The sequence below is a fragment of the Pseudomonas sp. Marseille-QA0332 genome (assembly GCF_054950175.1).
This window is the reverse complement of the sequence record NZ_CM143106.1, coordinates 1-56,475: the sequence shown is the minus strand read 5'-3', so window position 1 is coordinate 56,475 and position 56,475 is coordinate 1. Positions and strand designations below refer to the sequence as shown.

The window sequence follows — 56,475 nt, the reverse complement described above, 5'->3', positions numbered from 1 at the left end:
GTTGCCGATCATCAGGAAGCGCGTCGAGTTGTCCGGACGATCCTCGATCTTCTCGGCCAGGCGCGCCAGGCCGTACAGGTTGGCGGCCATGTCGCCGGCGATCGCCGCCGAGTTCCACTCGCCCTTGACCCGCTTGGCGGCATCGGCGTTGCTGGAGACGGCCACGCGCTCGACGTTCGGGTAGTGCGAGTCCAGCCACTTGCGGCACTGGGCCAGGGACTGGGCATGGGAATAGATGCGGGTGATGTTGTCGGTCTTGGTGTTCTCGCCCACCAGCAGGTGATGGTGGATGCGCAGCTCGACTTCGCCACAGATCACCATGTCGTGCTCGAGGAAACTGTCAAGCGTGTGGCTGACCGCGCCTTCGGTGGAGTTTTCCACCGGGACCACGCCGAAGTTCACGGCGCCGGCCGCCACTTCGCGGAACACTTCGTCGATCGCCGCCATCGGCTTGCTGATCACCGCATGACCGAAGTGCTTCATCGCCGCGGCCTGGGTGAAGGTACCTTCCGGGCCAAGGTAGGCGATTTTCAGCGGCTCTTCGAGGGCCAGGCAGGAGGACATGATCTCGCGGAACAGCCGCGCCATTTCCTCGTTGCCCAGTGGGCCGCGGTTGCGCTCCATCACCCGCTTGAGCACCTGGGCCTCGCGCTCGGGCCGGTAGAACACCGGCTTCTCGCCTTCGGCCAGGGTCGCGGTCTTGACCCGTGCCACTTCCTGGGCGCAACGGGCACGCTCGCTGATCAGCTCGAGGATCTTCTCGTCGAGGCTGTCGATGCGTACACGCAGCGCCTTGAGTTCCTGGTCGGACATCAGCCGTGCTCCTTCTCGAACTCGGCCATGTAGGCCACCAGCGCTTCGACCGCGTCCAGGCCCAGCGCGTTGTAGATCGAGGCACGCATGCCGCCGACCGAGCGATGACCCTTGAGGTTGAGCAGGCCGCGGGCGTCGGCGCCGGCCAGGAAGGCCTTGTCCAGGCGCTCGTCGGCCAGGCGGAACGGTACGTTCATCCAGGAGCGGGCATTGGCGCTGATGGGGTTGCTGTAGAACTCGCTGGCATCGATGAAGCCGTACAGGCGGTCCTTCTTGGCACGGTTGCGCTGCTCCATGGCCTCGACCCCGCCCTGCTCCTTGAGCCACTCGAAGACCAGCCCGGAAAGGTACCAGGAGTAGGTCGCCGGGGTGTTGTACATCGAGCCGTTGTCGGCGGAGATCTTGTAGTCGAGCATGGTCGGGCAGCTGCTGCGGGCGTGGCCGAGCAGGTCCTCGCGGACGATCACCACCACCAGGCCGCTGGGGCCGATGTTCTTCTGCGCGCCGGCGTAGATCAGGCCGTACTGCGAGACGTCGATCGGCCGCGAGAGAATGTCGGAAGACATGTCCACCACCAGCGGCACGTCATCGGTCTGGGGCGTCCAGTCGAACTGCAGGCCACCGATGGTCTCGTTGGAGGCGTAGTGGAGGTAGGCGGCGTTCTTGCTCAGTTGCCACTCGTTCTGCCCGGGGATGGCCAGGTAGTCGTAGGGCTTGGCGCTGGCGGCGACGTTGACGTGGCCGAAGCGGCGCGCCTCGTCGATGGCCTTCTTCGACCAGATGCCGGTCTCGACGTAGTCGGCCGTGCCGCCTTCAGGCAGCAGGTTCAACGGGATCTCGGCGAACTGCTGGCTGGCGCCGCCCTGAAGGAACAGCACCTTGTAGTTGTTCGGGATCGAGAGCAGATCGCGCAGGTCCTGCTCAGCCTTGGTGGCGATGGCCACGTAGTCGTCGCTGCGATGGCTCATTTCCATCACCGACAGGCCCTTGCCCTGCCAGTCCAGCATTTCGGCCTGGGCACGCTGCAGTACCGCGTCGGGAAGCGCGGCAGGGCCTGCGCAGAAGTTAAAGGCTCGTTTGCTCACATCCACTCTCGCTCTGCCTAAAGGGAACACATCTTGATTCGTAGCGCCTGATCCGGTTACCGGCGCCGCGATGGGTGTGGGCAGGAGCGGCCGCCTGTACCCGCACTCATCGCGCCCCGTTTCTACTCTTGCGGGGCCGCTTCGGCCACTGCGCCGTCGTCGGTGCCTTGCTCGTCGAGTTCGATCAGCTCGTCGAGCTCTTCGTCCGAAGGCTCCTGGATCCGCTCCAGACCCACCAGGGTTTCGTCGCTGGCCAGCTTGATCAGGGTCACGCCCTGGGTGTTGCGACCCAGGCTGGAGACTTCGCCGACCCGTGTGCGCACCAGGGTCCCCTGGTCGGAAATCAGCATGATCTCCTCGCCTGCCTGCACCTGGATGGCGCCGATCAGGTTGCCGTTGCGACCCTTGGTGCCCATGGCGATCACGCCCTGGCCGCCACGACCGCGACGCGGAAACTTGGACAGCGGGGTGCGCTTGCCGAAGCCGCGCTCGGAGGCGGTGAGGATCTGCGCGCCGGACTCGGGGATCAGCATCGAGATCACCTGCTGGCCCTTGCCCAGCTTCATGCCGCGCACGCCACGAGCGGTACGGCCCATCTCGCGGACCACGCTCTCGGCGAAGCGGATCACCTTGCCGGCGCTGGAGAACAGCATGACTTCCTTGGCGCCGTCGGTGATCGCCGCGGCGATCAGGGTGTCGCCTTCCTTGAGCTTGAGAGCGATCAGGCCGCTGCTGCGCGGGCGGGCGAACTGGGCCAGCGGGGTCTTCTTGACGGTACCGGAAGCGGTGGCCATGAAAATGTAGGCGCCGGTCGGCTCGGCGACCCACTCCGGGGTATCGCCTTCTTCCTCGTCGATTTCCTCGGCTTCCACCACTTCGCCTTCGATCACCGCGTCATCGGCGTCGTCGAGCAGTTCGTCGGCATCGGCGCTCTGCTGCAGGGCCTCGAGGTCGATCTGCAGCATGGCGGTGATACGCTCACCCTCTTCCAGCGGCAGCAGGTTGACCAGCGGACGGCCCCGCGCGGCGCGCGATGCCTCGGGGATTTCGTAGGTCTTGAGCCAGTACACCTTGCCCTTGCTGGAGAACAGCAACAAGGTGGCGTGGCTGTTGGCGACCAGCAGGTGCTCGATGTAGTCCTCGTCCTTCACCCCGGTCGCCGACTTGCCCTTGCCGCCGCGACGCTGCGCCTGGTAGGCGGCCAGCGGCTGGGTCTTGGCATAGCCGCCGTGGGAAATGGTCACCACGCGCTCTTCCTCGGGGATCATGTCGCCCAGGCTGAGATCGTGGCGGGCGTCGAGGATCTCGGTGCGGCGCACGTCGCCGTACTCGGCGCGAATGGCTTCGAGCTCTTCGCGGATCACTTCCATCAGCCGCTCGGCGCTGTTGAGGATGCGGATCAGCTCGCCGATCTGTTCGAGGATCTCCTGGTACTCGGCCAGCAGCTTCTCGTGCTCCAGGCCGGTCAGGCGGTGCAGGCGCAGCTCGAGAATGGCCTGGGCCTGTTCCGGCGACAGGTAGTAGCGGCCGTCACGCAGGCCGTACTGCGGGTCGAGGTTTTCCGGACGGCAGGAGTCGGCGCCGGCGCGCTCGACCATCACCTGCACGGCGCTGGACTCCCACGGCGTGCCGATCAGCGCTTCCTTGGCTTCCGACGGCGTCGGCGAGGCCTTGATCAGGGCGATCACCGGATCGATGTTGGACAGCGCCACCGCCTGGCCTTCGAGGATGTGGCCGCGCTCGCGAGCCTTGCGCAGTTCGAACACGGTGCGCCGGGTCACGACCTCGCGACGGTGGCGGACGAAGGCCTCGAGCAGGTCCTTGAGGTTGAGCAGGCGCGGACGGCCGTCGATCAGCGCGACGATGTTGATGCCGAACACGCTTTGCAGCTGGGTCTGGGCGTACAGGTTGTTGAGCACCACGTCCGGCACTTCGCCGCGCCGCAGCTCGATGACGATGCGCATGCCGTCCTTGTCGGACTCGTCGCGCAGCTCGGTGATGCCCTCGAGCTTCTTCTCCTTGACCAGCTCGGCGATCTTCTCGATCAGCCGCGCTTTGTTCAGCTGGTAGGGCAGTTCGGTGATGACGATCTGCTGGCGGCCGCCGACCTTGTCGATGTCCTCGATCTCGGAGCGAGCGCGCATGTAGATGCGACCACGGCCGGTGCGATAGGCCTCGATGATGCCCTGGCGACCATTGATCAGGCCCGCGGTGGGGAAGTCCGGGCCCGGGATGAACTGCATCAGTTCGTCGACCGTGACCTCTGGATTGTCGATCAGCGCCAGGCAGCCGTCGATCACTTCGCCAAGGTTATGCGGCGGGATGTTGGTGGCCATGCCCACGGCGATGCCGCTGGAACCGTTGACCAGCAGGTTGGGGATACGGGTCGGCATGACCGCCGGGATCTGCTCGGTGCCATCGTAGTTGGGCACCCAGTCGACGGTTTCCTTGTGCAGGTCCGACAGCAGCTCGTGGGCCAGCTTGGCCATGCGCACTTCGGTGTATCGCATCGCCGCGGCGTTGTCGCCGTCGACCGAACCGAAGTTGCCTTGGCCATCGACCAGCATGTAGCGCAGCGAGAACGGCTGCGCCATGCGCACGATGGTGTCGTAGACGGCGGTATCGCCGTGCGGGTGGTACTTACCGATCACGTCACCGACCACACGGGCGGACTTCTTGTACGGTTTGTTCCAATCGTTGCCCAGTTCGCTCATCGCATACAGAACGCGGCGATGCACGGGCTTCAAGCCATCACGCGCATCGGGCAGTGCCCGCCCGACAATGACGCTCATCGCGTAGTCGAGGTAAGACTGTCTCAGTTCATCTTCGATATTGACCGGGAGGATTTCTTTGGCCAGTTCGCCCATGAGAAGCCTGATTCCTTTTTCTGGTGAAACCCCGTCGCCCCGATGGGACGCACGAAGCTCGCCGCCGCAGCGCACGAAGGGGTGCGACGACATACGACAAATCAATGAGTTGAGCCACGGATCTGCGCAGTGAAGGCCGCATCAAGGAGCGGCCTTGGAAACTGTCGAATGGTATCACAGACGGCGGGGTGTTGGGAGGGTTTCAAGGTCGTGGCGGGGCTGTGACGGAGCGGCCGCGAGGGCTTGAGCTGCGCCGTGCCGCGACGGGTGCATGTGGGAACGACCGGCATGCCGCGATGAGCCGCATGACGGCCGGCCCAGGCTCTTTACGAAAAGTGCCTGCGCGACGATCAGGCTACGTTGCAAACAGGCTCGGATGCTCATTTACGACCAGTGAACTGCGCCTGCTCGCCTGTTTTGGCCTTGCCTGATCGCCGCTCGGCGACTTTTCGTATGAAAGCCTAGACCTGCTCAATGCAACCGCTTGCGGCACATCAACGCGGCGAGCTTCGCCGTATCGGGCCGTTCGACCACGCCCTTCTCGGTCACGATCACGTCAATCAGGTCCGCCGGGGTGATGTCGAACACCGGATTGCAGGCTTGTACGCCATCCACCACGCGGCTGCCGCCAACGTCCAGCACCTCGTTCTCGGCGCGCTCCTCGAGCTCGATGCCTTCGCCGCTGTCCACGTTCAGGTCGATGGTCGAGCTGGGCGCCACGACCATGAAACGCACCCCGTGGTGCATCGCCAGCACGGCCAGCTGGTAGGTGCCGATCTTGCCGGCCACATCGCCGTTGGCCGCGATGTATTCGGCGCCGACCACCACCCAGGTGATGCCCTTGGTCTTCATCAGGTGGGCGGCGGCGGAGTCGGCGCTGACCACCACCGGCACGTGCTCGCCGGCCAGTTCCCAGGCGGTGAGACGCGAGCCATGCAGCCAGGGCAGGGTCTCGCTGACGTAGACCCGCTCGAGCATGCCTTCGAGGTGGGCGCCACGGATCACCCCGAGCGCGGTGCCGAAGCCGCCGGTGGCCAGGGCGCCGGCGTTGCCGTGGGTCAGCAGCACCTGCTCGCTGCCCTGCTGGCGGCGGATCAGCTCGACGCCATGCTGGGCCATGGTCAGGTTGGCTTCGCGGTCGCTCTGGTGGATGGCGATGGCCTCGGCCTCCATCGCCGCCAGCACATCCTCCTCCGGGCGCAGGCGCAGCAGGCGGGTACGCATGCGGGTCAACGCCCAGAACAGGTTGGCCGGGGTCGGTCGCGCCTCGGCCAGGCACATGAAGTCCTCTTCCAGCGCCTGCTCCCAGTCACCGCCTTCGGCCAGTCGGCGACGCAGTGCCAGCAACAGGCCGTAGGCGGCACTGATGCCGATGGCCGGCGCGCCGCGCACCACCATGTCGCGAATGGCCTGGGCCACGCTCTCGACATCCGCGCACACCACCCAGGACTCGCGAGCGGGCAGCAGGCGCTGGTCGAGCAGGTGCAGGACGCCATCACGCCATTGGATGCTTCGCACCTTCTCTGCCGCCAACAGTTGCTCGCGCATCGCTTCTCCCCGTGTTCCGGAATGCAAAAGCCGGCGATTATAGCGACCCTCAGCCTCAGGCGCTCGGGTATACTGCGTTTCACGCCACCAGGCTTTGTATGAAAAGTCGCCGAGCGGCGGTCAGGCAAGGCGAAAACAGGCGAGCAACGGCCGGGGTCGCGCTCGACTTCACTGGTTGTAAATGAGCATTCCGAGCCTGTTTGCAACGTAGCCTGATCGTCGCGCAGGCACTTTTCGTACAAAGTCTAATAGACCCAAAGACCAGGTAGCTCGCGCATGCCCAATGCCTCCCCTCCCCTCGACCTGCTGCTGTTGCCCGACTGGCTGGTGCCGGTCGAACCGGCCGGCGTGGTGTTGCAGGGACATGGGCTGGGCCTGCGTGGCGACTGCATCGACTGGATCGGGCCGCGCGAGCAGGCGCCGGCCGCCCTCGAGGTGCGCGAGCTGCCAGGCTGCCTGCTGGCGCCCGGCCTGATCAACGCCCATGGCCACGCGGCGATGACGCTGTTTAGAGGGCTGGCCGACGATCTGCCGCTGATGACCTGGCTGAAGCAACACATCTGGCCGGCCGAGGCGCGCTGGGTCGACGAAGCGTTCGTGCGCGACGGCACCGAGCTGGCCATCGCCGAGCAGCTCAAGGGCGGTATCACCTGCTTCGCCGACATGTACTTCTTCCCCCGCGAGGCCTGCGACAGCATCCACCGCAGCGGCATGCGCGCGCAGGTCGCGGTACCGCTGCTGGACTTTCCCATCCCTGGCGCGCGGACGCTCGACGAGAGCCTGAACCTGGCCGTCGAGCTGTTCGGCGACCTGCGCCACCATCCGCGCATCGGCATCGCCCTGGGCCCGCATGCGCCCTACACGGTAGGCGACGAGAGCCTGGAAAAGATCCGGGTGATCGCCGACCAGTTGGACGCGCCGCTGCAGATGCACCTGCACGAGACCGCCGACGAAGTCGAGCAGTCGCTGGCCGAGCGCGGCGAGCGCCCAATGGCCCGGCTGGCACGCCTGGGCCTGCTCGGTCCGCGCCTGCAGGCGGTGCATGTGACCCAGGTCAGCGACGATGACCTGGCCCTTTTGGTAGAGAGCAATACCAGCGTGGTGCACTGCCCCGAGTCCAACCTCAAGCTGGCCAGCGGCTTCTGCCCGGTGGAACGCCTGTGGCAGGCCGGGGTCAACGTGGCCATAGGTACCGATGGCGCGGCCAGCAACAACGACCTGGACCTGCTCGGCGAAACCCGTACCGCCGCGCTCCTGGCCAAGGCGGTCGCCGGCTCGGCCACGGCCCTGGACGCCCACCGCGCCTTGCGCATGGCCACGCTCAATGGCGCGAGGGCGCTGGGCCTGGACGGCATCACCGGCTCGCTGGAGCGCGGCAAGGCGGCCGACCTGGTGGTCTTCGACCTCTCCGGGCTGGCCCAGCAGCCGGTCCACGACCCGGTCTCGCAGCTGATCTATGCCACCGGGCGTGATCGTGTCCGCCACGTCTGGGTGGCGGGCCGGCAATTGCTCGAGGACGGTCGCCTGCTGCGCATGGACGAAGCCGCCCTGATCGACAGCGCCCGCGCCTGGGGCGCGAGGATCGGCGGACGCGACCAATGAATGATCGGCTGGCAGCCGCGGCTGCCAGCCCGTGCCACCTATTTACCGAAGTTTCAGAGGATTGTTCCATGAGCAACGTCGATCACGCCGAAATCGCCAAATTCGAGGCCCTGGCCCATCGCTGGTGGGACCGCGAAAGCGAGTTCAAGCCGCTGCACGACATCAACCCGCTGCGGGTCAACTGGATCGACGAGCGTGTCGGCCTGGCCGGCAAGCAGGTCCTGGACGTCGGCTGCGGTGGCGGCATCCTCAGCGAGGCCATGGCCTTGCGCGGCGCCAGCGTCACCGGCATCGACATGGGCGAGGCGCCGCTGGCGGTCGCGCGCTTGCACCAGCTCGAATCCGGCGTGCAAGTCGAGTACCGCCAGGTGACGGCCGAGGCCCTGGCCGCGGAAATGCCCGGCCAGTTCGACGTGGTCACCTGCCTGGAGATGCTCGAGCACGTGCCAGACCCGTCCTCGGTGATCCGTGCCTGCCAGCGCCTGGTCAAGCCGGGCGGCCAGGTGTTCTTCTCGACCATCAACCGCAACCCCAAGGCTTACCTGTTCGCGATCATCGGCGCCGAGTACGTCATGAAGCTGCTGCCGCGTGGCACGCACGACTTCAAGAAGTTCATCCGGCCATCCGAGCTGGGAGTCTGGAGCCGCGATGCCGGCCTGCAGGTCAAGGACATCATCGGCCTGACCTACAACCCGCTGACCAAGCACTACAAGCTCACCAGCGACGTGGACGTCAACTACATGGTCCAGACCTTGCGCGAGGAGTGAGCATGCGCCTGCGAGCAGTACTATTCGACATGGACGGCACCTTGCTCGACACGGCGCCGGACTTCATCGCCATCTGCCAGGCGATGCTCGCCGACCGTGGCCTGCCAGCGGTCGACGACTCGCTGATCCGCGGGGTGATCTCCGGTGGGGCGCGGGCGATGGTGGCGAGCACCTTCGGCATGCACCCGGACGCGGAAGGCTTCGAGGCCCTGCGCCTGGAATTCCTCGAGCGCTACCAGCGCGATTGCGCCGTGCATACCCGGCTGTTCGATGGCATGGAGCGTCTGCTGGCCGACATCGAGCACGGCAAGCTGCCGTGGGGCGTGGTGACCAACAAGCCGGTGCGCTTCGCCGAACCGATCATGCAGCGCCTGGGCCTGGCCGAGCGCTCGGCGCTGCTGGTGTGCCCGGACCACGTGAAGAACAGCAAGCCCGACCCCGAGCCGCTGATCCTCGCCTGCAAGACCCTGCAGCTGGACCCGGCCAGCGTGCTGTTCGTCGGCGACGACCTGCGCGACATCGAGTCCGGCCGCGCCGCCGGCACCCGCACGGCGGCGGTGCGCTACGGTTACATCCATCCGCAGGACAATCCCGACAACTGGGGCGCCGACGTGGTGGTGGACCAGCCGCTGGACCTGCGCCGAGTGATCGACAGTGCATTGTGTGGGTGCTGAGAGGTAATGTTCGAGAGGGCTGCCATTGGCGGCAGCCCTGGTTTCCTGAGTGGTTGACTGGTCTTCGGCCCGCTTTGGGCCCCCAAGGCCAGCCAGCCACCGATTTTCGAGGACAGACGACATGTTCGACTACACCGCTCGCCCCGACCTGCTCAAGGGTCGGGTGATCCTGGTCACCGGCGCCGGTCGCGGCATCGGCGCAGCGGCGGCCAGGGCCTACGCGGCGCATGGCGCCACCGTGCTGCTGCTGGGCAAGACCGAGGCCAACCTCAACCAGGTCTACGACCAGATCGAGGCGGATGGCCACGCGCAGCCGGTGGTCATCCCGTTCAACCTGGAGACGGCCCAGTCGCATCATTACAACGAACTGGCGGCGATGATCGAGGAGCAGTTCGGCCGGCTGGATGGCCTGCTCAACAACGCCTCGATCATCGGCCCGCGCACGCCGCAGGAGCAGTTGTCAGGCGAGGACTTCATGCGCGTGATGCACATCAACGTCAACGCGACGTTCATGCTCACCAGCACCCTGCTGCCTTTGCTCAAGCTGTCCGAGGATGCCTCGGTGGTATTCACCTCCAGCAGCGTCGGCCGCAAGGGCCGCGCCCACTGGGGCGCCTATGGCGTGTCGAAGTTCGCCACCGAGGGCTTGATGCAGACGCTCGCCGACGAACTCGAAGGCGTCGCCCCGGTACGCTCGAACAGCATCAACCCAGGCGCCACCCGAACCTCCATGCGCGCCCAGGCCTACCCTGCCGAGAACCCCCAGGACAACCCGCTGCCCGAACAGATCATGCCGGTCTACCTGTACCTGATGGGTCCCGACAGCAGCGGCATCAACGGCCAGGCGTTCAACGCCCAGTAGTTTCAGCTGGCCACCAGGGCGGCCGGGCGGACACGCTCGCCCTGGCGCTGCTCGAGCTGCATGCAGCGTTCCAGGAACAGGAACATGCAGTCGTAGCTTTTGCAGATGGCCTTGCGCAGCTCGTCGCACAGCGCCTGCGAGGGATGCTCGCCGGCCAGGGTGCAGATGATCTCCAGCGCTTCCCATGGATGGGTGTCGTCATAATGGGCATGCATCTTCAGCCACTTCATCGCGCGCTTGCGCCCTTGCTCAGGGAAGGCCTGAGCGTAGGTGTCGGTGGAGCAGACCACCGCCGACCATTCGCCGGTCGCCCCTTCGATGGCGTAGTTGGTCGCGGCCACCGCCACCACCAGCGATTCGGTGGTACAGACCCGCCAGCACCAGTCATTCAGCGCATTGAGCTCCAGCGGCACGTCTTGCGCCTGCAGGTCGGCCAGGCTGACGCCGTGGGCCTGGCACCAGTGCAACCAGTAGTCGGCATGGTTGAGTTCGACGCGAATGTTGCGCATCAGCCAGCGGCGCGCCATATCCTCCCCAGGATGGCGGGCGTAGCGGGTCTTGGTCAGGTTGTGGGCCATGTACAACGAGAACTGCTCGACCACCGGCCAGCCACCGATCAGGTACTGACGGATGGTCGCGGGCTTGAGGCGATTGTCGCGCAAGCGCTGGTAGAACTCGTGTTCGACCACGCGGCGCTTGCTTTCATGGCAGTCCTCGAGTAGTCGCTGGGCCCAGGCGGGATAACTGGTCGGGTCCATCAACGGCCCGACTCGGACGAATGCATCTTTCACTATCAGCTCCTTGGTTCCTTGTGGTGTCAACGAAAAGTCCCTGGTGCTCTCTGCAACAAGGATCGCGCGGCAGCCCGTTGACGGTGCAGGCTGGCACAGGTGAACACCTGTGGCCGCTCGATCAGGTAACCCTGTGCGTAATCCACGCCGATCTCCTGCAGTGCCTGCTCGATCAGCGGTGTCTCGACGAATTCGGCGATGGTGCGCTTGCCCATCACATGCCCGATATGGTTGATCACCTCGACCATGGCCCGGTTGACCGGGTCGTCCAGCATGTCCTTGACGAAGCTGCCGTCGATCTTCAGGAAGTCCACCGGCAGGTGCTTGAGGTAGCCGAACGAGGACATGCCGGCGCAGAAATCGTCCAGGGAAAACTTGCATCCCAGCCCCTTGAGCTGGTTGATGAAGCGGATGGCACTGCCGAGGTTGGCGATCGCGCTGGTCTCGGTGATCTCGAAGCAGATCATCCGCGCGGGGATCCTGAACTCGCTGAATTGCCGCTCCAGGTAGTCGAGGAACTTGTCATCGCCAATGCTGGTGCCGGAGAGATTAATGGCACACATGGCCAGGTCTTCATGACCTTCATCAAGGCACTGGCGAATAGTCTGGAACACCCGGCGCACCACCCAGCGGTCCAGGGCAGTCATCAAGCCGTAGCGCTCGGCCGCTGGGATGAAGTTGCCCGGCATCACGGTTCGCCCGTTCTCGTCCTCCAGGCGCAGCAGGATCTCCACATGGCTGCCGCCGAGGTTCGGGCCGAGCGGGGCGATCTCCTGGGCATAAAGGCACAGGCGCTCTTCTTCGAGAGCAACGTGAAGGCGCTGAATCCAGGCCATCTCACCGAAGCGGTTGGACAGCTCGCTGTCGTCGGCATGATAGACCTGCACGCGGTTGCGGCCCTTCTCCTTGGCCATGTAGCATGCCATGTCGGCGGCTCGCAGGGACGATTCGAGGGTGTTGGGGCCTTGCACGATATGCACCAGGCCGACGCTGACCGTGGTGATGAATGGCCGACCCTTCCAGATGAACGGCAGGTTCTGCACCGACTGGCGCAGGTACTCGGCGATCTTCTCGGCCTGCTCCGGCGGGCAGTTCTCCAGCAGCACGCCGAATTCGTCGCCGCCCAGGCGCGCCAGCGTGTCGCCTTCGCGCAGCCCGGCCTGCAGCACCGCGCAGATATGCCGCAGCAGCTCGTCGCCGGCGGCATGGCCACAGGTGTCGTTGACCACCTTGAACTGGTCCAAGTCGAGGAACATCAAGGTGCACTTGCCCGGCGCGCGCGCCAGTGCATTGAGGGCCAGCTCCAGGCGGTATTCGAACTCGCGGCGGTTGGCCAGGCCCGTCAGAGCATCGTGGGTCGCCTGCCAGGACAGGTTGGCGATGTACTGCCGCTCCTGGGTCATGTCGTGCAGCACCAGGACGATGCCGCTGACCTGCCCGTCGGTGAGGATTGGCGAGCCGACCAGGTTGACCGAAACGGTACTGCCATCCAGACGCTGGATCAGCCGGGTATGCTCGGTCCCGCCCTTGAGGTTGCCTTGCAGCACCTGATCCACCAGGTTCTGATTGCCATCGGCGGACTGTTCGTCGAGCAGGCTGAACAATGCCGCGAGCGGCAGGCCGCCGGCATGTTCGGCGTTCCAGTGGGTGAGCTGCTCGGCGGCGGGGTTCATGTAGGCGATGTTGCCCGCCACGTCGGTGGTGATGACCGCGTCGCCGATCGACTCTAGGGTGATCTGGGCGCGCTCCTTTTCCTGCTGCAAGGCGTCGGCGAAGGCCTGGCGCTGCGACAGCAGGCGCGCCGATCGGCGCCAGGCGATGGCGATGAGGAAGATCGCGGTCACCAGGTTTATGATCAGCAACGCCTCGAGCAACTTGCGCGACCCGGCACCGAGCGCATCGCTGAAGGCCCTGGCCGAAGGGGTCACGTATTCGTTGATCCGCGCGATGCGCGACTTCCAGGCAGCGACCTGCGCGGCATCGGCCTGCCCCTCGGCGAACACCTCCTGCATCTGCTCGGCCAGCAGGTCCAGCTCGGCCAGGTAGATGTCGCCCATGGCCCAGCGATCCACGGCGCGCTCCATGTAGCTGATGTGGCGGAAGTTGCGGTAGAACCAGACGACCCGGTTGACGTCGTCGGGATGGTTGCCGCCTTGCAGGAAGCCCTGGCGGGCGGCCTCCAGGTCCGGCGTCGGCAGGTCCAGCGCCTTGCGCAGCTCATGCCCGCCCCAGGGCACGGCGATGGCCTGGCGATAGTGCTCGAGGATCTGCGGATCCTGGCTTTCGGCGTAGAGGTTGAGGTAGTAGATGGCATCCTTCTGGCCCTTGGACCATAGGCTTTCCCCGGCCACGTACGCACGCACCGCCGAAAGGGCATAGAGGCTCAGGCTCCCCAACAAGACCTGAAATGCCACAACGGCGACGAACGGCAGGATGATACCCAGCAGTTTCGGCGCCTCGAGAGTCCTGTTTCCCTTCATGTGTTTCCTGTTATGCCGGCAAGTAGGGCTTCTGCGAGCCCGAACAAAGCACAGCGTAGGCGATTTGCCATGAGGCATGAGGGTTTTTATCGATGGGAGGACCAGCCGGCTGTCCGGATGCCATCATGGATGGGAATCGAAGGGTGTCCAGCGCTGTGTAGGAGGCCGCAGTGGCGCCATAGGGCGCGCAGCGGTCTCAGGATCCGACAGGCTTGCAAGACAATGGCGCACGCGCGGTTCGTGTCAGCGGGGTAAAGCGGTGGTGGGTCGGCGGATACAGGGCCCGTGTCACGGGTCATCGCGGCACGGCGGCCGTGCCAGCCAGCCCGTTGCAGCCGCTGCGATCTCAACTCTGCTGCAAATGCCCATACAGCTTGGCGTACAACCCTCCGTCGGCGATCAGCTGCTGGTGGTCGCCATCCTCGGCCACGCGCCCGCCGTCGAACACCAGGACCCGGTCGGCCTGCTTAACCGCCGACAGCCGATGAGCGATGATCAGCGTGGTGCGCCCGCTGAGAAAGCGGGCCAGGGCCTGGTGCAGGTTGTACTCGGTAGCGGCGTCCAGCGCCGAGGTCGCCTCGTCGAGGATGACCACCTTCGGCTCGGCCAGGACCATGCGGGCGATCGCCAGGCGCTGGCGCTGGCCGCCGGACAGGCGTACGCCGGAACGTCCGACCACGCTGTCCAGCCCCTGCGGCAACGCGGCAATGACGGCCTCGAGCTGGGCGATGCGCAAGGCCTCCCAACAGGCTTCGTCGGTGCAATCGCGGCCCATGGCCAGATTGGCGCGCACGCTGTCGTTGAACAGCGCGGGATGCTGCAGCACCACCGCGACGTTCTCGCGCAAGGTGTCCAGGCCGATCTCCTGCAGGCTGGCGCCACCGAAGCGGATGCTCCCGGCCTGCGGGCTGTAGAGCCCCAGCAGCAATTGCACCAGGGTGCTCTTGCCGCCACCGCTGGCACCGACGATGGCCACCTTCTCGCCGGGCGCGATACCCAGCTCGAGCTGGTCGAGCACCGGCTCGTCGGCATAGGCGAAGCGCAGGCCGCTGACCTCGATGCCGACCGTGCCACGCCCGGCGAAGGGATCGTGGGCGGCCGGGTACTGTGGCTCGTCGTCGCGTGAAAGCAGCTCGTTGAGCCGTCCCAGCGCGCCACTGGCGGCGTAGTAGGCGTATTGCAGGTTGAGCAACTGTTCGACCGGCCCGATCATGAACCACAGGTAGCTGAACACCGCCAGCATCTGGCCGATGGACAGGTCCGAGAACAGCACCGTGAGCATGGCCGCGGCGCGGAAGATATCGATGCCGAACTGGAACAGCAGGCCACTGGCCCGCCCACTGGCATCGCTCTTCCACTGCGAGGCCACGGCACGGTCGCGCACTTCGCGGGCGCGCAGCCCCAGGCGCCCGAGGAAATACCCCTGGCGGTTGCCGGCGCGGATTTCCTGGATGGCATCGAGGGTCTCGGTGAGCGCCTGGGTGAAGCGCGAGGTGCTGTCGTTCTCGAGTTTCTTGAGGTGCTTGACGCGCTTGCCCAGCTGTACGGTGAAATAGATCACCAGCGGGTTGAACAGCAGGATCAGCAAGGCCAGCTTCCAGTGCATCCAGACCAGGATCGCGGCCGTGCCGGTGAGGGTCAGCATGGCCACCAGAAAACGGCTCAAGGTCTCGCCGACGAACTTGTCCAAGGTGTCCAGGTCGGTGACCAAGTGAGTGGCCACGGTGCCACTGCCCAGGCTTTCGTATTCCTTGAGGGAGATACGCTTGAGCCGCTCGATCAGGCGAATGCGCAGGCGGTAGACGATGTCCTTGGCCAGCCCGGCGAACAGCTTGGCCTGAACCACGTTGAACGCCAGCGCGGCCAGGCGCAGGCAGAAGGTGATCGCCAGCATCAGGCCGATATAGCCCGCCGCTACTTGCCAATGGGCCGGCAACAGGTGGTTCATCCAGCGCAGCGCAGCGTCGCCCTGCCCTAGCAGCACCTCATCGACCAGCAGCGGCAACAGCAACGGGATCGGCACGCTGCACAAGGCCGCCAGCACCGCCACCAGGTTGGCCGACCACAGGGCCTTGCGGTGGTGCAAGGCCAGGCGGCGGATCTCGGCCCAGCTCAGCCGGTCGGGCGCACCGACGGGCCTGTCTGGCCCCGAGGCCGGCGAACCGGGCAGATCAAGCACAGGCAGCCTGCTGCAGCCAGCGCTCGAGCAACGGTTGCAGCCGCTCCACGGGTTGGAAGCCGTTGGTCAGCAAGGCCAGCTGGCCGTTGCGCTCGGCCAGCAAGGTCGGGAAGCCGGCGATGCCCAGGTCTTGCGCCCAGCTGAAGTCGGCCGCGGTGGCGGCGCCGGTCTGGCTGCTGGCGAAGGCTTCGCAAAACGCCGCGCGCGGCAGGCCGGCCTGCTCGGCCAGTTCCACCAGTCGTGGCACGCGGGTGACATCCAGACCCTGCTGGTAGAAGCCTTGCTGGATCAGCCCGAGCAGCGGCCAGACGCGCTCGGCATCCAGTTCACGCGCGGCCACCAGGGCGCGGCAGGCCGGCTCGGTGTCGTAGACGAAACCGTCCGGCAGCGCGCCATCGAAGCAGAACGGCTGGCCGGTGGTTTCAGCCACGGCCCGCCAGTGTTCGAGGATATGGCGCCGGGTCGAGGCGTCCAGCGCGCCGCTGGCGCTGCGCAGACCGCCTACCACCAGGCGCGTGGCGACACCGGCCGCCTGCGCCTGCGCGATCAGGGCCTGGGCCACCGGCGCGAAACCCCAGCACCAGGAGCACATCGGGTCCATCACGTAGAGCAGGCGGGCGGTCATGGCTCAGGCCTCGGCTTTGCGATAGTTGTAGCCGATCGGGTGCGGCTGGTTGCGGGCCTTGGCCAGCTCGATCTGCTTCTGCCGGTCGATGGCGCTGCGCCGCGTCTTCTCGCTCAGGCTGTCCCAGCAGTGCGGGCAACTAATGCCTGGAGAGAAATGCTCGGACTCGCGGTCCCCGGCGCTGACCGGGTGGCGGCAGGCATGGCACTGGTCATAGTCGCCCTCGCTCAGGTCGTGACGCACCGTGACGCGGTTGTCGAAGACGAAGCAGTCGCCCTCCCAGAGGCTCTCCTCCTGCGGCACTTCCTCGAAGTACTTGAGGATGCCTCCCTTGAGATGATAGACGGCTTCGAAGCCCTCGCCGAGCATGTAGCTCGAGGCCTTCTCGCAGCGGATGCCGCCGGTGCAGAACATGGCGACCTTCTTGTGCCTGCTCGGATCGAAGTTGGCCTTGATGTACTCGGGAAATTCGCGGAAGGTGGCGGTCTTGGGATCGATCGCGTCCTTGAACGTGCCGATGGCCACTTCGTAGTCGTTGCGCGTGTCGATCAGCAGCACTTCCGGGTCGCTGATCAGCGCGTTCCAGTCCTTGGGGTCGACGTAGGTACCGACCGCCCGGTTGGGGTCGACGCCAGGCACGCCCAGGGTGACGATTTCCTTCTTCAGCTTGACCTTGGTGCGATAGAACGGCTGGTCGTCGCAGAGCGATTCCTTGTGGTCGATATCGACCAGGCGCGGGTCGCGGCGCAGCCAGGCGAGCAGCGCATCGATGGCCTGGCGGGTGCCGGAGACGGTGCCGTTGATGCCTTCCTCGGCCAGCAGCAGAGTGCCTTTGACGCCGTTGTCGAGCATGGTCTTGAGCAGCGGCTCGCGCAGCTCGACGTAGTCTTGCAAGGTGACGAACTTGTACAGCGCCGCCACGACGATCGGTTGGGTCATGCAGTGTTTCTCCAGGTGGTCACCCTCGCAAGGGGCGGACCGGACGACAATAAAAAACGCGCCGACAGGCGGCGCGTTGCGGATTCTAGCAAATTCCCGCGGGCGATTCAGTGCCGGCTGCCCCCGGCGCAGACCGGCGACGCTGGCGCGGCACCGACCTGGCGCCACTCCTCGGGGGTGTAGGTATGCAAGGCCAGGGCATGGAACTGCCCCATCAGCTCGCCGAGAGTGGCGTACACCTTCTGGTGGCGCTTGACGCTGTTGAGGCCAGCGAACCGTTCGCTGACGATCACTGCCTTGTAGTGGGTCTGCTGGCCACGGCTGTGCATGTGACTCTCGTCGAGCACCTGCAGGTGCTCGGGGGCGAGTTCGGCCAGCTGGGCCTCGATACGCTGCTGCATGTTCATCGGGTCGGGCTCACTTCTTCGCCGGCGCGGCCTTGCCGGCGTTCGGGTCGAGTTCCTTGGTCATGTCCTCGAGCAGCTTGTTGACCACCGGCACCGCGCTTTCCAGCTTGGCCTGGGTCAGCTGGGCCGACTGCTGGGTGACCTTGGGCATCTCGCGCATCACCTTGCGGCCGACCGGAGACTCGTAGAAACGCACCAGTTCCTTGAGCTCGGCCTCGGTGAAGCTGGTGGTGTACAGCTTGACCATGTCGGGCTTGAGCTTCTTCCAGCCGATGGCATTGTCCAGCGCGGCGTTGGCCTTGGCCTGGTAGCTCTCGAGCACGGCCTGCTTGGAAGCCGGCGCCTTGGTCTGGGCGAAGCGCTGGGCGAACATCTGCTGGACCTGCATGTACACCGGAGTGCCCAGCTTGTCGGCATTGGCCAGAACAAGGAATTTTTCCGCGCTGGCATTGTGGCTGGCGGTGTCGGCGAGTACCTGGCCGCTGGCGCAGGCCAGTGCCACGGCGGCACAGAGGGCACGGAGACGGGTCATTGCACTTCCTTCATATGACAGGCGAGGTAGGTACCTCGGGGGAACGCATTCTGCGCCCGGTGGGGCACGGCGCTCAAGTGGGCTGACGAGCGATGGAACCGCTCAGGTGAATCAGGGCCTAAACTGCGGATTCAGATCACTAAGGAGTGAGCGCAGCATGAGCCGTATCGAAACTGACAGCCTCGGCCCGGTCGAAGTTCCTGAACAGGCCTACTGGGGGGCGCAGACGCAACGCTCGCTGATCAACTTCGCCATTGGCAAGGAGCGCATGCCCGTCGAGGTGGTGCATGCCCTGGCGCTGATCAAGAAAGCCGCAGCACGGGTCAATGACCGCAACGGCGACCTGCCCGCCGACCTGGCCCGCCTGATCGAACAGGCGGCCGACGAAGTGCTCGCCGGCGAGCATGACGACCAGTTCCCGCTGGTGGTCTGGCAGACTGGCAGCGGCACCCAGAGCAACATGAACGTCAACGAGGTGATCGCCGGGCGCGCCAACGAGCTGGCCGGCCAGGGGCGCGGGGGCAAGGCGCCGGTCCACCCGAACGATCACGTCAACCGCTCGCAGAGCTCCAACGACTGCTTCCCCACCGCCATGCACATCGCCGCGGCCAAGGCCGTGCAGGAGAAGCTGCTGCCGGCGATCGCCGAACTGTCGGCCGGCCTTGCCGAACTTGCCGCGCGGCACCAGCAACTGGTCAAGACCGGACGCACCCACATGATGGACGCCACGCCGATCACCTTCGGCCAGGAGGTCTCGGCCTTCGTCGCCCAGCTCGACTACGCCCAGCGCGCCATTCGCGCCAGCCTGCCGGCGGTCTGCGAGCTGGCCCAGGGCGGCACCGCGGTAGGCACCGGCCTGAACGCCCCGCAAGGTTTCGCCGAAGCCGTGGCGGCGGAACTGGCAGCCCTCTCGGGCCTGCCGTTCGTCACCGCGCCGAACAAGTTCGCCGCGCTTGCCGGGCATGAGCCGCTGGCCAGCCTGGCCGGTGGTCTGAAGACCCTGGCCGTGGCGCTGATGAAGATCGCCAACGATTTGCGCCTGCTCGGCTCCGGCCCACGCGCCGGGTTCGCCGAGGTGCGCCTGCCAGCCAACGAGCCGGGCAGTTCGATCATGCCGGGCAAGGTCAACCCGACCCAGTGCGAAGCCCTGTCCATGCTGGCCTGCCAGGTGCTGGGCAACGACGCGACGATTGGCTTCGCCGCAAGCCAGGGGCATCTGCAGCTGAACGTGTTCAAGCCGGTGATCATCCATAACCTGCTGCAATCGATCGAGCTGCTGGCCGACGGCTGCCGCAACTTCAACCAGCATTGCGTGGCCGGGATCGAACCGGATGCGACGAAGATGGCCGAGCATCTGGAGCGTGGGCTGATGCTGGTGACCGCGCTGAACCCGCATATCGGCTATGACAAGGCAGCCGAGATCGCCAAGAAGGCCTATGCCGAGGGCACGACCCTGCGCGAGGCCGCCTTGGCGCTGGGATACCTGACCAATGAGCAGTTCGATCAGTGGGTACGCCCGGAGCACATGCTGGCGCCGGGAGCGCGGGGTTAAGGTAGAGGGAGCGGACCGAGGCAGGTTCGGGAGGCTCTGGGTCAGGTTGGGTTGGCCGCATGGGCTCGCGTTGCGCCCATCGCGGCCGGCCCGGCGCCCCGCAGGCGGCCGCTCCTGGCCTATGGCTGTGGCCTGGAAAACCCGGCCATGCCGGCCTGGAATGACCTGATGAGTTCTTTTCGCGCCTGCAGACTGTCGCAAGCCCAGGCCGAGCCTTAGAATCCAGCTTCATCAACGGCTTGCCGAGGCTTGCATGCACATTTCTTCCGGTCGCTGGGTTCGTGGCCTGCTCCTGGCGCTATTGACGGCGCTGCTATGGGGCATCCTGCCGATCAAGCTCAAGCAGGTGCTGCAGGTGATGGACCCGCTGACGGTGACCTGGTACCGCCTGCTGGTCTCTGGCGGCCTGCTGCTCGCCTGGCTGGCGGCCAACCGCCGGCTGCCACCGGTGTCCAGCCTGGGGCGCAAGGGGGTTGGCCTGCTCGCGCTGGCCGCTCTCGGCTTGCTGGGCAACTATGTGCTCTACCTGGTCGGGCTTCGCCTGCTCAGCCCCGGTACGGCCCAGCTGGTGGTGCAAGTCGGCCCGGTCCTGTTGCTGGTCGCCAGCGTGTTCGTGTTCCGCGAGCGCTTCACCTTGGGGCAGGGCATCGGGCTGGTGATCCTGCTGTTCGGCTTCGGGCTGTTCTTCAACCAGCGCCTGGGCGAACTGCTCACCTCTCTGGGCACCTATACCACGGGCGTGCTGACCATTCTCCTGGCCACCAGCATCTGGGTGGCCTATGCCCTGAGCCAGAAGCAATTGCTTACGGTGTGGCATTCCCAGCAGGTGATGATGGCGATCTACCTGGTCTGCGCGGCGTTGCTCACACCTTGGGCAAGCCCGCTCGAAGCGCTCGAGCTGAGCCCCTTGCAGGCGTGGCTGTTGCTGGCATGCTGCCTCAACACGCTGGTGGGGTACGGTGCGTTTTCCGAGGCGCTGGCCCACTGGGAAGCCTCGAAGGTCAGCGCAACCCTGGCATTGACGCCACTGGTCACGCTGGTCGCGGTAGCCGTGGCAGCCTGGCTCTGGCCGGCTTACGTCGCTGCCGAGCAGCTCAATGCCCTGGGGTATGTCGGAGCGATCGTGGTGGTGCTGGGCTCGACACTGGTGGCCCTGGGGCCCTCGTTGCTGGCCGGATGGAAGGGGCGCCGGGCGCGATTGGTTTCGTTGAGGTGATGCGGCCGCTACGCCCGACCCCGTACATTCACCGATCGCGCCGGATGCCTGTCACCCTGCCAACCTGCCGATGATGCCGGCCCGACCGAAATGGGCCGCTCGGCGGTACATCTTCCCCTCCATATATGATACATATACGCTTCATATATCAACGAGGACTCCCCTTGGGCATCGTCAAGATCTCCGACACCCTGCATGAGGACCTGCGGGTCGCCAGCACTGCCTTTTCGCGCTCGATCAATGCCCAGGCCGAGCACTGGATCCGCCTCGGCATGCTTGCCGAGCTGCATCCCCAGGCCAGCTATCAGGAGCTGCTGCGCCAGTTGCTGCGCCAGGACCAGGCCAGCCTCAGGGAGCTGCTGCAATGAGCCAGGTGGTACTGAAGGACCCCGCGCAACTCGCCCTCATGCGACATGCTGGACGGCTGCTGGCGCAGGTGTTCGCCGATCTGGACGGTTTCATCCGGCCTGGCGTGAGCACCTTGCAGATCAACGACCGCGCCGAGGCGTTCATCGTCCAGACGCTCAAGGCCCGGCCGGCCAGCAAGGGCCAGTACGGCTTTCCCTATTCGCTCAACACCTCGGTCGACCATGTGGTCTGCCACGGCATCCCCAAGGCCGATGAACTGTTGGCCGAAGGGTCGATCATCAATGTCGACATCACCCTCGAGCAAGGTGGCTACATCGCCGACTCGTCGAAGATGTACTGCATTGGCGCAGTCAGCGAACCCGCCCGACGCCTGGTCGACACCACCTACGCGGCCTTGTGGAAAGGCATCGAGCAGGTCCGCCCCGGTGCCACGCTCGGCGATGTCGGCCACGCCATCCAGGCGCATGCAGAGGCGGCAGGCTATAGCGTGGTGCGCGAGTATTGCGGGCATGGCATTGGCCGGCAGATGCACGAGGCACCCGAAGTGCTGCACTACGGTCAGCGTGGCAGTGGCCTGAAGCTCAAGCCGGGCATGGTGTTCACCATCGAGCCGATGATCAACCAGGGCGGTCGTGGCGTGCGCACCTTGCGTGATGGTTGGACGGTGATCACCCGTGATCAGCAGCTCTCGGCGCAATGGGAGCATACCGTGGCGGTCACGGCCGACGGCTACGAAGTGTTGACCTTGCGCGAGGAGGAAGCGCCAGCCTTGGCCGAGCGGCGCCATTGACGGACGGCAAGGCGCTGCGCCATCCAGTCTGCCCCTGCCTTGCTATCTTGCGGTAGCCTGGAACAAAAACGAAAAAAGCGACCCTAAGGTCGCTTCTTTCTTTGGCTTCCGGGTGTTCAGTGGGCCCTGGAAGCTCGAATATGGCGCAGCGGACGGGACTCGAACCCGCGACCCCCGGCGTGACAGGCCGGTATTCTAACCGACTGAACTACCGCTGCGCGATACACTGAGAAGTGGTGGGTGATGACGGGATCGAACCGCCGACCCTCTGCTTGTAAGGCAGATGCTCTCCCGGCTGAGCTAATCACCCTTCGTCTCGGTGTGGCGCGCATTCTACGGAGGACCTTGCACCCTGGCAAGCACTTTTTTAAAAAATTTTTCCTCACCTTTCAATGACCTAGCGACACCGTCCGTTCATCGCCCGGTTGACCTGCAAATCCACCGCACAGGGTTGGCCTTGGACCGCACTCGGAGAATAATGCCCGCCTTATGCATCGAGGAGAGCTTCACCCCATGTGGTTCAAGAACCTGCTGACCTACCGCCTGACCCAGGACATCCCGTTCGACCCCGAGACGCTGGAAGCCGCCCTGGCCAGCAAGCCGGCCCGCCCCTGCGCCAGCCAGGAACTGACCACCTATGGTTTCGTCGCCCCGTTCGGCAAGGGCGAGGACGCGCCGCTGGTCCACGTCAGTGGCGAATTCCTGCTGATCGCCGCACGCAAGGAGGAACGCATCCTGCCCAGCAGCGTGGTCAACGACGCGGTGAAGGAAAAGGTCGAGGAAATCGAGACCGAGCAGATGCGCAAGGTCTACAAGAAGGAACGCGACCAGATCAAGGACGAGATCATCCAGGCCTTCCTGCCGCGCGCCTTCATCCGCCGCGCCATGATCTTCGCCGCCATCGCGCCGCGCCTGGGCCTGGTGCTGGTCAACTCGGCCAGCGCCAAGCGCGCCGAGGACCTGCTGTCCACCTTGCGCGAGGTGATGGGGTCGTTGCCGGTGCGTCCGGTCAGCGTCAAGACCGCGCCAAGCGCCACCCTCACCGACTGGGTCAAGTCGCAGCAGGCCGCCGTGGATTTCCATGTGCTGGATGAATGCGAGCTGCGTGACACCCACGAGGATGGCGGCATCGTCCGTTGCAAGCGCCAGGACCTGACCAGCGAGGAAATCCAGCTGCACCTGGGCACCGGCAAGGTGGTCACCCAGCTGGCGCTGGCCTGGCAGGACAAGCTGTCGTTCGTGCTCGACGACAAGATGGTGATCAAGCGCCTGAAGTTCGAGGAACTGCTGCAGGAACAGGCCGAGCAGGACGGCGGCGAGGAAGCCCAGCAACAGTTCGATGCATCCTTCACCTTGATGATGATGACCTTCACCGAATTCCTGCCGGCGCTGTTCGAAGCACTCGGCGGCGAAGAAATTCCCCAGGGAATCTGACCGCGCCTGCGACCGCGAGCTTCCAGATTCGAGCCGCAAGCTTCAGGCTGATCGTGCTGGCTGAAGTTGCCCTGGCGTCCAAGGCCGCCGAGGAGTCATCAGCGTCTCGGTCGGCCTGTGGTCTGTGGCTTGTCGCTCGCGGCTCGCGGCCTGGCCCCACCTACCGGAGATACCATCGTGCGCGCACTTGCCGCCCTGAGCCGCTTCGTCGGCAACACGTTCGCTTTGTGGGTATTGCTGTTCTCTTGCCTGGCCTTTCTTCAGCCCCAGTGGTTCATCGGCTTGACGGTGGCCATCGTGCCGCTGCTGGGACTGGTGATGTTCGGCATGGGGCTGACACTCAAGCTCGACGACTTCGCTGCCCTCGCCCGCCAGCCCTGGCGGGTGGCGCTGGGCGTGGTCGCGCACTTCGTGATCATGCCGGGGATGGCCTGGCTGCTGTGCCAGCTGTTTCACCTGCCGGCAGAAATCGCCGTCGGGGTGATCCTGGTCGGCTGCTGCCCAAGCGGCACGGCGTCCAACGTGATGGTCTGGCTGTCCAGAGGCGACCTGGCGCTGGCGGTGGCCATCGCGGCGGTGACCACTCTGCTCGCCCCACTGCTCACGCCTGCGCTGATCTGGTTCCTGGCCTCGGCCTGGTTGCCGGTCTCGTTCATGGACATGTTCTGGTCGATCCTGCAACTGGTGATGCTGCCGATCGTGCTGGGGGTGCTAGCGCAGCGACTGCTTGGGGCACGGGTGCAGTTGGCGGTCCAGGTCCTGCCGCTCGTTTCGGTGGTCAGCATCGTGATGATCGTCTGCGCGGTGGTGGCAGCCAGCCAGGCGAAGATCGCCGAGTCCGGCCTGCTGATCATGGCGGTGGTGGTCTTGCACAACAGCTTCGGTTTTCTGCTTGGTTATCTCACCGGCAAGCTCTGCAAGCTGCCGCTGGCCCAGCGCAAGTCGCTGGCGCTGGAGGTCGGCATGCAGAATTCCGGGCTCGGCGCGGCGCTGGCCAGCGCGCATTTCTCGCCGCTGGCGGCGGTGCCAAGCGCGCTGTTCAGCGTCTGGCACAACATCTCCGGGGCACTGCTGTCGACCTGGTTCAGGCGCATGCAGGAGCGGCTGCCGGAAGCCGAAGGCAAGCAGGCGACTCGCAGCTGAGTGCTGCTGGAGCGCGGCCCTCCTACACTTGCCCATCCACCTTAACCTTGTGCAACATGACGCCCACTGCAGGGACGGCCCTGCGACGCACTGCGTGAACATCCGGGGACGGCCCCATCAACGCAACGATGGAGACTGACCATGTCCTGGATCATCCTGTTCTTCGCCGGCCTGTTCGAGGTCGGCTGGGCCGTAGGGCTCAAATACACCGATGGCTTCAGCAAGCCGCTGCCCACCGTGCTGACCGTCGCCGCCATGGCCGTGAGCCTGGGCCTGCTGGGCCTGGCGGTGAAGGAGCTGCCGCTGGGCACGGCCTATGCCATCTGGACCGGCGTCGGCGCGGTGGGCACGGTGATCGCCGGGATCATCCTGTTCGGCGAGTCCATGGCGCTGGTGCGCCTGGTCAGCGTGGCGCTGATCATCGCTGGCCTGGTCGGCCTCAAGCTCAGCGCCAGCTGACCTTCGCTTCAACGCAGGTCGCCGCGCAAGCTGGCGACCTGTTCGCGCAGCTTGTCGGGCTGCGCCGCTTCCACCGGGATGGCATTGCCAGCCACGATGGTCACCCGTGACCAGAAGCGCTTGAACAAGCCCTTGGCCGGATCGCGGCTGAAGAAGCTGCCCCACAAGCCTTGCAGCGCCAGCGGGATCACCGGTACCGGGGTCTCGGCGAGAATCCGGCTGACTCCGTTCCTGAATACATCGATCTCGCCGTCGGCGCTGAGCTTGCCTTCGGGAAAGATGCATACCAGCTCGCCCTCGGCCAGATACTGGGCGATCCGGGCGAACGCCCGTTCGTAGATGGCCTGGTCCTCGTTGCGACCGGCGATGGGAATGGCTCCAGCGGTGCGGAACACGAAGTTCAATACCGGCAGCCGATAGATCTTGTAGTACATCACGAAGCGCACCGGACGCCGCACGGCCCCGCCGATCAGCAGGGCGTCGACGAACGATACATGGTTGCATACCAGCAGCGCCGGCCCCTCATCGGGAATGCGCTGCAGGTCACGGTGCTCGACCCGGTACATCGAATGGCTGAGCAGCCAGATGAGAAAGCGCATGGTGAATTCGGGAACGATGCTGAAGATATAGGCGTTGACCCCGATATTGAGCAGCGACACTACCAGGAACAATTGCGGGATGCTCAGCTCGGCCACGCTCAGCAGCAAGAGGGTGGCGAGGGCCGAGACCACCATGAATAGGGCGTTGAGGATGTTGTTGGCGGCGATCACCCGGGCGCGCTGCCCCACCGGCGTGCGCGCCTGGATCAAGGCATACAGCGGCACGATATAGAAGCCGCCGAAGACGCCCAGGCCAACGATCGAAGCGAGGATCCACCAGGCCTGGCCCATGCCCAGCAAGTCGAGCCAGCCATGCGCTGACTGGCCCGGCGCGATATCGCCGGAATGCCACCACCAGAGCAGGCCGAAGAAGGTCAGACCGAACGAACCGAACGGCACCAGGCCGATCTCCACCTTGCGCCCACTGAGCCGCTCGCACAGCAGCGAGCCGAGCGCGATGCCCACCGAGAACAGCGTCAGCACCAGCGTCACGACCGTTTCGTCGCCATGCAGCCAGTCCTTGGCATAGGCCGGGATCTGGGTCAGGTAGATGGCCCCGACGAACCAGAACCACGAATTGCCGACGATCGACCGGGACACTGCTGGCGTCTGGCCCAGGCCCATGCGCAGGATCGCCCAGGACTGGCGGAAGATGTTCCAGTCCAGGCGCATGCCCGGCGATGCGGCGACGACCTTGGGGATCCAGCGGCTGGCCAGGTAGCCCAGCACCGCGGTACCGACCACGCCGCCGGCCACCATGCTGGCGTGGTCCTCGGCGGACATCAGCACGCCGGCGCCGATGGTGCCGGCAAGGATGGCCAGGAAGGTGCCCATCTCCACCAGGCCATTGCCACCGACCAGCTCCTCGTCACGCAAGGCCTGGGGCAGGATCGAGTACTTCACCGGGCCGAACAGCGCCGAATGAGTCCCCATGCCGAACAGCGCCACCAGCATCAGCACCAGGTGATCGCCGAGAAAGCCCGCCGCGCCGATACCCATGATCAGGATCTCGGCCAGCTTGATCGTGCGGATCAGCGTGTGCTTGGCGAAGCGTTCGCCGAACTGCCCGCCCAGCGCCGAGAACAGGAAGAACGGCAGGATGAACAGCAGCGCACAGAGATTGACCCAGACCGAGCGGTCGCCTTCGAGGTTGAGCTTGTAGAGGATCGCCAGGATCAGCGACTGTTTGAACAGGTTGTCGTTGAAGGCACCCAGCGACTGGGTGATGAAGAACGGCAGGAAGCGCCGCTTGCCGAGCAAGGTGAATTGCGAGGGGTGACTCATCGTCCTTGTTCCTGAAGTGCGTTGAGGGCTGATGTCCGGTTGCAAGGCCCTACGGGTTCCAGCCCGAGCCCTGTGCCACCTGGCAATTCTGCCAGTGGCGACGCACGCGGTAAGCCTTCAGGCTCGAGGCTTTCGTGCAATCGGGACCGCCACGGATGGATGACCGGACTATCAGACACAGCATACTGCAATCGGCGTCGCGGCTTGCGCGGGTAATGGCACCGATGCTGCTGGCCGGATTGCTCGGCTGGCCTGCGCATGCGCTTGCAGCCGACAAGCAGCGCCTGCTCGATCGACTGCTGGCGCAGATGAGCGTCGCCGAAAAGATTGGCCAGTTGCGCATGCTCTATGCCGGTGCCGAACCCGCGCCGCAAGCGGCCCTCCAGACCGTTGCCGAGGCCGGCGCCGGCGCCATGTTCACCGCGCCTGGGGTGACGCGCGCGCAGTTGCGCCAGTTCCAGGACGCCGCCGTGCGCCAGAGTCGGCTGGGCATCCCGTTGTTCTTCGCAGGCGACGTGGTACACGGCCAGCGTACCGTGTTCCCCATCGGCCTTGGCCTGGCCTCGAGCTGGGACCTGCGGGCGATCGGCCGCAGCGCACGGATCGCCGCGATGGAAGCCAGCGCCGACGGCTTGGACATGACGTTCGCGCCAGTGGCCGACATCAGCCGCGACCCGCGCTGGGGAAGGATATCGGAAGGCTACGGCGAGGACCCGTACCTGGCGTCCCGCATCGTCGAGACGGTGGTGCGCCAGTTGCAGGGGCCGCGACTGGGCACGGCGGACAGCCTGATGGCCTGCGTCAAGCATTTCGCCGCCTACGGCGCGGTCGAAGGCGGACGCGACTACAACACGGTCGACATGAGCCGCCAGCGCCTGTTCCAGGACTACATGCCTCCTTACCAGGCCGCCGTCGAGGCAGGCGCCGGCGCGCTGATGAGTGCGCTGACCACCCTCAATGGCGTGCCCGCCACGGCTGATCGCTGGCTGTTGCATGAAGTACTGCGCGAGCAGTGGCGCTATGACGGTCTGGTAGTCAGCGACCACGGCGCGGTCGAAGAGCTGCTCGCCCACGGTGTCGCGGCATCGGCAAGCGAGGCGGCGCGGATGGCGCTGGAGGCTGGCACGCAGATGAGCATGAGCGATCGCTTTTTCGAGCAGGCGCTCGGGCGCCTGGTCGAGCAGGACCAGGTTCCGGTGTCGCTGCTCGACCAGGCCGTGCGCCAGGTGCTTTCCACCAAGTACGATCTGGGCCTGTTCGAGGATCCTTATCGCAGGCTTGGCCAGGCCCAGGATGATCCTGCCGATGCGCAGGCCGAAAGCCGCCTGCATCGTGCCCAGGCGCGGGACGTGGCGCGACGCTCGCTGGTATTGCTGAAGAACCGTGACCAGGTACTGCCGCTGCAGCGCCACGGCAGCATCGCCGTCATTGGTCCATTGGCCGATAACCCGGTCGACATCCTCGGCAGTTGGCCCGGCAGCGGTCAGTCGCGCCAGGCGGTCAGCCTGTACGAAGGCATCAGGCGCAGCGTGGCGGGCCAGGCCAAGGTACTGCATGCCCTGGGCTCGAACATTGTCGACCGGCCGCATGTCTTCGATCGGCTGGCGGACAACCAGGCACGCTTCGACCCACGCTCGCCCGCCACCTTGCTTGCCGAAGCGGTCGCGGTGGCCAACCAGGCCGATGTGGTCGTGGCGGCACTTGGCGAGGCGCGCGGCATGTCCCATGAAGGCGCCAGCAAGACCGACCTGAACCTGCCGGATCAACAACGTGAACTGCTGCTGGCCCTGCAGCGCACCGGCAAGCCATTGGTGCTGGTACTGATGAATGGCCGACCATTGACCATCGTCGAGGAAAGCCAACAGGCCGACGCGGTGCTGGAGACCTGGTTCAGCGGCACCGAGGGCGGCAATGCCATCGCCGATGTCCTGTTCGGCGACTACAACCCGTCAGGCAAGCTACCGGTGAGCTTTCCACGCAGCGTGGGGCAGGTCCCGCTTTTCTACAATCGCCTGAATACCGGGCGCCCGGTCGATCCGCAAGGTCGCGGCGCCTACCAGTCGCACTACTTCGACATCGATGACGGCCCGCTCTACCCTTTCGGTCACGGCCCGAGCTACACCCGCTTCAGCCTGAGCGCGCCCACGCTCTCGGCGCACCAGCTGCAACCCGGTGGCAGCCTGCACGCCAGTGTCCGTGTGCGCAACGAAGGCCAGCGCAGCGGAGAAACCGTGGTGCAGCTGTACATTCGTGATCGCAGCGCTTCGGTCAGCCGTCCGCTGAAGGAGTTGAAGGGTTTCCAGAAGGTGGCGCTGGCGCCGGGGGAAACTCGCGAGATCTCGTTCGCCATCGACGAATCCATGCTTGCGTTGCTCGACCGGGACTTGCGCTGGACGGTCGAGCCTGGCGGCTTCGAGGTGATGATCGGCCTCGACTCCGAGCACGTGCAGCGAACCCACTTCGAGCTGACGCGCATGCCACGCTGAAGAACTGCCGCAGGGCCATCAGGCAAACCCGAACAGTGCCCTGGCCGTATCCACCAGCAGCGCCTGGCGCAGCGCCGCGGAACAACCCAGCGCCTCGAACTGCTCCAGCACGCCACCGAAGCTGACCGCGGCCTCGTGCTGGGTATGCGGCCAGTCGCTGCCCCACATCAGCCGATCCGCGCCATAGTGGGTCTCGAGCGCGCACAATGCCTGGCGGGCGAAGGCCAGGTTCTGCTGCGACGAACCTTCCAGGCGATAGATCCCGGATACCTTCACCCAGACCTTGCCCTCTGCGCCGAGGGTCAGCATTTCGGCGAACCCTGGCTGGCCCAGCCCGCCGCGGGCATCGGGACGGCCGAAGTGATCGATGACAATGTCCAGGCCATAGGGCCGAAGGGCTCGCACCAATGCCGGGACGTCCGCCACCTGGCGATGCAGTTCCAGGTGCCAGCCCTGCTCACCGATGCGCTCGAGAAAGGTACGCCACTGACCGTCACCCAGGTCAGGCAGGGCCTTGCCCATCAGGTTCAGGCGCACGCCCCTGACACCCAGGCGAGTCAGCCGGGCCAGGGTTTCTGGCGCCACGTCGCGCTCGAGCATCACCACCCCGCGCAGGTGTCGTGGCGCCGCCTGCAGGGCCGCGAGCAGGTAGCGGTTGTCGGTGCCGAGGAAACTGGGCTGGACCAGCACGCCATGGCTGAAGCCATGGGCCTGCAACTGGCCCAGGTAGTCGCCCAGCGGCGCGTCGTAGTTCGGCGCGTAGCGGCGTTCGCTGGCCAGCTCCAGCCCACGGCTGAAGACGTGGGCGTGGCTGTCGATTGCGGTCGGAAAGTTGGCGGGAACGTCGAACATGATTCTCATCGAGGTAGAAAGCGGTTACTTGACGGTCGCGGGGCTGGCCATTGCTGGCGCTGGCGTGGCTTCGAGGTTGCGGCCACGGGTTTCCGGCAGGCACAGGGCCGCGATCACCGCGACGCCATAGGCGATGCCGGCATCGATGCCGATGGCGGCGCCTAGCGACATGGATTCGCTCATGTGGCCGACCAAAAACGGGAACACCGCCGAGAGCACGCGGCCGAAGTTGTAGCAGAAGCCGACCCCGGCGCCGCGCACATCGGCTGGGTAAAGCTCGTTGAAGAACGAGCCCAGGCTGGCCGGGATGCCAGCGGCGAAGAAGCCCAGCGGGAAACCAAGGAACAGCATCTGGGTATTGCTCAGCGGGAAGAACACGTAGGCCTGTACGGTCAGTACGCAGCACAGGGCGAACAACAGAATGTTCTTGCGCCGGCCAATGCGGTCGATCAGCTGGCCGCTGATCACGCAGCCACACCAGAAGGCAAAGATGATCACCGCCAGGTAGCCGCCGGAGTTCAGCACCGAGAGGTTGCGCTCGGTCTTGAGAAAGGTCGGCAGCCAGGTCATCACCGCATGGTAGCCACCATGGGCGCCGAGGCCCAGCAGGCCACCGAGCAGGGTCACGCGCAGCAGCTCGGGACGGAAGATGCCGGCCATGGACTTGAAGAAGCTGCCGGGGATCGCCTGTTCCTTGCGCAGGCGCTGGAAGCTGTCAGGCTCCGGTACGTTGCGGCGCACCCAGATGATCAGCAGCGACGGCAGCAGGCCGACGAAGAACATCACTCGCCAGGCGAACTCCTGCGGCACCAGCGAGTAGATCAGCGTGAACAGTGCCACCGCCAGGCCCCAGCCCACCGCCCAGGCGCCCTGCACGGTACCCATCACCTTGCCGCGATATTTCGGGTTGATGGTCTCGGCCATCAGCACCGCGCCGGCCGCCCATTCGCCGCCGATGCCGAAGCCTTGCATGGCCTTGACGAACAGCAGCGGGTAAAAGCCGGTGACGAAGGCCGAAAGGAAGGTAAAGAAGGAGAACCAGAGGATCATCCATTGCAGGGTACGCACACGACCGTAGCGATCCGACAGCGTACCCCCGAGCCAGCCGCCGATCGCCGAGGTGACCAGGGTCAGGCCGCTGATCAGACCGGCATCGCCCTTGGTCAGGGCGAACGCGGCAATCAACGCCGGGATGGCCAGGCCGAACATCTGCACTTCCAGCGCATCGAGCGACCAGCCGCCGAAACAGGCCCAGAACGTCTTGCGTTCCCGTGAGGTGATCTGGCGATACCAGCTGAACATGATTGTTATCCTTTTAGTTGTGTAAATGACGGCCGGGCAAGCCTCGACCGGGCAGACGAAGCCACCGCGCCGTGGCAGTACGGCGCAGGCAGGTGGCAAACGGGGTCGATCGGCTCAGCGAATCTCGATGCGGTAACGGAAGTGCTGCGCATGCCCACGCGAACGCCGCCACTCCAGTGGCTTGCCGGCATAGTCGCGGGCCAGGCGCTCGATCACCACCACGGGACTTTCGGCCGGTACTTGCAGCAGGCGGCCGTGAACCGCATCGACCGCCTCGGCGGTCAGTGTCTCCTCGGCATAGGCGACCACTTGGCCACACAGTTGCTCGTAGATCGGGTACAACAGCGGCCCCTGGCGATCCAGGTCGGCTTCCAGCAGCGGCTCGAAAAGCTGGCGTGGCAGCCAGATCTCTTCGGCGAGCACCGGCTTGGCATCGAGCAGGCGGGTACGGACGATGCGGATCACTTCGCCCCCGGTCGCCAGGCCCAGGGCCTGCGCTACCGCCGATGGGGCCTGGAGCGGTTCGATCGACAGGATGCGGCTTTGGGGCATGGCGCGCTCGCCAGTGGCGGATTCGAAGCGGAAGAAGCGGAACAGCGAAGACTGGAACTGTGGACGGCGGATGAAGGTACCCCGCCCCTGCTGGCGCTCCAGCACACCCTCTGCCACCAGGACATCGATCGCCTTGCGCACGGTACCGACGGACATGTCGAATTCGCTGGCCAGCGCGGCCTCGGTCGGAATCGCCTCGCCCGGGCGCCAGCGGTTGTTGGCGATCTGCTCGACCAGATGGTCGCGCAGTTGCTGGTAGCGGGGCAATCGCGCATCACCGGACAGAAGGGACATGGTTCGCTCTCGTCTTGTTATATAAACATCTATATGAATTTTTCGAGAGTATCGGTCGTGGGGCAGAGGCTGTCAATCCACCGCCGGTCGTGGATCCTGGCATCTGCTTGCGAGCTGCAGTTCATCGTGGAATGGCCTCGGGATCTGAGCCGCGGACCCAGCCACCTGCGACGTCCTGCCACTGCGACCATCGTCGGCGCTGACGAAGGCGGGCTGGCGTGCCAGACTGACTGATCGGGACCGCGTTATCGTTCATTGCTCGGAGTCTTCATGTCGTTGTCCAGCGGGCTGATCGCCGTGGTCGCCCTGGCCTACATGGCCATCATGTTCGCCATCGCCTTCTATGGCGACCGCCGCAGCACGCCGTTGCCGGCGCGCCTGCGCGCCTGGGTCTATAGCCTGTCGCTGGCGGTGTACTGCACCAGCTGGACCTTCTTCGGCGCGGTCGGCCAGGCCGCCGAGCAGCTCTGGGCGTTCCTGCCGATCTATCTGGGGCCGGTGCTGCTGCTGGTCTTCGCGCCCTGGGTGGTGCAGAAGATGGTGCTGATCAGCAAGCAGCAGAACATCACATCGATCGCCGACTTCATCGCCGCGCGCTACGGCAAGTCCCAGTCGCTGGCGGTGGTGGTGGCGCTGATCTGCCTGGTCGGCGTGCTGCCTTACATCGCTCTGCAGCTCAAGGGCATCGTGCTCGGGGTCAACCTGCTGATCGGCGCCAACGCCGATGCGACCGGCACGCGGGTCCAGGACACCGCGCTGGTGGTCTCGCTGGTGCTGGCGCTGTTCGCGATCATCTTCGGTACCCGCAGCCTGGACGTCACCGAGCACCACCGTGGCATGGTCCTGGCGATCGCCTTCGAATCGATGGTCAAGCTGCTGGCCTTCCTCGGGGTCGGCGCCTTCGTGGTCTTCAATCTGTACGATGGCTTCGACGACCTGTTCAGCCAGGCCCGCGCATCGGTGCATCTGCAGGGCTACTGGCAGGAAACCATCAACTGGCCGTCGATGGTGGTCCAGACCTGCGTGGCCATGATGGCGATCATCTGCCTGCCACGGCAGTTCCATGTCACCGTGGTGGAGAACATCGAGCCGCAGGACGTGCGCCTGGCGCGCTGGGTGTTCCCCATGTACCTGGCGCTGGCGGCGCTGTTCGTGGTGCCGATCGCCCTGGCCGGGCAGATGCTGCTGCCCGGCACGGTGATCTCCGACTCGTTCGTCATCAGCCTGCCGCTGGCCGAGGCCCATCCGAGCCTGGCGCTGCTGGCCTTCATCGGTGGCGCTTCGGCAGCCACTGGCATGGTCATCGTCGAGGCGGTAGCGCTATCGACCATGGTTTCCAACGACATGCTGCTGCCCTGGCTGCTGCGGCGCAAGAACGCCGAACGCCCGTTCGAGGCGTTCCGCCACTGGATGCTCTCGGTGCGCCGGGTGACCATCGTGGTGATCCTGCTGCTGGCGTACGTCAGCTATCGCCTGCTCGGTTCCACCGCGAGCCTGGCGACCATCGGGCAGATCGCCTTCGCCGCGGTGACCCAGCTGGCGCCGGCCATGCTCGGCGCCCTGTACTGGAAGCAGGCCAACCGCCGTGGCGTGTTCGCTGGCCTGGCGGCGGGCATCTTCCTGTGGTTCTACACCCTGGTGCTGCCGATCGCCGCGCACAGCCTCGGCTGGTCGCTGGCACCCTTCCCGGGCCTGGCCTGGCTGCACGGCAACCCGCTGAACCTGCCGATCACGCCGCTGACCCAGGGGGTGGTGCTGTCGCTGGCCGGCAACTTCGTGCTGTTCGTCTGGGTCTCGGTGCTGTCACGCACGCGGGTGTCGGAACACTGGCAGGCAGGTCGCTTCATCGGCCAGCAGACCAGCGCGCGGCCAAGCAGCCGGACCTTGCTGGCGGTGCAGATCGATGACCTGCTCAACCTGGCCGCGCGCTTCGTCGGCGAGGACCGCGCGCGGCAGAGCTTCATTCGCTTCGCCTACCGCCAGGGCAAGGGTTTCAACCCCAATCAGAATGCCGATGGCGACTGGATCGAACATACCGAGCGCCTGCTGGCGGGGGTGCTCGGCACGTCCTCGACCCGCGCGGTGGTCAAGGCGGCGATCGAAGGTCGCGACATGCAGCTCGAGGATGTGGTGCGCATCGCCGACGAAGCCTCCGAAGTGCTGCAGTTCAACCGCGCCTTGCTGCAAGGGGCCATCGAGAACATCAACCAGGGCCTGAGCGTGGTCGACCAGAACCTGCACCTGGTGGCCTGGAACCGCCGCTACCTGGAGCTGTTCAACTACCCGGACGGGCTGATCGCCGTCGGCCGACCGATCGCCGACATCATCCGCTACAACGCCGAGCGCGGCCTGTGCGGGCCGGGCGAGGCGCAGGTCCACGTGGCGCGCCGCCTGCACTGGATGCGCCAGGGTCGGGCCCACACCTCCGAGCGGCTGTTCCCCAACGGCCGGGTCATCGAACTGATCGGCAACCCGATGCCCGGTGGCGGCTTCGTCATGAGCTTCACCGACATCACGCCGTTCCGTGAAGCCGAGCAGGCCCTGAAGGAAGCCAACGAGAGCCTGGAGCAGCGGGTCGCCGAACGTACTCACGAACTGTCCCAGCTCAACCAGGCGCTGAGCGAGGCCAAGAGCCACGCCGAGGCGGTCAGCCAGTCCAAGACGCGCTTCCTGGCAGCGGTCAGCCATGACCTGATGCAGCCGCTGAACGCCGCGCGGCTGTTCTCCGCGGCCCTGGCCCAGCAGAACGACAGCCTGTCCGAGGAAGCCCGGCAGCTGGTCCAGCACATGGACAGCTCGCTGCGTTCGGCCGAGGAGCTGATCAGCGACCTGCTGGACATCTCGCGCCTGGAGAACGGCCGGATCACTCCAGATGCCAAGCCTTTCGCGCTCAACGAGCTGTTCGATACTCTCGGCGCCGAGTTCAAGGTGCTGGCCGCGGAAAAAGGCCTGGAATTTCGCCTGCGCGGCAGCCGCGCGCGGGTACACAGCGACATCAGACTGCTACGTCGGGTGTTGCAGAACTTCCTGACCAACGCCTTGCGCTACGGCAAGAGCCCGATCCTGCTCGGCGTGCGCCGCCAGGCCGAGCACTTGTGGCTGGAAGTCTGGGACCGTGGCCCAGGGATCGCCGACGACAAGTTGCAGGTGATCTTCCAGGAGTTCAAGCGCCTGGACAGCCACCAGACGCGCGCGGAAAAAGGCCTGGGCCTGGGCCTGGCGATCGCCGACGGGCTATGCCGGGTCCTCGGGCATCGCCTGGAAGTGCGTTCATGGCCGGGCAAGGGCAGCGTGTTTCGCGTGCGTGTGCCGCTGAGCAAGACGCTCGCCACGCCGACTCCCTTGCCAGAGCAGGCTGGGCACCCCTTGGCCGGCTTGCAGGTCCTGTGCGTGGACAACGAGGACAGCATCCTGGTCGGCATGCGCAGCCTGCTCGGCCGCTGGGGCTGCCAGGTCTGGACCGCTCGCAATCGCGAGCAATGCCAGGCGCTGCTGGACGACGGGATACGCCCGCATCTGGCCCTGGTCGATTATCACCTGGACGACGGCGAGACCGGCACCGGCCTGATGGCCTGGCTACGTACCTGCCTGGGCGAACCGGTGCCGGGCGTGGTGATCAGCGCCGATGGACGCAGCGAGACCGTGGCCCAGGTGCACGCCGCCGGTCTCGACTACCTGGCCAAGCCAGTCAAGCCGGCAGCCTTGCGCGCCTTGCTCAATCGGCATCTGAGCCTGGTTCAGTAAGCGCCGCGTCATGGAGGGCACGGGCCAGCAAGTCCCCCGGCAGGCTCTTGCTGGCGCGCGCGCCCAGCAACTTGAGCTGTTCGCTGCGGCTGACCAGGTTGCCACGCCCTTCGCAGAGCTTGTTGCGTGCCGCCACATAGGCCTTGTCGACCTGTTGCAGGCGGCTGCCGAGCTCGTCCAGGTCCTGGATGAACAGCACGAACTTGTCGTACAGCCAGCCGGCACGCTCGGCGATCTCACGAGCATTCTGGCTCTGGCGCTCCTGCTTCCAGAGGCTGTCGATCACCCGCAAGGTCGCTAGCAAGGTGGTTGGGCTGACGATCACGATCTGCCGGTCGAACGCTTCCTGGAACAGGTTCGGCTCGGCCTGCAGCGCCGCCGAGAAAGCCGCCTCGATGGGCACGAAGAGCAGGACGAAATCCAGGCTGTGCAGCCCTTCCAGGCGGTTGTAGTCCTTGCCGGACAGGCCTTTGACATGGTTGCGCAGCGACTGCACGTGCTGCTTGAGCGCGGCCTGCGCGCGGTTGCCGTCGGTGTCGCTGACGAACTGCTGGTACGCGGTCAGGCTGACCTTGGCGTCGACCACCACTTGCTTGTCGCCTGGTAGCATGATCAGCACGTCGGGCTGGTAGCGCTCGCCATCGGCGCTCTTGAGGCTGACCTGGGTATGGTACTCGCGGCCCTTTTCCAGGCCGGCGTGCTCCAGCACCCGTTCGAGGATCAACTCGCCCCAGTTGCCCTGGGTCTTCTGCCCCTTGAGCGCCTGGGTCAGGTTGGTCGCCTCGTCGGACAGCCGCTGGTTGAGCTGTTGCAGGCGCTCGAGCTCCTTGCCCAGGGAAAAGCGCTCGCGCGCTTCCTGCTGGTAGCTTTCCTCGACGCGCTTTTCGAAGGCCTGGATGCGCTCCTTGAGCGGGTCGAGCAACTGACCGAGGTGCTGCTGGCTGGTCTGGGCGAAACGCTGCTCACGCTCGTCGAAGATCCGCGTGGCCATTTCGGCGAATTGCGCACGCAAGGTATCGCGCGCTTGCTGAAGGTCCTCCAGGCGCTGCGAATGGCTTTCCTGTTGCTCTCGCAACTCGGCTTCCAGGCGCGCTGCCTGGGCCTCCAGCCGACGCAGCTCGGCTTCGCGGGCGCTGCGCTCCAGGTGCCAGGCATGCGCGGCGTCGCGGGCATTGTCGCGCTCGACCTGCAGCAGTTCGAGCTCACGCTGCAACGCGGCCAGGTTGGCTTGCTTGAGCGAATTGGCCTCGCTCAGATCGCTGATTTCGTCGCGACTGGCATCGAGCTGGGCCTGCAGACCTTCCTGGGCCAGCTGCGCGCTGGCCAGCCGCTCCTCCAGCAAAGCCATGTCGGCCTGGCGCCCAGCCAGGCGCCGATGCAGCTGCAGGGCCCAGCCCAGACAAGGTAGCGCGGCCGCCAACAGGCCTAGCAAGATACTGGCAAGATCGATCGCCATAGGGGCTCCCGTTGCTGTACGAAGAGGTGGACGAACCGTCGCCCGGCGGCGACCTTCGCTCAAACCTGATGGATGCGCGCAGCTTATCAGGCTCCGCGCCGTCCATGCTCAGCCCGGCTGCTGCCGCGCCAGCAGCCGTCGAGCCTCCGGCGAGCCTTGAGCGGCAGCCTGCTCTAGCCAGTGCCGGGCCTGTTCCGGCACCCCGGCCGGCGACTGCATGCACAGACGCACGTATTCGAGCTGGGCCTGCGGGTCACCGGCCCGCGCCGCCTGACGCAACAGCTCATGGCCGATACGCCGGTCGCGCGCGTTGCCGCAGTCTCGGCAGAGCATCCGTCCCAGCCGGCTCTGCGCTGCCACCACGCCTTGCCGTGCCGGCTGCTTGAGCAGTCGGCCAGCCAAGTGCTTGACGCTAGGCTTGCTTCCCAGGCGCGGGCTGTCCAGCAGCCACAAGGCCACCTTCAAGGTCAAGGGAGCGGTAGGCGAGCAGGAGGCAAGGACGTCTTGAGCGAGGTGTTTGCTGCGAAACTTCATGACCGACGATGAAAGCAGTTCGAAGGGCGCGCCACTTTACCCGTTTTTCCGGCCAAAGGCTCCACTCGTCCTGAAAGCACGAAAAATTTTCATCTTCTGGTTCCGGATGTCGACTTCCCGAGCGACGGGTCATCCTCGCCAACACAAGCCGATTGCGGAAAAACCGCCGGGCGGGCTGTCATGCCCGTACTAGAGCAATGGCCGGCTACAATCCACAGAAGCTGTGGATAACTCAGTGGACAACACCCCTCGCCTGCCGCCAAAGGCCCGCAGATTGGGGCTTGCGCTCAGTTTGACGATTTTTTCACCAATGAAAATTAGTGTTTTTTTTCATTGACTTAAGGGCGTGACAAATGCATTGCCAGGTCTGTGCAGGGCGTTCTCACGCTTGTCATCGGAATTACACATCTTGTGTACAACCAGGACAAGTCCGGCATAACAGAACGACTCCTTATCGCGGTGGAATCAAATCGACACCACTGGCGCCCTTCACAATATCACTGCGACCGGCCATAATGCGCGGCTTGGCTTTCCACTTCAAACAGCTTGCCAGGCGGCCGAACATCCTGTAGGGTAGCTGCCGTTAGTACCAAGCTGAAAAGTCAATGATGGTCACCCGGCCAGGCAACACGCCCTAGCAAGCGCACTGATTGCCAGTCCAGGCCGACGACTCGGATGGTTCACTCGGCAGTCACGGCTGCTCCAGCACGAATCACCTCGCCAATTGATCAGGAACTCCACCCAGCCGGCCTGAACCTCGGCCCTGGCGTGCTGCCTGCCTTCTGAAGTACCTACCAGTCAGCCCAGCGCCAACCTTTGCATGCGCCCTCCCTGGCTGCCCTGTTCCAGACAGGTTCTACGTCTTTCATCATGGCGTCACTGGAACGTTTCAAACTTGCACGGCTCCAATCCGTGTCAATAGCAGGACATCCAACAATATGAACATGCATCATCAGTTCCAGGCTGCCGTCGGCACCCTTTCCCAGGCCTTCGCGCCGCTCAAGTGCGTCATCGTTGCCCCACGCAAGGGCAGCTTCAGCTTCACCCTGGTCGACGAGCACGGCATCGCCTGCCATAGCGAGCGCCTTTACCCCGACCAGTACACCCGTGCCGGCACGCTGCAGGCGGTCATCGATCGGACTCGCCAGTCACTGACCGCATAAGCGCACGATCAGGGAGCAGCGGGCCTACTACAGTCGAATCTCCCGTTGCCGAGCCTGCTAATCGCCCAAAGGCATATGCCCTCTCTTTTGAGAGGGCAATCGATTTAAAAACAGGCCTTTACACCAGTCTCATCACACTACACTTCAACTCGAGCGGTGTTTTTCCGCTTCCGACGGGCCTGATTCCGGCTGCCAAGCGCAAGCGCCCGTCGGTTCCTGGATTGCTCGAGGGCATCATGATCATCGCCGCGAACGAGTTGTGCCAGTACGTGATTCGTCCAACTCTGGATTACCTGGGCCGCCAGTGCGCCAGTGCCGAGGCCCTGCTGCTCGGTGTCGCCGCCAGCCAGTCGGCGCTCGGCGCCGGCCTGCGTGACCGACGTGGGCATGGCCTGTATCGCATCGCCGAAACCCGCCACCAGACCCTCTGGGACGATTACCTGGCCAGGGATCCCGAGCTGGCCAGCCTGGTCCGGGGCCTGGCCAGCCAGCACGCCTTTCTGTGCGGCCCGCATATCGAACTGACGGTCAACCTGCGCTACGCCACGGCAATTGCCTGGATGCTGGTCGAAGAACAGGCCACGCCACTGCCAGCCGCCGATGACTTGTTGGGACTTGCCCGAATCTGGCGTCAGACTTTTCACCCGCAAGGTCGCCTACGCGACTTCACACAGGCCTGGCATACCTGTGTAAATCCAGTGATACCCTTGGCTTCGTAGACTTTGGCAAAGCAATTAAAGAACTTTCCTACGAAACAGTTTTGATTGTCCTACAAAAATACGTGAACTTCCAAAATCTGCCCTATGGCGCGCCGCGTGAAATGTTGATAGCTTTTCGCCTCGGAGATCCCAAGGAGTTCTAATAATGAAAAAAGCAATGCTCAAAACCTCCCTAGGCGTGGCCATCGCCCTCGCCTCCGGTCAACTGCTCGCCAACGGTTTCGCGCTCAACGAACAGAGCATCAGCGGCATGGGTACAGGTTTCGCGGGTCGCTCCTCATCTGCCGAAGACGCAAGTACCGTGCACGGCAACCCGGCGGGGATGTCGCGCCTCAAGCGCGAGCAGGTAACCGTGGGGGGCGCGGCCATCATCGCCAAGTCGGACATCAGCGGGGGCGGTACCTTCGGGGGCGAAACCGACGGGGACATGGTGCCGCTGGTCGGTGTGCCGATGGGCTTCTACGTCAAGCCGATCGATGAGCACTGGAGCGTCGGCTTCGGCCTGTACGTGCCGTTCGGCCTGGTCACCGACTACGGCAGCGACGATGCCGCCCGCTACTGGGGCAAGAAGAGCCATGTCGAGGTCATCACCCTCCAGCCGACCGTGAGCTATGCCTTCAATGACAAGGTGTCCATCGGTTTCGGCCCGACTTTCAACCGCATCCGCGGCGAACTGGGTTCCAACCTGCTCAACCGGGCCAGCCCAGGGCGCAACGACGGCGAGGTGAAGATCAAGGGCGACGACACCGCCGTCGGCTACAACATCGGGATTCTGGTCCAGGCCACCGATCGCACCCGCCTCGGCCTGACCTATCACTCCATGGTCGACTACAAGCTCGAGGGCAAGACCCGGGTCAACTCCGCGGATATCGGCCCGTTCAACGGCCGCAAGTTCGATGCCGAACTGAACATCAAGACGCCCGAGTCGGTGGACTTCTCCGTCACTCATGAACTCGACGACCAGTGGACGCTCTACGCGGGCAGCACCTGGACCCGCTGGAGCCGCCTGAAGGAGATCGTGGTCAAGAACGACGTGCCCGCGCCGCTGGCCGCCACGCCGTTCGCCAACATCACCGAGGAGCAGAACTGGCACGACACCTGGGCGCATGCCGTGGGTGCCTCGTACAAGCTCAACAAGCAGTGGACCTTGCGTACCGGCTTCACGGTGGACCAGTCTCCGGCCAACAATACCGACCGTTCTCCACGCATCCCGGTGGGTGATCGCAAGATCTTCAGCCTGGGCGCTGGCTGGAGCCCGAACGACGACATGACCATCGACCTGGCCTACTCCTACCTGTGGGAAGAAGACGCCAAGGTGAACCTAGTCAGTGCGACCAAGGGCGCCTACCGGGCCAAGTACGAGAACAGCGCGCATGGCGTGGGGGCATCGTTGACCTATCGCTTCTGAGTCCTGCTCAGCGCTTGCGAAGAACCGCCCTCGTGGCGGTTCTTCGTTTGCAGCGGGGCCACTTTCGGCTCAAGGGCGCGAGGCGATGGCTTTTTCGACCGCTGCCTTGAATTCCGGGTCGTCGGGCTTGGTCAGGCTGGAGAAACTGGCGATCACCTTGCCGTGACGATCCACCACGTACTTGTAGAAATTCCATTTCGGCGCGCTGCTCTGGCGTGCCAGTTCGGCGAACAGTGCGATGGCATCCTTGCCGCGAACCGGCTGGGCCTTGGTCATGGTGAAGGTCACGCCGTAGTTGGCGTAGCAGACCTTGGCGGTCTTCTCGCTGTCGGCGTCTTCCTGCTTGAAGTCGTTGGAGGGCACGCCAAGCATTTCCAGCCCCTGCCCGTGATACTTCTGGTAAACCGCCTCGAGCCCTTCGAACTGGGGGGCGAAGCCGCAATAGCTGGCCGTGTTGATGACCACCAGAGGCTTGCCGGCGAAGCGCTCGCACAGGTCGATCTCTTGTTTGCCGCTCAACTGCGGCAGGCTACCCTGCAGCAAGGCGGGGCACTGCTCCGACCAGGCCGTGCTCGCCGTGAAAAGCGTCAGCAGTGCAATCGCCAACCTACATGCATGCATCTCCGATCTCCTGTGATAGTCGCCTGGCGTCTTTTCGTACAAAAGCCTAGCAAAAGGCGCTGCCCAGCTGCATCAACGCCAAGCCTCCCACCTGCCAGCCCCACCAGGCCAGGCCCAGCAGCGCCAGCAGGACGGGTATCGCCAGCCAGGCCAATCGCGAGCGATTCATGCCGGCGCCGCCTGCAACCTGCCGACCGGGCGCTCGCGGACCGGCCAGTTGAGCGCGGCGGCAAGCACGCTGAGCAGGATCGAGACCTGCCAGACCAGGTCGTAGCTGCCGGTGCGGTCATAGACCAGGCCACCGAGCCAGCCGCCCATGAACGAGCCCAGCTGATGGAAAAGGAACACGATGCCACCGAGCATCGACAGGTTGCGCACGCCGAAGAGCGTGGCGATGGTGCCGTTGGTCAGCGGCACGGTGGACAGCCAGAGCAGCCCCATGGCCATGCCGAACAGGTAGGCGCTGATGGTACTGATCGGCATCCAGAGGAACAGCACGATCACCAGCGCACGCAACAGGTACAAGGCGCTAAGCAGGCGTGGCTTGGACATCCGCCCACCCAGCCAGCCGGCGGTGTAGGTACCGACGATATTGAACAGCCCGACCAGCGCCAGCACGGTGGTGCCGGTGGCAGCCGGTAGATGCTGGTCGACCAGATAGGCCGGCAGGTGCACGCCGATGAACACGAGCTGGAAGCCGCAGACGAAAAAGCCAAGCGCCAATAGCCAGAAGCCTTTGTGGGTACAGGCCTCGCGTAGCGCCTCGCCCAGGGTCTGGTCGCCGCCATGGCTGGGCAGCGGCCGATCGCGCAACATGCCGACCAACGGCACGATGAACGCCACCAGCAAGCCCAGCATCAGCAAGGCCGCCGACCAGCCTAGCCAGCCGATCAGGCCGAGCGTGCCTGGCAACATGGCAAACTGGCCGAAGGAGCCCGCCGCGCTGGCGATGCCCATGGCCATGCTGCGCTTCTCGGGCGGCACGGCCCGCCCGACCACGCCGAGGATCACCGAGAACGAGGTGCCGGAAAGACCGATGCCGATCAGCAGGCCGGCACTGAGCGAAAGCGACCATGGCGAATCCGCTTGGCCCATGAGCATCAGGCCGGCCGCATAGAGCACCCCGCCAATCGCCACTACGCGGCCGGCACCGAGTCGATCGGCCAAGGCGCCGGCGAACGGCTGGGCCAGGCCCCATACGAGGTTCTGCAAGGCAATGGCGAAGGCGAACACGCCCCTGCCCCAACCGAAATCGCTGCTCATCGGCGCCAGGAACAGCCCGAAACCGTGGCGTATGCCCAGCGAAAGCGCAAGGATCAGCGCCGCGCCGAGCAATATCCGGCCGCTGGTTTGCCATACCGATGTCATGTCATGCCTCCTGCGCGCAAGCTGGCGGGTAGCGACCCGTTGGTCGTCATGGATCCGGCAGGTAGCGTCGCGCCGGCCGGGCGCGCTGCGGTCCGCGAGGCATGGCTTGGACGTGATGCTGACGGTCCGGATGCGCGCTGGCACCGGAAAGCCGGATCACGGATGTTTATACTCGCCTGAAGTTGTATGGCAAGATATTTCAAACATGTTCATGGTTGCAGGCGTCGGCGGATCGGCTCGAATTCTGCGGTGGGCTTGCGTGCCAGAGGGTCCGGCTCGCCCTTGTCGATCGCCTGCCAGTAGCGCCACGGCACCTTGGCGGCGCCCAGCTCGTAGTCCATGCCATCCCAGCTGTCTTCGCGAAAGCTATAGAACGCCCAATGCAGGCGGTGCCGGTCGAGCACGCTCAGCACATCCTCGAGGTACTGCGGGCAACCGGCCAGACGGCGCATGCAGCCGAACTCGCCGACTACCAGTCGCGAACGTGGCACCTGGCGGGTATCGGCCCAGTCCAGCGGCTGCTGTAGGTAGCGCGCCACGCGCTCGGCATTCCAGTCTTGCCGCTGCCCGGCGAACGGCACGGGCCCCGGATAGGCATAGGGCCGGGCCCGGGCCATGTTCGGTGCGCTGGTAGCCGCGTAGGGTTCATACATATGCACGCTGTACAGCACGCGCGGGTCATCCAGGGCTGCCGGCCAGTAGCTGAACGCGTCGGCGGCGGCGAACCAGCCAGCGTCGAGCATGACCGGCGTCAGCGCATCGACCTCGCGCACGGCCTGGAGTACATGCCGATAGAACGCCGGCAGGTCCCGCGCCCCTCCTTGCTGGCCTGCATACCAATCGAGCATGCGTGCCGGCTCGGCGTGCTCGGGCAGTCCGCCGATCTTCTCCGGAGCCGGTTCGTTGACCAGGTTGTAGGCCGCGACTGACGGATGGTCCCGGAGCGCCGTGGCCAGGTCCCGCCAGAACGCCGCCGCCTGGTCCCACCAGGCCTTGTCCTGCCAGAGGCGATCGTCGAAGCGCCCCCCGTTGTTCTGCGACCAGCGCATGCCCGGCAGGGACAGTGGCGCGATCACCACCTTCAGGCCAGCCTGGTGCGCACGATCGAGCACTTCGCGCAATTGGCGCAGATCAGCCTGGTCGAGGCCCCGGTAGCGATCGGCACTACCCAGCAGGAAGTCCCGCCCGGCCGGCTGCCACTTGTCGTAGGACAACCGCACCCAGGTGGCCCCGTAGCCTTTGAGGGCATCGAAATAGGCCTGGTCTGGCGGCAGGCGGTTGAAACTGTTGCCACCGTGCCGAGGCGTATCCCAGAAATCGATCAGGTCGGCGGCGGCAAGGGATTGGCTGCTCAGCAGGAGCAGGCAGGCGAAGAGAAGTCGAAGCATCGTGCCTCCCTGGCGCGGTTGGAAAGGTGCGAATGTATGCGCTGTTCCATGGAGGGGCACCTGCTGGAGTTTTACCAGGGGTTACGGCGGCAACTTCGGGTTTCGACTGGCGACTCTGCGACCGTGCAGGGGCGCCCCGGCGGCGTCCGCTCCTACGGCTCAGTGGCCTGCCGCCAATGCCGCCGCCAGCAGCACGGCCAACTCGATCAGCTCCAGCAACGCACCGGCAGTGTCGCCGGTGGTGCCGCCCAGCCTGCGCATCATCATGCTGCGCAGCCAGGCGAAGGCCAGGCTGGCGACCAGCAGTGCGAGCACGCCGCGGTCTCCTGCCAGCAGGCAGACCAGGGCGCTGGCGATCAGGACCCAGCGGCCTGCCGGTCTGGGCAGATGACTGGCCAGGGCCTGGCCAAGGCCGCCGGGACGTACGTAAGGCGTGCTGAGGAACAACCCCAGCAGCCCTGCCCGGCCAATCAGCGGCGCGAGCAGCAGCGCGATGGTGTCGCCGTTTTCGACCAAGGCCAGGATGGCGCAGAACTTGAGCAGCAGCACCAGCACCAGGGTCACCACGGCGACCGGCCCACTACGCGGGTCCTTCATGATGCGCAGGGTGCGCTCACGATCGCCGAAGCCGCCAAGCCAGGCGTCGGCGCTGTCGGCCAGGCCATCGAGGTGCAAGGCGCCGCTGAGCAGCACCCACAGGCAGAGCACGAGACCGGCGTGCAGGTAACTGGCGCTACCCTCCAGCAACCAGCTGGCACCCAGCAGCAGCAGGCCGAACAGCAGGCCGACCAGCGGATAGCAAAGCAGCGAACGCCCGAGCTGAGCGGGGCTGGGCATGCCTGGCAGGCTGATGGGCAGGCTGCCGAGAAATTGCAGGGCGATCCAGAACGGCAGCATGTCAGACCACCTCGCGCAGTTGGCCGTCCGCAGCCACGGCCAGGCGCACCAGGGCGCCATGGGCGACTTCCACCTGCAACAACTGCTCGCGCGGCAGGCCGCGTGCTTGCGCCAGCAGCAGGCGCATGACCCCACCATGGGTGACCAGCAGCACCCGTTGACCGGCGTGGCGTTGGTGCAAGTCCCGCAGCGCGGCCATGACCCGTTCGGCGAAGGCGCTGACCGGCTCGCCGGCTGGCGGCGTGAAGGCATAAGGATCAGACCAGAATGCCCCCAGCGCCTCGGCGTCGGTCTGCATGAGCTGCGCGGCGCTGCGGCCTTCCCAAGCGCCGAAATGCAACTCGCGCAGGCCCGGTTCCAGGCTGACCGGCAGGTCCAGGCGCTGGCCGAGCACTTCGGCAAAACGCGCGCAGCGCTGCAGCGGCGAGCTGGCCAGGGCCTGCCACGGGCCGGCATCGACGAGCGCGGCCTGCATCTGCGCCCAGCCTTCGGCGGTCAGGGCGTCGTCGAGGCTGCCACGCAACCCGCCACCTTGCTCGGTCTGGCCGTGGCGCAAGAGGTCGAGGATCATGCCGGCCGGTCTGCCACGGCGGCTTCGGCGAAGGTGGCCATGTCGCCGTGCAAGGCACACGCCAGGCGCAGCAGCGGCACTGCCAGGGCCGCGCCGCTGCCTTCGCCCAGGCGCAGGCCGAGGGCCAGCAAGGGTTCGGCCTGCAAGGCGGCGAGCAGCCTCTGGTGGCCCGGTTCGGCGCCCTGGTGAGCGAACAGCAGCCAGTCCCGGCACCCTGGGTTCAAGCGCACCGCCAGCAGGGCCGCCACGCTGCAGATGAACCCATCGACCAGTACCGCGATGCCACGCTGGGCACAGCTCAGGTAGGCACCGGCCAAGGCCGCGAGCTCGAAGCCACCGAGACAGGCGGCAGCGCGCAGTGGTTGATCCCGGCGCACCTGATGCAACGCTCGTGCTCGTTCGATCACCGCGGCCTTGTGGTGCACGCCGGCCTGGTCGAGGCCGGTGCCCGGGCCGCTCAGCTCGAGTGCTGGGCAGTCCAGCAGCGCGCAGGCCAGGGCAGCGGCGGCGGTGGTATTGCCGATGCCCATCTCGCCGCCGATGAACAATTGCGCGCCGTCAGCAGCAGCGCGTCCGGCGGCAGCCTGGCCGGCTTGCAGGGCGGCGGCCAGCTGCGTTTCGGTCATGGCCGCCTGCCGGGTGAAATTGGCTGTGCCCAGGCCCAGGCGCAGGTGCCGTACGCCTGGCAACTGCAGGTCTGGCTCGATGGTGCCCAGGTCGACCACTTCCAGCGCTGCGCCAAGCTGGCGCGCCAACACGCTGATCGCTGCGCCGCCGTTGACGAAGTTGCCCAGCATCTGCGCGGTGACCGCCTGGGGATAGGCAGAGACGCCCTCCTGCACCACGCCGTGGTCACCGGCGAAGACGGTGATGCCGATACGTTCCAGGCTGGGTCGCTCGCGCCCCTGAAGGGCGGCGAGACGTACCGCCAGGGTCTCGAGCTGGCCGAGCGAGCCGGCGGGCTTGGTCAACTGGCGCTGGCGAGCCTCGGCCTGCTGCCGGGCGTATTGGTCGAGAGGGCGGCAGGCGTCACGCCACCAGGCTGGGTTCATAAGGCAGGTCCTTTGAGCATGAGAGGGAGGCCGGCGACGCTCAGCACGACACGCTGGCAGCGCTCGGCCACGGCCTGGTGCAGCCAGCCGGCCTGATCGACGTAGCGTCGGGTCAGTTCGCCCAGCGGGACCACGCCAAGGCCGGTTTCGTTGCTGACCAGAATCAGCGTGCCCGGCAAACGCTCCAGGCAACCGAGCAAGGCGTCACGCTCGGCAGCCAGGCGCCGGTCGTCATCGAGCATCAGGAGGTTGGTCAGCCACAGGGTCAGGCAGTCCACCAGCAGGCAACGCCCCTGGCCAGCTTCGGCCTGAAGGATGTCGGCCAGGGCCAGCGGTTCCTCGATCAGGCCCCACTCGGCCGGGCGCCGGTCGCGATGCAACTGCACGCGTGCGTTCATTTCGCCATCGAGCGGTTCGCTGGTGGCGATGTAGGTCACCGCCTGGCCGCTGTCGCTGGCCAACCGTTCGGCCATGCGGCTCTTGCCGGAGCGGGCGCCGCCGAGGATCAAGGTGCGCATGTCAGGCTACTCCGCAAAGCGCGCGCAGGCGTGTGGTATCCATGTGACGTTCGACCAGGTCGGCCAGACGCTCGATGTCGCGCTCGCGCATGGCCTGGTAATCCACGCGCTGTACCGCTTCGAGCCCGGCCCAGCGCAGCAGTGCCGCGCACGAGCGACTGTCTTCGAACAGCCCGTGCAGGTAGGTCGCCAGGACTTGGCCGTCGGCGCTGATGGCGCCATCGCAGCGCCCATCGGCCAGCCGCACCGCCGGTCGGTACAACGCCGGGCCGCTGGTGACGCCGGCATGGATCTCGTAGCCGGCGATCGGCACCTGGTCCAGCGCCAGGGTACCGCTGACATTGCGTAGCTGCTTGTGCGCCTCGAGCACGGTGGCGTAGTCCAGCAGGCCCAGCCCCGGACTAGAGCCGGCCGGCCCTTCCAGCCCCAGCGGATCATGCACCTGAAGGCCCAGCATCTGCAGCCCGCCACAGATACCGATCAGCTTGCCGCCATAGCGCAGGTGGCGAGCAATGGCCTGCTCCCAGCCGCGCGCGCGCAACTGTGCCAGGTCGGCGCGCACGCTCTTGGAGCCAGGCAGGATGATCAGGTCGGCGGCCGGGATCGGCTGGCCTGGCCCGATGAATTGCAGATCCACCTGCGGGTGCAGGCGCAACGGGTCGAAGTCGGTGTGGTTGCTGATGCGTGGCAGGACCGGGACGATCACCTTGAGCAATGGGCCATGCTTGACGGCCTGGCGCGCGTCGATGGCATCTTCGGCCTCCAGGTGCAGGTCGGTGACGTAGGGCAGCACGCCGAGCACCGGCTTGCCGGTACGCTGTTCGAGCCAGTCCAGGCCCGGCTGCAGCAAGGCGATGTCGCCGCGGAAGCGATTGATGACGAAGCCATGCACCCGTGCCTGCTCGCTGGGCGAGAGCAGCTCGAGGGTCCCGACCAGATGGGCGAAGACCCCGCCGCGGTTGATGTCGGCCACCAGGATCACCGGGCAGTCGACGGCTTCGGCAAAGCCCATGTTGGCAATGTCGCCAGCACGCAGATTGATCTCGGCGGGCGAGCCGGCGCCTTCGACCATGACCACCGGGTAGGCCTGGCTCAAGCGCTGGTGCGAGGCCAGCACCGCCTGCATGGCGATGGCCTTGTAGTCGTGGTAGGCGACCGCGTTCATGCTGGTCACCGCCCGGCCGTGGACGATCACCTGGGCACCGGTATCGCTGTTGGGCTTGAGCAGCACCGGGTTCATGTCGGTGTGTGGCGCCAGGCGGCAGGCCTGGGCCTGTACCGCCTGGGCCCGACCGATCTCGCCGCCGTCGGCGGTCACGGCGCTGTTGAGCGCCATGTTCTGCGGCTTGAACGGCACCACACCGACACCCTGGCGCAGCAGCCAGCGGCACAGAGCAGTCACCAGCGTGCTCTTGCCGGCGTCGGAGGTGGTGCCTTGCACCATCAAGGTGGTCATGTCGATTCCTTGTCGAAGGCTTCCAGGGCTTGGCGCAGGCGCTGCCAGTGCGCGGGCTCGGCGGGCAGGCCCAGGCGCACCGCCGCCGGCTCGACGAACAGGCGCACCAGGATGCCGCAACGGGCCAGGTGCTCATGCAAGGGTGCGGCCAGGGGCGTGGCGATGTACTGGAACAGATCGCAGCTTCCCGTCGGCGGCAACCCGCTGTCGCCAAGCAGCGCGGCCAGCCGCCGGCTCGCCTCGGCGCAGCGCTGGGCCTGGAGCCGATGGCGCGCGACATCGGCCAGGCACGCCTGGCCGACGATGCGTGCCGGCCCGCTGACGGTCCAAGGCCCGAGGCGCTCGGCCAGACGGGCCAGCAAGGCCTGCTCGGCGACGACGAAGCCCAGGCGCACGCCGGCCAAGCCGAAGAACTTGCCGAACGAGCGCAACACGATCAGCCCGGGCCGGTCGGCCTGGCCCGCCACGCTCTGCTCGGGCGTGCTGTCCATGAACGCTTCATCGACCAGCAGCCAGCCGCCACGGGCGGCCAGCCGGGCATGCCAGTCGAGCAGCCGCTCGCGTGGCACGCGCCGGCCGGTCGGGTTGTTGGGGTTGACCAGCAGCAGCACATCGAGGTTGTCCAGCTCGGCGTCGACCTGCCCATCGCGCAGCTCCAGCAGCGCATGCCCGGCTTCTCGCCAGGCATGCGGATGCTCGGCATAGCAAGGCGACAACACGCCGACACGGCTGCGCGCACGCAAGTATGGCAGCGCCTGGATGGCGGCCTGGGAACCGGCCAGTGCCAGCACCTGATGCGCTCGATAGTAGTCGCGGGCGGCCTGCTCCAGGCCATCCTCGGTTTCCGGCAGGCGTGCCCAGGCGTCCGGCGGGATCGGCGGGATCGGGTAAGGCCAGGGCGCCAGGCCGCTGGACAGGTCGATCCAGCGCTCGCGCTCGATGCCGTACTGGCGCACCGCGCCGAGCAGGCGTCCACCATGCTCAATCAAACAGATGACTCCCCAGGCAGATCAGCAACAGCCATAGCCAGACGCCACGGCGCACCAGGTTCCAGCCACGCTCGATCGACCCGGCATCGGCCACCGGCCCCTGGCCCAGGCGCGCGCGCTCGTGGAGCTGGCCATGGTAGATCGCCGGGCCGCCCAGCTCGACGCCCAGGGCTCCCGCCCCCGCTGCCATCACTGGTCCGGCATTGGGGCTGTCCCACAAGGGCGCCTGGCGACGCCAGCAGGCCAGCGCCAGGCGCGTCTTGCCGAGCAGTGCGTAAGTCAGCGCCACCAGCCGCGCCGGCAGGAAATTGAGCACATCGTCGATGCGCGCAGCGGCCCAGCCGAAGCGCTCGAAGCGTTCGTTGCGATAGCCCCACATGGCATCGAGGGTATTGCTCAGGCGATACAGCACCACGCCGGGCGCCCCGGCGACGACGAACCAGAACAGGGCGGCGAACACCGCGTCGCTGCCGTTTTCCAGCACCGACTCGGTCGCCGCCCGCGCCACCGCCGGCTCGTCCAGTTCCGCGGTCTCGCGGCTGACCAGGTAGCCGACCCGCTGGCGCGCCTGCGCCAGGTCGCCCTGGCGTAGCGCCTGGGCCACCGGCAGCACATGCTCGCCCAGGCTGCGCATGCCCAGGGCGCAGTACAGCGCCAGCGCATCGACCAGCCAGCCGATGCCCGGCAGCCAGGAAAGGATCAGCACGACCAGGGTCAGCGGCACCACGGCGATAAACCAGGCCGTGACACCGTGGCTACGCCAGCCGCGCCCGCCAGCATTGAGGCGTTTTTCCAGGCGACTGGCCAGCCGTCCGAACGCCACCAGTGGATGATGCCGGCGCGGCTCGCCAAGCAAGGCGTCCAGGGCCACGCCCATCACGACCAGCAAGGCGATGCTCATGGCTGGCTCCCCCACTGGTTTTCATACACCAGGGTCTCGAGCGCACGCTCCTCGGCCCAGTTCTCCAGCACCAGCATCGGCGCCGGGTAGAAAGCCTCGACCGGCCCCAGGCAGAGTATCGCCACCGGCTTGGCCCCGCTCGGCATGCCCAGCAACTGGCCGAGCGCCTGCGGATCGAACAGCGAGACCCAGCCCATCCCCAAGCCTTCGGCGCGCGCTGCCAGCCAGAGATTCTGGATGGCACAGGCCAGCGAAGCCAGGTCCATCTCGGGCAGGGTTCGGCGCCCGAAGACATGCGCCTCGCGCTTGTCCATCAGGGCCGCGACCAGCACTTCGGCGCACTCGGCGATGCCTTCGACCTTGAGTTTCATGAACTGCTCGGAGCGCTCGCCCAGGGCCTGGGCAGTACGTATGCGCTCTTCTTCAACCTGGGCCTGGATCCTGGCGCGCAGTGCCGCGTCGCTGATCCGGATGAAACGCCAGGGCTGCATCAGCCCGACGCTGGGCGCCTGGTGCGCCGCGGCCAGCAGGCGCGCCAGCAGCTCCGGTGGCACCTGCCCGCTGCGGAAGTGACGCATGTCCCGGCGCTCGCCGATGGCTCGGTACACCGCTGCCCGCTCGGCAGCACTGAAAGCCTGGTCGTTCATGGTCGCAACAGCGCCGCCGTCGCGTCCGGATTGGAAGGGAAGTAGAAATGCACGTAGGAAGCGACCAGCCGGCCAAGCCGGTAGACCGCCTCGGCGCCCCGTCCACCGTTGGGACTCTGGCCGCGGGCGACAGGTTGCAACGGGGTCTCGGTCAGCGAATGGTGGTAGGTATGCCCGCGCAAGGTGCCTTCCTGCAGTTCGACCGCTTGCAGGGCCAGGGCGGCGAGGCGCTTCTGCATCACGGCCTCGCCAGGCAGCAAGCCAAGCAGCCCGGCGCGCTCGCCGGCCACATCGGTGAGCCCGTCGAGCAGGTAGAGCATGCCCCCGCATTCGGCCAGCAAAGGTTTGTTCTGGGCATGGTGGTCGCGGATCGCCTCGAGCATCGGCACGTTGGCGGCCAGCGCCTGGTGATGCAGCTCCGGATAGCCGCCAGGCAGGTAAAGGCTGTCGACCCTCGGCAGTTGCCGATCATGCAGCGGCGAGAAGAACACCAGCTCGGCGCCCAGCTCGCGCAGCAGGTCGAGATTGGCGCCATAGAGAAAGGCGAAGGCCTCGTCCCGAGCGATCCCGATGCGCACGCCGGCCAGGGCTGGCACGGGCGTGTGCGCTAGCGGCGCCTGGAACGCCACCGCAGGCGGCAACGTCGCATCGCAGCTGGCGCCAAGGGCATCGGCGGCGGCGTCGAGCCGTGCATCCAGGTCGTTCAGCTCGCTGGCCTGCACCAATCCGAGGTGGCGACTGGGCAGTTCGATGCCGCGCTCGCGTGATAGGCCGCCGTACCAGCGCAAGCCCTCGGTCAGGCTGCCTTCGAGCAACTGGGCATGGCGCAGGCTGCCGACCCGGTTGGCCAGGACCCCGGCGAACGGCAGGTCGGCCTGGTAGCGTGCCAGGCCCAGGGCCAGCGCACCGAAGGTCTGGGCCATGGCCGTGCCATCGATGACGGCCAGTACCGGAACGCCGAAATGACGTGCCAGATCGGCGCTCGAGGGGGTGCCGTCGAACAGGCCCATGACCCCTTCGATGAGGATCAGGTCGGCCTCGGCGGCGGCCTGCCACAGGAGCTTGCGGCTTTGCTCGGCGCCCACCATCCACAAGTCCAGCTGGCGCACCGGCGCGCCACTGGCGCGCTCCAGGATCATCGGGTCGAGAAAGTCCGGCCCGCACTTGAACACCCTGACCTTGCGCCCGAGGTTGCGGTGCAGGCGGGCCAGGGCGGCGGTCACGGTGGTCTTGCCCTGCCCGGAGGCAGGCGCGGCAATCAATACCGCCGGGCAGTGTCGCGTCCGGCTCACAGTTCGATGCCTTTCTGCGCACCGATACCGGCCTGGAAGGCATGCTTGACCATGCCCATCTCGGTGACCGTATCGGCCAGTTCGATCAGCTGCGGCTTGGCGCCGCGACCGGTGACGATCACATGCTGCATGGGCGGCCGCGCCTGCAGGTCGCCCAGCACCTGATCGAGGTCGAGATAGCCATGCTTGAGCGCGATGTTCAGCTCGTCGAGCACGACGAACTGGATCGACGGATCCTGCAGCATTTGCCGCGACACGGCCCAGGCAGCCTCGGCCGCGGCGATATCGCGTTGGCGGTCCTGGGTTTCCCAGGTGAAGCCCTCGCCCATCACGTGGTAGCGCACCTCTGGCGCGAAACGCCGAAAGAACAGCTCTTCGCCAGTGCTTTGGCGACCTTTGATGAACTGCACCACGCCGCAGCGCATGCCATGCCCCATGGCGCGGGCGAGCATGCCGAACGCCGAGCTGCTCTTGCCCTTGCCGTTGCCGGTCAGCACCAGCAGCAGGCCGCACTGGTTCGGGGCGTTGGCGATACGCTCGTCGATCACCGCCTTCTTGCGCTGCATGCGCGCCAGGTGACGTTGGTCACGGTCGGTGGATTCGCTCATCGAAGTTCTCCGCAGGCTGCCGCCACACCGACCGGCCAAGACAGGCGAGCAGTACCAGGAGGCGACAGATGAATGGCTGGCTCATGGAGAACGCGCAGGGGCTGCGACCAGCGTCGCAGGGCTCCGCACATCACCCTCCGTGATGCCGTTGGCAGTGACAGGCCGGTCTCCGGGCTTGCGAAGGGGTGTTGGCCCAGGCTCACGCGCCTTCCCGGGGCGATGCCCAGTGGCCGTGCGCGAGCTCGATTCGCTTACCGTTGCGGGGGCAGCGCCGGACTCACGCTGCAAGAGCGTCCACCGGCTTCCCAGTTTCACCCTGCCGAGCGGCGGCTCGCAGGGCACCTGAAACACGCGGCGAAGGTTAGAGGGTTGCTGGCGGAGCGTCAATGGACGGCGAGCGGCAAGTCGAAGCAGACCGAGTCGCCTTGGCCAGCGACTCCATCTTCAAGACCGGCGCCGGAGCGAGCTCGACACGATCGGCTTGCGGCTTGCGGATCAGGGATTCTGGGCCAGATGGCCGGATGGAATGATCCGCTTGGCCTGCAGGTAGGCCTTCTGCCAATAACTGTTGGACAGGTAGTCCAGTCGTACCGTCCCGCCGGTACGCGGCGCGTGAACGAAACGTCCTTCGCCGACGTAGATACCGGCATGGCTGACCTGCGAGCCGCCGTTGGTGGCGAAGAACACCAGATCACCCGATTGCAGGGCACCCATGTCGATGGTAGGCGCGCGCATGCCGATCATCTCGCGGGTCGAGCGCGGCAAGCTGATGCCGGCGGCGTCCCGGTAGACATAGCCGATCAGGCCGCTGCAATCGAATCCGGAGTCGGGTGTGTTGCCGCCCCAGCGATAAGGCGTGCCGACCAGGCCGATCGCCCGGAACAGCACGTCCTCGGCCACGGGTGAGAACGACGGCGCGGCATGGACGGCCTGGGGCTTGGGCATGGGGGCCGGCGCGGGGGCCGGTGCCTGGCTGGAGCAGGCAGCCAGCAAGGCTGCCAGGGAAAGGAATGCGAAGCGCGCCAACATCGCCATGATTCAGAGCTTCCTGTCTGAGCCGTTCGGGCAATAGCCGAAAAGAGTTGAGAAATTAGATTAGACGCTTTCTGTAAATACGCACAGCGGCGAGCTTTTCAGCACCGCCGCCGTGGTTGGACCATGACCTTTGTCGTCAGTTGCGTGCGAGGTTGGTCGGCGCCATGGCCAGGGCGCGCTTGGCCTCGATGAAGGTCTTGCTCCAGTAGCGATCGCCCAGGCTGTCGATGCGTACGCCACCGCTGCGACGGCTGCTGGAGTGAATGAACCGGTTGTCGCCCAGGTAGATGCCGGCATGACTCACGCGTCCACGGCCATTGGTGCTGAAGAACAGCAGGTCACCTGGCTTGAGCTTGTTGCGCGAAACCTTGGGGGCGTCGACCTTGATCATTTCGCGGGTCGAGCGCGGCAGGTCCATGCCGGCCTCTTCGCGGAACAGGTAGCCGATGAAACCGCTGCAGTCGAAGCCCGACTGCTCGGAGGTACCGCCGAAGCGATAGCGCGTACCGATCAGTTCCTTGCCACGCTCGAGAATGCTGTCGGCGAGCATGGGCAGCTGATACGGCTTGCTGGCGCTGGAGAACGGTTCCACTTCGTCTTCGGCCGCTTCTGCTTGCTCGCCGAACACGGTCGATGCGGAAGCCTTGGCCGGGGTATGCAGCTGTGCAGTGACCGGGGGGTGATCCTGGGGCTGGGAAACCGGGCCTTGAGCCGCGCAGCCAAAAAGCAGGGTCACGAGTGCAAGTGGCACGAGGGGTGCGAAGCGACTGAGCATGGGCACGACCGTGTCTGTGTTGATAGAAAGGCTCGCACTATGCCTTTGAGAAAATCTATTTGCAAATTTTATGGAAAAAAATGTGACTTTTCTGTCAGCTCGCGTTCGAAGGTTTTTTTGCGGTCCTACCAGCCCAGGGTTTCCTTGAGAAACGGGATGGTCAGCTTGCGCTGCGCCTGCAACGAGGCCTGGTCCAGACGCTCCAGCAGGTCGAACAGCGCGCTCATGCTGCGAGTGCCTCGGGTCAGGATGAAGTGGCCAACCTCGTCGGTCATCTGCAGGCCGCGTCGTGACGCCCGCAGCTGCAAGGCGCGCAGCTTGTCTTCGTCGCTCAACGCACGCATCTGGAAGATCAGCGCCAAGGTCAGTCGCGACTTGAGGTCGGGCAGCTTGATGGGCAGCTCCCTGGGTGAGCTGGATGCCGCCAGCAGCAGCCGCCTGCCGCTGTCGCGCAGGCGATTGAAGAGGTGGAACATGGCCTCTTCCCAATCGGGCTTGCCGGCGATGATGTGCAGATCGTCGATGCACACCAGCTCGTATTGCTCCAGGTAGTCGAGCAGTTCGACGCCGCGATCGAGCAATTGAGCCAGGGGCAGGTAGACGGCTGGCTCGCCCAGCTGCTGAAAGCGGTGGGTGGCGGCCTGGAGCAGGTGGGTACGACCGACGCCCTGCTTGCCCCACAGGTAGATCAGGCTCTCGGTCCAGCCCGCGTCGGCCTCGCATAACCGTTCGACATAGCCTAGCGCCGCGGCGTTGGCGCCAGGGTAGTAGTTGATGAAGGTGGCGTCATCGCGCAGACGCACACCCAGGGGCAACTGGATCGGTTTCAT

The 56,475-nt window shown here is 65.7% G+C and carries 50 protein-coding genes, 2 tRNA genes and 1 riboswitch (1 of these 53 only partly in view); of the genes, 16 read left to right on the top strand and 36 right to left on the bottom strand.

Going from position 1 to position 56,475, the window contains the following annotated elements; translation table 11 throughout:
• The 4 genes from pheA to mtnA all read right to left on the bottom strand — a co-directional run.
• On the bottom strand, positions 1–813 hold the 5' portion of the coding sequence (gene pheA / locus ACY8GK_RS00260) for a prephenate dehydratase (protein ID WP_462401977.1). 282 nt of this gene lie to the left of the window's left edge; the window shows 813 of its 1,095 coding nt (coding positions 1–813); it begins with the start codon at positions 811–813; the stop codon falls past the left edge of the window.
• Positions 813–1,898 (bottom strand): 3-phosphoserine/phosphohydroxythreonine transaminase, encoded by a 1,086-nt coding sequence (serC, locus tag ACY8GK_RS00255; RefSeq protein WP_462401976.1) that lies wholly within the window; start codon positions 1,896–1,898, stop codon positions 813–815. Before serC ends, pheA begins: the two co-directional genes overlap by 1 nt.
• A 122-nt stretch (positions 1,899–2,020) precedes the next feature.
• On the bottom strand, positions 2,021–4,765 hold the full coding sequence (gene gyrA, locus ACY8GK_RS00250; protein WP_196179647.1) for a DNA gyrase subunit A: 2,745 nt from the start codon (positions 4,763–4,765) through the stop codon (positions 2,021–2,023).
• Positions 4,766–5,236: 471 nt separating this feature from the next.
• Positions 5,237–6,313 carry an S-methyl-5-thioribose-1-phosphate isomerase gene (gene mtnA / locus ACY8GK_RS00245; RefSeq protein WP_462401975.1) on the bottom strand — a complete coding sequence of 359 codons (1,077 nt, stop codon included), beginning with the start codon at positions 6,311–6,313 and terminating at the stop codon, positions 5,237–5,239.
• Positions 6,314–6,589: 276 nt separating this feature from the next.
• Here mtnA and ACY8GK_RS00240 point away from each other — a divergent pair, with 276 nt between their 5' ends.
• From ACY8GK_RS00240 to ACY8GK_RS00225, 4 genes are all read left to right on the top strand, one after another.
• On the top strand, positions 6,590–7,915 hold the full coding sequence (locus tag ACY8GK_RS00240) for a TRZ/ATZ family hydrolase (RefSeq protein ID WP_462401974.1): 1,326 nt from the start codon (positions 6,590–6,592) through the stop codon (positions 7,913–7,915).
• Positions 7,916–7,983: 68 nt separating this feature from the next.
• Positions 7,984–8,682: a bifunctional 2-polyprenyl-6-hydroxyphenol methylase/3-demethylubiquinol 3-O-methyltransferase UbiG gene (gene ubiG / locus ACY8GK_RS00235; RefSeq protein ID WP_462401973.1), complete on the top strand. Its 699-nt coding sequence runs from the start codon at positions 7,984–7,986 to the stop codon at positions 8,680–8,682.
• 2 nt (positions 8,683–8,684) lie between these two features.
• Positions 8,685–9,356 carry an N-acetylmuramic acid 6-phosphate phosphatase MupP gene (gene mupP, locus ACY8GK_RS00230; protein ID WP_196179639.1) on the top strand — a complete coding sequence of 224 codons (672 nt, stop codon included), beginning with the start codon at positions 8,685–8,687 and terminating at the stop codon, positions 9,354–9,356.
• 121 nt (positions 9,357–9,477) lie between these two features.
• Positions 9,478–10,218 carry a YciK family oxidoreductase gene (locus tag ACY8GK_RS00225; RefSeq protein ID WP_196179637.1) on the top strand — a complete coding sequence of 247 codons (741 nt, stop codon included), beginning with the start codon at positions 9,478–9,480 and terminating at the stop codon, positions 10,216–10,218.
• A gap of 2 nt (positions 10,219–10,220) precedes the next feature.
• Here the strand turns inward: ACY8GK_RS00225 and ACY8GK_RS00220 are convergent, their stop codons facing one another.
• From ACY8GK_RS00220 to ACY8GK_RS00190, 7 genes are all read right to left on the bottom strand, one after another.
• Positions 10,221–10,976 (bottom strand): iron-containing redox enzyme family protein, encoded by a 756-nt coding sequence (locus tag ACY8GK_RS00220; RefSeq protein ID WP_230376011.1) that lies wholly within the window; start codon positions 10,974–10,976, stop codon positions 10,221–10,223.
• Between the two features lie 59 nt (positions 10,977–11,035).
• Positions 11,036–13,489 carry an EAL domain-containing protein gene (locus ACY8GK_RS00215; protein WP_462401972.1) on the bottom strand — a complete coding sequence of 818 codons (2,454 nt, stop codon included), beginning with the start codon at positions 13,487–13,489 and terminating at the stop codon, positions 11,036–11,038.
• 346 nt (positions 13,490–13,835) lie between these two features.
• Positions 13,836–15,668, bottom strand: coding sequence for an ABC transporter ATP-binding protein (locus tag ACY8GK_RS00210; RefSeq protein WP_462401971.1), 1,833 nt, complete (start codon positions 15,666–15,668; stop codon positions 13,836–13,838).
• On the bottom strand, positions 15,661–16,293 hold the full coding sequence (locus ACY8GK_RS00205; protein ID WP_196179629.1) for a DsbA family protein: 633 nt from the start codon (positions 16,291–16,293) through the stop codon (positions 15,661–15,663). Before ACY8GK_RS00205 ends, ACY8GK_RS00210 begins: the two co-directional genes overlap by 8 nt.
• 3 nt (positions 16,294–16,296) lie before the next feature.
• The gene (gene trhO / locus ACY8GK_RS00200; protein ID WP_462401970.1) at positions 16,297–17,232 is read right to left on the bottom strand and encodes an oxygen-dependent tRNA uridine(34) hydroxylase TrhO; all 936 of its coding nucleotides are present in this window, start codon (positions 17,230–17,232) and stop codon (positions 16,297–16,299) included.
• A 107-nt stretch (positions 17,233–17,339) separates the two neighbouring features.
• Positions 17,340–17,639, bottom strand: coding sequence for a BolA family protein (locus ACY8GK_RS00195; protein WP_196179625.1), 300 nt, complete (start codon positions 17,637–17,639; stop codon positions 17,340–17,342).
• 10 nt (positions 17,640–17,649) lie between these two features.
• Positions 17,650–18,171 carry a DUF2059 domain-containing protein gene (locus ACY8GK_RS00190; protein WP_196179623.1) on the bottom strand — a complete coding sequence of 174 codons (522 nt, stop codon included), beginning with the start codon at positions 18,169–18,171 and terminating at the stop codon, positions 17,650–17,652.
• A 157-nt stretch (positions 18,172–18,328) separates the two neighbouring features.
• Here ACY8GK_RS00190 and ACY8GK_RS00185 point away from each other — a divergent pair, with 157 nt between their 5' ends.
• The 4 genes from ACY8GK_RS00185 to map all read left to right on the top strand — a co-directional run bounded on the left by ACY8GK_RS00185 (position 18,329) and on the right by map (position 22,098).
• Complete coding sequence (locus ACY8GK_RS00185; RefSeq protein WP_462401969.1) at positions 18,329–19,723, top strand: class II fumarate hydratase; 1,395 nt, start codon at positions 18,329–18,331, stop codon at positions 19,721–19,723.
• A 253-nt stretch (positions 19,724–19,976) separates the two neighbouring features.
• On the top strand, positions 19,977–20,939 hold the full coding sequence (locus ACY8GK_RS00180) for a DMT family transporter (protein ID WP_196179619.1): 963 nt from the start codon (positions 19,977–19,979) through the stop codon (positions 20,937–20,939).
• 164 nt (positions 20,940–21,103) lie between these two features.
• Positions 21,104–21,307 carry a ParD-like family protein gene (locus tag ACY8GK_RS00175; protein WP_196179617.1) on the top strand — a complete coding sequence of 68 codons (204 nt, stop codon included), beginning with the start codon at positions 21,104–21,106 and terminating at the stop codon, positions 21,305–21,307.
• Positions 21,304–22,098 (top strand): type I methionyl aminopeptidase, encoded by a 795-nt coding sequence (gene map / locus ACY8GK_RS00170; protein ID WP_462401968.1) that lies wholly within the window; start codon positions 21,304–21,306, stop codon positions 22,096–22,098. Before ACY8GK_RS00175 ends, map begins: the two co-directional genes overlap by 4 nt.
• 141 nt (positions 22,099–22,239) lie before the next feature.
• On the opposite strand, the gene ACY8GK_RS00165 is transcribed toward map, so the two are convergent.
• A tRNA-Asp gene (locus tag ACY8GK_RS00165) sits at positions 22,240–22,316 on the bottom strand.
• Positions 22,317–22,332: 16 nt separating this feature from the next.
• Positions 22,333–22,408: transfer RNA gene (locus ACY8GK_RS00160), tRNA-Val, on the bottom strand.
• Positions 22,409–22,611: 203 nt separating this feature from the next.
• Between ACY8GK_RS00160 and rdgC the strand changes: the two genes are divergently transcribed.
• The 3 genes from rdgC to sugE all read left to right on the top strand — a co-directional run bounded on the left by rdgC (position 22,612) and on the right by sugE (position 25,134).
• The gene (rdgC, locus tag ACY8GK_RS00155; RefSeq protein WP_196179613.1) at positions 22,612–23,532 is read left to right on the top strand and encodes a recombination-associated protein RdgC; all 921 of its coding nucleotides are present in this window, start codon (positions 22,612–22,614) and stop codon (positions 23,530–23,532) included.
• Between the two features lie 177 nt (positions 23,533–23,709).
• Positions 23,710–24,675 (top strand): bile acid:sodium symporter family protein, encoded by a 966-nt coding sequence (locus tag ACY8GK_RS00150; protein ID WP_196179611.1) that lies wholly within the window; start codon positions 23,710–23,712, stop codon positions 24,673–24,675.
• Positions 24,676–24,816: 141 nt separating this feature from the next.
• Complete coding sequence (gene sugE, locus ACY8GK_RS00145) at positions 24,817–25,134, top strand: quaternary ammonium compound efflux SMR transporter SugE (RefSeq protein WP_196179609.1); 318 nt, start codon at positions 24,817–24,819, stop codon at positions 25,132–25,134.
• 8 nt (positions 25,135–25,142) lie between these two features.
• On the opposite strand, the gene ACY8GK_RS00140 is transcribed toward sugE, so the two are convergent.
• Positions 25,143–27,017 carry an MFS transporter gene (locus tag ACY8GK_RS00140; RefSeq protein WP_462401967.1) on the bottom strand — a complete coding sequence of 625 codons (1,875 nt, stop codon included), beginning with the start codon at positions 27,015–27,017 and terminating at the stop codon, positions 25,143–25,145.
• 215 nt (positions 27,018–27,232) lie between these two features.
• On the opposite strand from ACY8GK_RS00140, the gene bglX reads away from it, so the two are divergent.
• Positions 27,233–29,503 carry a beta-glucosidase BglX gene (bglX, locus tag ACY8GK_RS00135; RefSeq protein ID WP_462401966.1) on the top strand — a complete coding sequence of 757 codons (2,271 nt, stop codon included), beginning with the start codon at positions 27,233–27,235 and terminating at the stop codon, positions 29,501–29,503.
• Positions 29,504–29,521: 18 nt separating this feature from the next.
• Here bglX and ACY8GK_RS00130 read toward each other — a convergent pair whose 3' ends face one another.
• The 3 genes from ACY8GK_RS00130 to ACY8GK_RS00120 all read right to left on the bottom strand — a co-directional run bounded on the left by ACY8GK_RS00130 (position 29,522) and on the right by ACY8GK_RS00120 (position 32,503).
• A complete protein-coding gene (locus ACY8GK_RS00130) occupies positions 29,522–30,355 on the bottom strand; it encodes an amidohydrolase family protein (protein WP_462401965.1) in 834 nt (277 codons plus the stop codon).
• A gap of 24 nt (positions 30,356–30,379) precedes the next feature.
• Positions 30,380–31,657, bottom strand: coding sequence for an MFS transporter (locus ACY8GK_RS00125; RefSeq protein ID WP_196179600.1), 1,278 nt, complete (start codon positions 31,655–31,657; stop codon positions 30,380–30,382).
• Between the two features lie 114 nt (positions 31,658–31,771).
• Positions 31,772–32,503: a GntR family transcriptional regulator gene (locus ACY8GK_RS00120; RefSeq protein WP_196179598.1), complete on the bottom strand. Its 732-nt coding sequence runs from the start codon at positions 32,501–32,503 to the stop codon at positions 31,772–31,774.
• A 270-nt stretch (positions 32,504–32,773) separates the two neighbouring features.
• Between ACY8GK_RS00120 and ACY8GK_RS00115 the strand changes: the two genes are divergently transcribed.
• Positions 32,774–36,247: a hybrid sensor histidine kinase/response regulator gene (locus tag ACY8GK_RS00115; RefSeq protein WP_462401964.1), complete on the top strand. Its 3,474-nt coding sequence runs from the start codon at positions 32,774–32,776 to the stop codon at positions 36,245–36,247.
• Here the strand turns inward: ACY8GK_RS00115 and ACY8GK_RS00110 are convergent.
• Both ACY8GK_RS00110 and ACY8GK_RS00105 read right to left on the bottom strand, forming a co-directional pair.
• Entirely contained in the window at positions 36,219–37,589 is a 1,371-nt protein-coding gene (locus ACY8GK_RS00110; RefSeq protein ID WP_196179732.1) for a DNA recombination protein RmuC, read from the bottom strand. The two genes, ACY8GK_RS00115 and ACY8GK_RS00110, sit on opposite strands and share 29 nt — an antisense overlap.
• A gap of 222 nt (positions 37,590–37,811) precedes the next feature.
• The gene (locus tag ACY8GK_RS00105) at positions 37,812–38,237 is read right to left on the bottom strand and encodes a tetratricopeptide repeat protein (protein WP_196179593.1); all 426 of its coding nucleotides are present in this window, start codon (positions 38,235–38,237) and stop codon (positions 37,812–37,814) included.
• Between the two features lie 938 nt (positions 38,238–39,175).
• Between ACY8GK_RS00105 and ACY8GK_RS00100 the strand changes: the two genes are divergently transcribed.
• From ACY8GK_RS00100 to ACY8GK_RS00090, 3 genes are all read left to right on the top strand, one after another.
• Entirely contained in the window at positions 39,176–39,400 is a 225-nt protein-coding gene (locus ACY8GK_RS00100; RefSeq protein ID WP_196179591.1) for a hypothetical protein, read from the top strand.
• A gap of 236 nt (positions 39,401–39,636) precedes the next feature.
• Positions 39,637–40,119 carry a hypothetical protein gene (locus tag ACY8GK_RS00095; protein WP_196179589.1) on the top strand — a complete coding sequence of 161 codons (483 nt, stop codon included), beginning with the start codon at positions 39,637–39,639 and terminating at the stop codon, positions 40,117–40,119.
• 145 nt (positions 40,120–40,264) lie between these two features.
• Positions 40,265–41,527 (top strand): OmpP1/FadL family transporter, encoded by a 1,263-nt coding sequence (locus ACY8GK_RS00090; protein ID WP_196179587.1) that lies wholly within the window; start codon positions 40,265–40,267, stop codon positions 41,525–41,527.
• Between the two features lie 69 nt (positions 41,528–41,596).
• Here ACY8GK_RS00090 and ACY8GK_RS00085 read toward each other — a convergent pair whose 3' ends face one another.
• From ACY8GK_RS00085 to hda, 17 genes are all read right to left on the bottom strand, one after another.
• Entirely contained in the window at positions 41,597–42,148 is a 552-nt protein-coding gene (locus ACY8GK_RS00085) for a glutathione peroxidase (RefSeq protein WP_196179585.1), read from the bottom strand.
• A gap of 46 nt (positions 42,149–42,194) precedes the next feature.
• Positions 42,195–42,317 (bottom strand): hypothetical protein, encoded by a 123-nt coding sequence (locus tag ACY8GK_RS00080; RefSeq protein WP_268947991.1) that lies wholly within the window; start codon positions 42,315–42,317, stop codon positions 42,195–42,197.
• Positions 42,314–43,516 (bottom strand): MFS transporter, encoded by a 1,203-nt coding sequence (locus ACY8GK_RS00075; protein WP_196179583.1) that lies wholly within the window; start codon positions 43,514–43,516, stop codon positions 42,314–42,316. Before ACY8GK_RS00075 ends, ACY8GK_RS00080 begins: the two co-directional genes overlap by 4 nt.
• A 209-nt stretch (positions 43,517–43,725) precedes the next feature.
• Complete coding sequence (locus tag ACY8GK_RS00070; RefSeq protein WP_462402962.1) at positions 43,726–44,838, bottom strand: glycoside hydrolase family 5 protein; 1,113 nt, start codon at positions 44,836–44,838, stop codon at positions 43,726–43,728.
• Positions 44,839–45,063: 225 nt separating this feature from the next.
• Positions 45,064–45,801, bottom strand: coding sequence for an adenosylcobinamide-GDP ribazoletransferase (locus ACY8GK_RS00065; protein WP_462401963.1), 738 nt, complete (start codon positions 45,799–45,801; stop codon positions 45,064–45,066).
• 1 nt (position 45,802) lies between these two features.
• Positions 45,803–46,372, bottom strand: a complete 570-nt coding sequence (gene cobC, locus ACY8GK_RS00060) for an alpha-ribazole phosphatase family protein (protein ID WP_196179578.1) — start codon at positions 46,370–46,372, stop codon at positions 45,803–45,805.
• Positions 46,369–47,424 (bottom strand): nicotinate-nucleotide--dimethylbenzimidazole phosphoribosyltransferase, encoded by a 1,056-nt coding sequence (gene cobT / locus ACY8GK_RS00055; RefSeq protein WP_196179576.1) that lies wholly within the window; start codon positions 47,422–47,424, stop codon positions 46,369–46,371. The genes cobC and cobT overlap by 4 nt, the downstream gene beginning before the upstream one ends.
• On the bottom strand, positions 47,421–47,942 hold the full coding sequence (gene cobU, locus ACY8GK_RS00050; protein ID WP_196179574.1) for a bifunctional adenosylcobinamide kinase/adenosylcobinamide-phosphate guanylyltransferase: 522 nt from the start codon (positions 47,940–47,942) through the stop codon (positions 47,421–47,423). The genes cobT and cobU overlap by 4 nt, the downstream gene beginning before the upstream one ends.
• Before the next feature lies 1 nt (position 47,943).
• Positions 47,944–49,398: a cobyric acid synthase gene (locus ACY8GK_RS00045; RefSeq protein ID WP_462401962.1), complete on the bottom strand. Its 1,455-nt coding sequence runs from the start codon at positions 49,396–49,398 to the stop codon at positions 47,944–47,946.
• The gene (cobD, locus tag ACY8GK_RS00040) at positions 49,395–50,387 is read right to left on the bottom strand and encodes a threonine-phosphate decarboxylase CobD (protein ID WP_196179570.1); all 993 of its coding nucleotides are present in this window, start codon (positions 50,385–50,387) and stop codon (positions 49,395–49,397) included. The genes ACY8GK_RS00045 and cobD overlap by 4 nt, the downstream gene beginning before the upstream one ends.
• Positions 50,380–51,288: an adenosylcobinamide-phosphate synthase CbiB gene (gene cbiB, locus ACY8GK_RS00035; RefSeq protein ID WP_462401961.1), complete on the bottom strand. Its 909-nt coding sequence runs from the start codon at positions 51,286–51,288 to the stop codon at positions 50,380–50,382. The genes cobD and cbiB overlap by 8 nt, the downstream gene beginning before the upstream one ends.
• A complete protein-coding gene (bluB, locus tag ACY8GK_RS00030) occupies positions 51,285–51,935 on the bottom strand; it encodes a 5,6-dimethylbenzimidazole synthase (RefSeq protein ID WP_462401960.1) in 651 nt (216 codons plus the stop codon). The genes cbiB and bluB overlap by 4 nt, the downstream gene beginning before the upstream one ends.
• Complete coding sequence (locus tag ACY8GK_RS00025; RefSeq protein ID WP_196179564.1) at positions 51,932–53,227, bottom strand: cobyrinate a,c-diamide synthase; 1,296 nt, start codon at positions 53,225–53,227, stop codon at positions 51,932–51,934. Before ACY8GK_RS00025 ends, bluB begins: the two co-directional genes overlap by 4 nt.
• Positions 53,224–53,835, bottom strand: a complete 612-nt coding sequence (gene cobO, locus ACY8GK_RS00020; RefSeq protein ID WP_196179562.1) for a cob(I)yrinic acid a,c-diamide adenosyltransferase — start codon at positions 53,833–53,835, stop codon at positions 53,224–53,226. Before cobO ends, ACY8GK_RS00025 begins: the two co-directional genes overlap by 4 nt.
• Before the next feature lie 143 nt (positions 53,836–53,978).
• A riboswitch (cobalamin riboswitch) is annotated at positions 53,979–54,196 on the bottom strand.
• Positions 54,197–54,330: 134 nt separating this feature from the next.
• Positions 54,331–54,870, bottom strand: a complete 540-nt coding sequence (locus ACY8GK_RS00015; protein ID WP_196179560.1) for a C40 family peptidase — start codon at positions 54,868–54,870, stop codon at positions 54,331–54,333.
• A gap of 136 nt (positions 54,871–55,006) precedes the next feature.
• Entirely contained in the window at positions 55,007–55,645 is a 639-nt protein-coding gene (locus ACY8GK_RS00010) for a C40 family peptidase (RefSeq protein ID WP_462401959.1), read from the bottom strand.
• A 125-nt stretch (positions 55,646–55,770) separates the two neighbouring features.
• Positions 55,771–56,475: a DnaA regulatory inactivator Hda gene (gene hda / locus ACY8GK_RS00005; protein WP_196179556.1), complete on the bottom strand. Its 705-nt coding sequence runs from the start codon at positions 56,473–56,475 to the stop codon at positions 55,771–55,773.

Excerpts from the sequence above, each read along its gene's own strand:
- ACY8GK_RS00115 (WP_462401964.1), top strand. The coding sequence starts at position 32,774 with ATGTCGTTGTCCAGCGGGCTGATCGCCGTGGTCGCCCTGGCCTACATG.
- ACY8GK_RS00205 (WP_196179629.1), bottom strand. The coding sequence starts at position 16,293 with ATGACCGCCCGCCTGCTCTACGTGATGGACCCGATGTGCTCCTGGTGC.
- hda (WP_196179556.1), bottom strand. The coding sequence starts at position 56,475 with ATGAAACCGATCCAGTTGCCCCTGGGTGTGCGTCTGCGCGATGACGCC.
- ACY8GK_RS00225 (WP_196179637.1), top strand. The coding sequence starts at position 9,478 with ATGTTCGACTACACCGCTCGCCCCGACCTGCTCAAGGGTCGGGTGATC.
- bluB (WP_462401960.1), bottom strand. The coding sequence starts at position 51,935 with ATGAACGACCAGGCTTTCAGTGCTGCCGAGCGGGCAGCGGTGTACCGA.
- ACY8GK_RS00220 (WP_230376011.1), bottom strand. The coding sequence starts at position 10,976 with ATGGACCCGACCAGTTATCCCGCCTGGGCCCAGCGACTACTCGAGGAC.
- rdgC (WP_196179613.1), top strand. The coding sequence starts at position 22,612 with ATGTGGTTCAAGAACCTGCTGACCTACCGCCTGACCCAGGACATCCCG.
- ACY8GK_RS00080 (WP_268947991.1), bottom strand. The coding sequence starts at position 42,317 with ATGAATCGCTCGCGATTGGCCTGGCTGGCGATACCCGTCCTGCTGGCG.
- mtnA (WP_462401975.1), bottom strand. The coding sequence starts at position 6,313 with ATGCGCGAGCAACTGTTGGCGGCAGAGAAGGTGCGAAGCATCCAATGG.
- ACY8GK_RS00105 (WP_196179593.1), bottom strand. The coding sequence starts at position 38,237 with ATGAAGTTTCGCAGCAAACACCTCGCTCAAGACGTCCTTGCCTCCTGC.
- cobO (WP_196179562.1), bottom strand. The coding sequence starts at position 53,835 with ATGAGCGAATCCACCGACCGTGACCAACGTCACCTGGCGCGCATGCAG.
- ACY8GK_RS00130 (WP_462401965.1), bottom strand. The coding sequence starts at position 30,355 with ATGTTCGACGTTCCCGCCAACTTTCCGACCGCAATCGACAGCCACGCC.
- ACY8GK_RS00240 (WP_462401974.1), top strand. The coding sequence starts at position 6,590 with ATGCCCAATGCCTCCCCTCCCCTCGACCTGCTGCTGTTGCCCGACTGG.
- ACY8GK_RS00185 (WP_462401969.1), top strand. The coding sequence starts at position 18,329 with ATGAGCCGTATCGAAACTGACAGCCTCGGCCCGGTCGAAGTTCCTGAA.
- ACY8GK_RS00140 (WP_462401967.1), bottom strand. The coding sequence starts at position 27,017 with ATGAGTCACCCCTCGCAATTCACCTTGCTCGGCAAGCGGCGCTTCCTG.
- sugE (WP_196179609.1), top strand. The coding sequence starts at position 24,817 with ATGTCCTGGATCATCCTGTTCTTCGCCGGCCTGTTCGAGGTCGGCTGG.
- ACY8GK_RS00065 (WP_462401963.1), bottom strand. The coding sequence starts at position 45,801 with ATGCTGCCGTTCTGGATCGCCCTGCAATTTCTCGGCAGCCTGCCCATC.
- ACY8GK_RS00195 (WP_196179625.1), bottom strand. The coding sequence starts at position 17,639 with ATGAACATGCAGCAGCGTATCGAGGCCCAGCTGGCCGAACTCGCCCCC.
- ACY8GK_RS00085 (WP_196179585.1), bottom strand. The coding sequence starts at position 42,148 with ATGCATGCATGTAGGTTGGCGATTGCACTGCTGACGCTTTTCACGGCG.
- ACY8GK_RS00010 (WP_462401959.1), bottom strand. The coding sequence starts at position 55,645 with ATGCTCAGTCGCTTCGCACCCCTCGTGCCACTTGCACTCGTGACCCTG.
- cobU (WP_196179574.1), bottom strand. The coding sequence starts at position 47,942 with ATGCGCACCTTGATCCTCGGCGGCGCCCGCTCCGGCAAGAGCCGCATG.
- ACY8GK_RS00015 (WP_196179560.1), bottom strand. The coding sequence starts at position 54,870 with ATGGCGATGTTGGCGCGCTTCGCATTCCTTTCCCTGGCAGCCTTGCTG.
- ACY8GK_RS00180 (WP_196179619.1), top strand. The coding sequence starts at position 19,977 with ATGCACATTTCTTCCGGTCGCTGGGTTCGTGGCCTGCTCCTGGCGCTA.
- trhO (WP_462401970.1), bottom strand. The coding sequence starts at position 17,232 with ATGACCCAACCGATCGTCGTGGCGGCGCTGTACAAGTTCGTCACCTTG.
- ACY8GK_RS00095 (WP_196179589.1), top strand. The coding sequence starts at position 39,637 with ATGATCATCGCCGCGAACGAGTTGTGCCAGTACGTGATTCGTCCAACT.
- ACY8GK_RS00120 (WP_196179598.1), bottom strand. The coding sequence starts at position 32,503 with ATGTCCCTTCTGTCCGGTGATGCGCGATTGCCCCGCTACCAGCAACTG.
- map (WP_462401968.1), top strand. The coding sequence starts at position 21,304 with ATGAGCCAGGTGGTACTGAAGGACCCCGCGCAACTCGCCCTCATGCGA.
- ACY8GK_RS00215 (WP_462401972.1), bottom strand. The coding sequence starts at position 13,489 with ATGAAGGGAAACAGGACTCTCGAGGCGCCGAAACTGCTGGGTATCATC.
- ACY8GK_RS00100 (WP_196179591.1), top strand. The coding sequence starts at position 39,176 with ATGAACATGCATCATCAGTTCCAGGCTGCCGTCGGCACCCTTTCCCAG.
- ubiG (WP_462401973.1), top strand. The coding sequence starts at position 7,984 with ATGAGCAACGTCGATCACGCCGAAATCGCCAAATTCGAGGCCCTGGCC.
- ACY8GK_RS00075 (WP_196179583.1), bottom strand. The coding sequence starts at position 43,516 with ATGACATCGGTATGGCAAACCAGCGGCCGGATATTGCTCGGCGCGGCG.
- cobC (WP_196179578.1), bottom strand. The coding sequence starts at position 46,372 with ATGATCCTCGACCTCTTGCGCCACGGCCAGACCGAGCAAGGTGGCGGG.
- cobT (WP_196179576.1), bottom strand. The coding sequence starts at position 47,424 with ATGAACCCAGCCTGGTGGCGTGACGCCTGCCGCCCTCTCGACCAATAC.
- ACY8GK_RS00045 (WP_462401962.1), bottom strand. The coding sequence starts at position 49,398 with ATGACCACCTTGATGGTGCAAGGCACCACCTCCGACGCCGGCAAGAGC.
- ACY8GK_RS00125 (WP_196179600.1), bottom strand. The coding sequence starts at position 31,657 with ATGTTCAGCTGGTATCGCCAGATCACCTCACGGGAACGCAAGACGTTC.
- bglX (WP_462401966.1), top strand. The coding sequence starts at position 27,233 with ATGGCACCGATGCTGCTGGCCGGATTGCTCGGCTGGCCTGCGCATGCG.
- mupP (WP_196179639.1), top strand. The coding sequence starts at position 8,685 with ATGCGCCTGCGAGCAGTACTATTCGACATGGACGGCACCTTGCTCGAC.
- ACY8GK_RS00090 (WP_196179587.1), top strand. The coding sequence starts at position 40,265 with ATGAAAAAAGCAATGCTCAAAACCTCCCTAGGCGTGGCCATCGCCCTC.
- gyrA (WP_196179647.1), bottom strand. The coding sequence starts at position 4,765 with ATGGGCGAACTGGCCAAAGAAATCCTCCCGGTCAATATCGAAGATGAA.
- ACY8GK_RS00190 (WP_196179623.1), bottom strand. The coding sequence starts at position 18,171 with ATGACCCGTCTCCGTGCCCTCTGTGCCGCCGTGGCACTGGCCTGCGCC.
- cbiB (WP_462401961.1), bottom strand. The coding sequence starts at position 51,288 with ATGAGCATCGCCTTGCTGGTCGTGATGGGCGTGGCCCTGGACGCCTTG.